The 57,671-nt window shown below is 71.0% G+C and carries 53 protein-coding genes (1 of these 53 running past the window's edge); 35 read left to right on the top strand and 18 right to left on the bottom strand.

Features of this window, described 5'->3' with window-relative positions:
- Positions 1-1,858, bottom strand: partial view of an isoleucine--tRNA ligase gene (gene ileS, locus FVS66_RS14515; protein ID WP_149181607.1) — the 5' portion only. Its footprint begins 1,313 nt before the window's first position; only the first 1,858 of its 3,171 coding nucleotides appear in the window; it begins with the start codon at positions 1,856-1,858; its stop codon lies off the left edge, out of view.
- Between the two features lie 568 nt (positions 1,859-2,426).
- On the opposite strand from ileS, the gene FVS66_RS14510 reads away from it, so the two are divergent.
- From FVS66_RS14510 to FVS66_RS14495, 4 genes are all read left to right on the top strand, one after another.
- Complete coding sequence (locus FVS66_RS14510; RefSeq protein WP_149181606.1) at positions 2,427-3,827, top strand: histone H1-like repetitive region-containing protein; 1,401 nt, start codon at positions 2,427-2,429, stop codon at positions 3,825-3,827.
- Between the two features lie 57 nt (positions 3,828-3,884).
- On the top strand, positions 3,885-4,445 hold the full coding sequence (gene lspA / locus FVS66_RS14505) for a signal peptidase II (protein ID WP_149181605.1): 561 nt from the start codon (positions 3,885-3,887) through the stop codon (positions 4,443-4,445).
- A gap of 64 nt (positions 4,446-4,509) precedes the next feature.
- Positions 4,510-5,451 (top strand): RluA family pseudouridine synthase, encoded by a 942-nt coding sequence (locus FVS66_RS14500; RefSeq protein WP_149181604.1) that lies wholly within the window; start codon positions 4,510-4,512, stop codon positions 5,449-5,451.
- Positions 5,448-5,915 carry a GNAT family N-acetyltransferase gene (locus FVS66_RS14495; RefSeq protein WP_149181603.1) on the top strand — a complete coding sequence of 156 codons (468 nt, stop codon included), beginning with the start codon at positions 5,448-5,450 and terminating at the stop codon, positions 5,913-5,915. Before FVS66_RS14500 ends, FVS66_RS14495 begins: the two co-directional genes overlap by 4 nt.
- Positions 5,916-5,981: 66 nt before the next feature.
- Here the strand turns inward: FVS66_RS14495 and FVS66_RS14490 are convergent, their stop codons facing one another.
- Positions 5,982-7,091 carry a mechanosensitive ion channel family protein gene (locus tag FVS66_RS14490; protein WP_149181602.1) on the bottom strand — a complete coding sequence of 370 codons (1,110 nt, stop codon included), beginning with the start codon at positions 7,089-7,091 and terminating at the stop codon, positions 5,982-5,984.
- 38 nt (positions 7,092-7,129) lie between these two features.
- On the opposite strand from FVS66_RS14490, the gene FVS66_RS14485 reads away from it, so the two are divergent.
- Positions 7,130-7,699, top strand: coding sequence for a dienelactone hydrolase family protein (locus tag FVS66_RS14485; protein ID WP_149181601.1), 570 nt, complete (start codon positions 7,130-7,132; stop codon positions 7,697-7,699).
- A gap of 112 nt (positions 7,700-7,811) precedes the next feature.
- Here the strand turns inward: FVS66_RS14485 and FVS66_RS14480 are convergent, their stop codons facing one another.
- From FVS66_RS14480 to FVS66_RS14460, 5 genes are all read right to left on the bottom strand, one after another.
- On the bottom strand, positions 7,812-8,759 hold the full coding sequence (locus FVS66_RS14480; protein ID WP_399225546.1) for a zinc metalloprotease: 948 nt from the start codon (positions 8,757-8,759) through the stop codon (positions 7,812-7,814).
- A 351-nt stretch (positions 8,760-9,110) separates the two neighbouring features.
- Positions 9,111-10,760, bottom strand: coding sequence for an alkaline phosphatase D family protein (locus tag FVS66_RS14475; protein WP_149181599.1), 1,650 nt, complete (start codon positions 10,758-10,760; stop codon positions 9,111-9,113).
- Positions 10,761-10,904: 144 nt separating this feature from the next.
- Positions 10,905-11,744 (bottom strand): DsbA family protein, encoded by an 840-nt coding sequence (locus tag FVS66_RS14470; RefSeq protein WP_149181598.1) that lies wholly within the window; start codon positions 11,742-11,744, stop codon positions 10,905-10,907.
- 91 nt (positions 11,745-11,835) lie between these two features.
- Entirely contained in the window at positions 11,836-12,507 is a 672-nt protein-coding gene (locus tag FVS66_RS14465) for a hypothetical protein (protein ID WP_262386998.1), read from the bottom strand.
- Positions 12,508-12,568: 61 nt separating this feature from the next.
- Positions 12,569-13,900, bottom strand: a complete 1,332-nt coding sequence (locus tag FVS66_RS14460) for a DUF2252 domain-containing protein (protein WP_149181596.1) — start codon at positions 13,898-13,900, stop codon at positions 12,569-12,571.
- A gap of 226 nt (positions 13,901-14,126) precedes the next feature.
- Between FVS66_RS14460 and dnaE the strand changes: the two genes are divergently transcribed.
- Positions 14,127-17,666 carry a DNA polymerase III subunit alpha gene (dnaE, locus tag FVS66_RS14455; protein ID WP_149181595.1) on the top strand — a complete coding sequence of 1,180 codons (3,540 nt, stop codon included), beginning with the start codon at positions 14,127-14,129 and terminating at the stop codon, positions 17,664-17,666.
- 112 nt (positions 17,667-17,778) lie between these two features.
- On the opposite strand, the gene FVS66_RS35000 is transcribed toward dnaE, so the two are convergent.
- Positions 17,779-17,949 carry a hypothetical protein gene (locus FVS66_RS35000; protein WP_187645523.1) on the bottom strand — a complete coding sequence of 57 codons (171 nt, stop codon included), beginning with the start codon at positions 17,947-17,949 and terminating at the stop codon, positions 17,779-17,781.
- Positions 17,950-18,205: 256 nt separating this feature from the next.
- Here FVS66_RS35000 and FVS66_RS14450 point away from each other — a divergent pair, with 256 nt between their 5' ends.
- From FVS66_RS14450 to FVS66_RS14435, 4 genes are all read left to right on the top strand, one after another.
- Complete coding sequence (locus tag FVS66_RS14450) at positions 18,206-19,495, top strand: NYN domain-containing protein (protein WP_149181594.1); 1,290 nt, start codon at positions 18,206-18,208, stop codon at positions 19,493-19,495.
- 89 nt (positions 19,496-19,584) lie between these two features.
- Positions 19,585-20,550: an ABC transporter ATP-binding protein gene (locus FVS66_RS14445; RefSeq protein WP_149181626.1), complete on the top strand. Its 966-nt coding sequence runs from the start codon at positions 19,585-19,587 to the stop codon at positions 20,548-20,550.
- Positions 20,551-20,725: 175 nt separating this feature from the next.
- Entirely contained in the window at positions 20,726-21,556 is an 831-nt protein-coding gene (locus FVS66_RS14440) for an ABC transporter permease (RefSeq protein WP_399225542.1), read from the top strand.
- 34 nt (positions 21,557-21,590) lie between these two features.
- Positions 21,591-22,319 carry a DUF2567 domain-containing protein gene (locus FVS66_RS14435; protein WP_262386994.1) on the top strand — a complete coding sequence of 243 codons (729 nt, stop codon included), beginning with the start codon at positions 21,591-21,593 and terminating at the stop codon, positions 22,317-22,319.
- Positions 22,320-22,485: 166 nt separating this feature from the next.
- Here the strand turns inward: FVS66_RS14435 and ybaK are convergent, their stop codons facing one another.
- The 4 genes from ybaK to FVS66_RS14415 all read right to left on the bottom strand — a co-directional run bounded on the left by ybaK (position 22,486) and on the right by FVS66_RS14415 (position 26,627).
- A complete protein-coding gene (gene ybaK / locus FVS66_RS14430) occupies positions 22,486-22,983 on the bottom strand; it encodes a Cys-tRNA(Pro) deacylase (protein ID WP_149181592.1) in 498 nt (165 codons plus the stop codon).
- Between the two features lie 18 nt (positions 22,984-23,001).
- On the bottom strand, positions 23,002-23,742 hold the full coding sequence (locus tag FVS66_RS14425) for an LON peptidase substrate-binding domain-containing protein (protein ID WP_149181591.1): 741 nt from the start codon (positions 23,740-23,742) through the stop codon (positions 23,002-23,004).
- 18 nt (positions 23,743-23,760) lie between these two features.
- Positions 23,761-24,795: a hypothetical protein gene (locus FVS66_RS14420; protein ID WP_149181590.1), complete on the bottom strand. Its 1,035-nt coding sequence runs from the start codon at positions 24,793-24,795 to the stop codon at positions 23,761-23,763.
- Positions 24,796-24,986: 191 nt separating this feature from the next.
- Entirely contained in the window at positions 24,987-26,627 is a 1,641-nt protein-coding gene (locus FVS66_RS14415; RefSeq protein WP_399225539.1) for an oxidoreductase, read from the bottom strand.
- A 158-nt stretch (positions 26,628-26,785) separates the two neighbouring features.
- On the opposite strand from FVS66_RS14415, the gene hisD reads away from it, so the two are divergent.
- From hisD to hisF, 8 genes are all read left to right on the top strand, one after another.
- The gene (gene hisD / locus FVS66_RS14410; protein ID WP_149181589.1) at positions 26,786-28,108 is read left to right on the top strand and encodes a histidinol dehydrogenase; all 1,323 of its coding nucleotides are present in this window, start codon (positions 26,786-26,788) and stop codon (positions 28,106-28,108) included.
- Positions 28,105-29,223, top strand: a complete 1,119-nt coding sequence (locus FVS66_RS14405) for a histidinol-phosphate transaminase (protein WP_149181588.1) — start codon at positions 28,105-28,107, stop codon at positions 29,221-29,223. The genes hisD and FVS66_RS14405 overlap by 4 nt, the downstream gene beginning before the upstream one ends.
- A complete protein-coding gene (gene hisB, locus FVS66_RS14400; protein WP_149181587.1) occupies positions 29,223-29,816 on the top strand; it encodes an imidazoleglycerol-phosphate dehydratase HisB in 594 nt (197 codons plus the stop codon). Before FVS66_RS14405 ends, hisB begins: the two co-directional genes overlap by 1 nt.
- A 118-nt stretch (positions 29,817-29,934) precedes the next feature.
- Positions 29,935-30,102, top strand: coding sequence for a hypothetical protein (locus FVS66_RS34995; RefSeq protein WP_187645522.1), 168 nt, complete (start codon positions 29,935-29,937; stop codon positions 30,100-30,102).
- Positions 30,099-30,743 (top strand): imidazole glycerol phosphate synthase subunit HisH, encoded by a 645-nt coding sequence (gene hisH / locus FVS66_RS14395; RefSeq protein ID WP_149181586.1) that lies wholly within the window; start codon positions 30,099-30,101, stop codon positions 30,741-30,743. The genes FVS66_RS34995 and hisH overlap by 4 nt, the downstream gene beginning before the upstream one ends.
- Before the next feature lie 43 nt (positions 30,744-30,786).
- A complete protein-coding gene (gene priA, locus FVS66_RS14390) occupies positions 30,787-31,512 on the top strand; it encodes a bifunctional 1-(5-phosphoribosyl)-5-((5-phosphoribosylamino)methylideneamino)imidazole-4-carboxamide isomerase/phosphoribosylanthranilate isomerase PriA (RefSeq protein WP_149181585.1) in 726 nt (241 codons plus the stop codon).
- A complete protein-coding gene (locus FVS66_RS14385; protein ID WP_149181584.1) occupies positions 31,509-31,916 on the top strand; it encodes a RidA family protein in 408 nt (135 codons plus the stop codon). The genes priA and FVS66_RS14385 overlap by 4 nt, the downstream gene beginning before the upstream one ends.
- Entirely contained in the window at positions 31,913-32,683 is a 771-nt protein-coding gene (hisF, locus tag FVS66_RS14380; protein WP_149181583.1) for an imidazole glycerol phosphate synthase subunit HisF, read from the top strand. The genes FVS66_RS14385 and hisF overlap by 4 nt, the downstream gene beginning before the upstream one ends.
- Positions 32,684-32,688: 5 nt before the next feature.
- Here hisF and FVS66_RS14375 read toward each other — a convergent pair whose 3' ends face one another.
- The gene (locus tag FVS66_RS14375) at positions 32,689-33,093 is read right to left on the bottom strand and encodes a VOC family protein (protein WP_149181582.1); all 405 of its coding nucleotides are present in this window, start codon (positions 33,091-33,093) and stop codon (positions 32,689-32,691) included.
- Between the two features lie 66 nt (positions 33,094-33,159).
- Positions 33,160-33,792 carry a TIGR03085 family metal-binding protein gene (locus tag FVS66_RS14370; RefSeq protein ID WP_149181581.1) on the bottom strand — a complete coding sequence of 211 codons (633 nt, stop codon included), beginning with the start codon at positions 33,790-33,792 and terminating at the stop codon, positions 33,160-33,162.
- 83 nt (positions 33,793-33,875) lie between these two features.
- On the opposite strand from FVS66_RS14370, the gene hisI reads away from it, so the two are divergent.
- The 11 genes from hisI to lgt all read left to right on the top strand — a co-directional run bounded on the left by hisI (position 33,876) and on the right by lgt (position 42,976).
- Positions 33,876-34,226, top strand: coding sequence for a phosphoribosyl-AMP cyclohydrolase (hisI, locus tag FVS66_RS14365; protein ID WP_149181580.1), 351 nt, complete (start codon positions 33,876-33,878; stop codon positions 34,224-34,226).
- Between the two features lie 11 nt (positions 34,227-34,237).
- The gene (locus tag FVS66_RS14360) at positions 34,238-35,728 is read left to right on the top strand and encodes an anthranilate synthase component I (RefSeq protein ID WP_149181579.1); all 1,491 of its coding nucleotides are present in this window, start codon (positions 34,238-34,240) and stop codon (positions 35,726-35,728) included.
- Positions 35,729-35,742: 14 nt separating this feature from the next.
- A complete protein-coding gene (locus FVS66_RS14355; protein WP_149181578.1) occupies positions 35,743-36,402 on the top strand; it encodes a TIGR02234 family membrane protein in 660 nt (219 codons plus the stop codon).
- A gap of 129 nt (positions 36,403-36,531) precedes the next feature.
- Positions 36,532-36,783 (top strand): HGxxPAAW family protein, encoded by a 252-nt coding sequence (locus FVS66_RS14345; RefSeq protein WP_149181577.1) that lies wholly within the window; start codon positions 36,532-36,534, stop codon positions 36,781-36,783.
- A gap of 75 nt (positions 36,784-36,858) precedes the next feature.
- Positions 36,859-37,386 carry a DUF2752 domain-containing protein gene (locus tag FVS66_RS14340; RefSeq protein ID WP_399225533.1) on the top strand — a complete coding sequence of 176 codons (528 nt, stop codon included), beginning with the start codon at positions 36,859-36,861 and terminating at the stop codon, positions 37,384-37,386.
- A gap of 116 nt (positions 37,387-37,502) precedes the next feature.
- Positions 37,503-38,312, top strand: coding sequence for an indole-3-glycerol phosphate synthase TrpC (trpC, locus tag FVS66_RS14335; protein WP_149181575.1), 810 nt, complete (start codon positions 37,503-37,505; stop codon positions 38,310-38,312).
- Positions 38,313-38,379: 67 nt separating this feature from the next.
- Entirely contained in the window at positions 38,380-38,634 is a 255-nt protein-coding gene (gene trpM, locus FVS66_RS36570; RefSeq protein WP_316248184.1) for a tryptophan biosynthesis modulator TrpM, read from the top strand.
- A gap of 112 nt (positions 38,635-38,746) precedes the next feature.
- Positions 38,747-39,988, top strand: a complete 1,242-nt coding sequence (trpB, locus tag FVS66_RS14325; RefSeq protein WP_149181574.1) for a tryptophan synthase subunit beta — start codon at positions 38,747-38,749, stop codon at positions 39,986-39,988.
- Positions 39,989-40,002: 14 nt separating this feature from the next.
- A complete protein-coding gene (trpA, locus tag FVS66_RS14320) occupies positions 40,003-40,827 on the top strand; it encodes a tryptophan synthase subunit alpha (protein ID WP_149181622.1) in 825 nt (274 codons plus the stop codon).
- 63 nt (positions 40,828-40,890) lie between these two features.
- The gene (locus FVS66_RS14315) at positions 40,891-41,862 is read left to right on the top strand and encodes a thioredoxin domain-containing protein (protein WP_149181573.1); all 972 of its coding nucleotides are present in this window, start codon (positions 40,891-40,893) and stop codon (positions 41,860-41,862) included.
- Between the two features lie 88 nt (positions 41,863-41,950).
- Positions 41,951-42,976, top strand: coding sequence for a prolipoprotein diacylglyceryl transferase (gene lgt, locus FVS66_RS14310; protein ID WP_149181572.1), 1,026 nt, complete (start codon positions 41,951-41,953; stop codon positions 42,974-42,976).
- A gap of 75 nt (positions 42,977-43,051) precedes the next feature.
- Here the strand turns inward: lgt and rbsK are convergent, their stop codons facing one another.
- Entirely contained in the window at positions 43,052-43,936 is an 885-nt protein-coding gene (rbsK, locus tag FVS66_RS14305) for a ribokinase (RefSeq protein WP_149181621.1), read from the bottom strand.
- Positions 43,937-44,128: 192 nt separating this feature from the next.
- Between rbsK and FVS66_RS14300 the strand changes: the two genes are divergently transcribed.
- The 4 genes from FVS66_RS14300 (at position 44,129) to FVS66_RS14285 (ending at position 52,195) form a co-directional block, all read left to right on the top strand.
- The gene (locus FVS66_RS14300) at positions 44,129-44,857 is read left to right on the top strand and encodes a VIT1/CCC1 transporter family protein (RefSeq protein WP_149181571.1); all 729 of its coding nucleotides are present in this window, start codon (positions 44,129-44,131) and stop codon (positions 44,855-44,857) included.
- A 429-nt stretch (positions 44,858-45,286) separates the two neighbouring features.
- Complete coding sequence (gene gltB / locus FVS66_RS14295) at positions 45,287-49,846, top strand: glutamate synthase large subunit (protein ID WP_149181570.1); 4,560 nt, start codon at positions 45,287-45,289, stop codon at positions 49,844-49,846.
- Positions 49,839-51,299, top strand: coding sequence for a glutamate synthase subunit beta (locus FVS66_RS14290; protein WP_149181569.1), 1,461 nt, complete (start codon positions 49,839-49,841; stop codon positions 51,297-51,299). Before gltB ends, FVS66_RS14290 begins: the two co-directional genes overlap by 8 nt.
- Before the next feature lie 143 nt (positions 51,300-51,442).
- Positions 51,443-52,195 carry a VWA domain-containing protein gene (locus FVS66_RS14285; RefSeq protein ID WP_149181568.1) on the top strand — a complete coding sequence of 251 codons (753 nt, stop codon included), beginning with the start codon at positions 51,443-51,445 and terminating at the stop codon, positions 52,193-52,195.
- A gap of 425 nt (positions 52,196-52,620) precedes the next feature.
- Here FVS66_RS14285 and FVS66_RS14275 read toward each other — a convergent pair whose 3' ends face one another.
- The 3 genes from FVS66_RS14275 to FVS66_RS14265 form a co-directional block, all read right to left on the bottom strand.
- A complete protein-coding gene (locus FVS66_RS14275; RefSeq protein WP_149181567.1) occupies positions 52,621-53,163 on the bottom strand; it encodes an NUDIX hydrolase in 543 nt (180 codons plus the stop codon).
- A gap of 4 nt (positions 53,164-53,167) precedes the next feature.
- Positions 53,168-54,289, bottom strand: coding sequence for an adenosylhomocysteinase (locus FVS66_RS14270; protein ID WP_149181566.1), 1,122 nt, complete (start codon positions 54,287-54,289; stop codon positions 53,168-53,170).
- A gap of 250 nt (positions 54,290-54,539) precedes the next feature.
- On the bottom strand, positions 54,540-54,785 hold the full coding sequence (locus tag FVS66_RS14265) for a hypothetical protein (protein ID WP_149181565.1): 246 nt from the start codon (positions 54,783-54,785) through the stop codon (positions 54,540-54,542).
- A 345-nt stretch (positions 54,786-55,130) separates the two neighbouring features.
- On the opposite strand from FVS66_RS14265, the gene FVS66_RS14260 reads away from it, so the two are divergent.
- Together FVS66_RS14260 and FVS66_RS14255 are read left to right on the top strand one after the other, a co-directional pair.
- A complete protein-coding gene (locus FVS66_RS14260; protein WP_149181564.1) occupies positions 55,131-56,240 on the top strand; it encodes a helix-turn-helix transcriptional regulator in 1,110 nt (369 codons plus the stop codon).
- Between the two features lie 80 nt (positions 56,241-56,320).
- Positions 56,321-57,661, top strand: a complete 1,341-nt coding sequence (locus FVS66_RS14255; protein ID WP_187645521.1) for an IS630 family transposase — start codon at positions 56,321-56,323, stop codon at positions 57,659-57,661.
- The last annotated feature ends 10 nt before the right edge of the window (positions 57,662-57,671 follow it).

The raw sequence follows: 57,671 nt of genomic DNA, 5'->3' as shown, positions 1-57,671 counted from the left end.
GCTGGAGGATGTTGCCCAGGTGCTTGGACATCTTCCGGCCGTCCTCGGCCAGGATGTGGCCCAGGCACACCACGTTCTCGTACGACGACTTGTCGAAGACGAGCGTGCCCACCGCCATCAGCGTGTAGAACCAGCCGCGCGTCTGGTCGATGGCCTCCGAGATGAACTGCGCCGGGTAGCGCTTCTCGAACAGTTCCTTGTTCTTGTACGGGTAGCCCCACTGCGCGAACGGCATCGAACCCGAGTCGTACCAGGCGTCGATGACCTCCGGCACGCGGGTCGCGGTCAGCGCGCAGCCCTCGTGCGTGCAGGGGAACGTGACGTCGTCGATGTACGGGCGGTGCGGGTCCAGGCCCGACTGGTCCGTGCCGGTCAGCTCGGTCAGCTCGGTGAGCGAGCCGACGCACGTGAGGTGGTTCTCCTCGCAGCGCCAGACCGGCAGCGGCGTGCCCCAGTAGCGGTTGCGGGACAGCGCCCAGTCGATGTTGTTGTTCAGCCAGTCGCCGAACCGGCCGTGCTTGACGGAGTCCGGGAACCAGTTGGTCGCCTCGTTCTCCTCCAGGAGCCGGTCCTTGACCGCGGTCGTGCGGATGTACCAGGACGGCTGCGCGTAGTACAGCAGCGCCGTGTGGCAGCGCCAGCAGTGCGGGTAGCTGTGCTCGTACGCGATGTGCTTGAACAGCAGGCCGCGCGCGTCCAGGTCGGCGGTGAGCGCCTCGTCGGCCTTCTTGAAGAACACGCCGCCGACCAGGTCCAGGGACTCGTCGAACGTGCCGTCCGGGCGGACCGGGTTCACCACGGGCATGCCGTACTCGCGGCACACCTTGAGGTCGTCCTCACCGAAGGCGGGGGCCTGGTGGACCAGACCCGTACCGTCCTCGGTGGTCACGTAGTCGGCGTTGACCACGAAGTGCGCGGCCTGGGGGCTGGGCCGATCCGTTCCCTCGCTCGTGCTCGGGAACTCCACGAGCTCGAAGGGGCGCCGGTACGTCCAGCGCTCCATCTCCGCGCCCGTGAACCTCTGCCCCGTGGCCTCCCAGCCCTCGCCGAGGGCCTTCTCCAGCAGCGGCTCGGCGACGACCAGCTTCTCCCGGCCGTCCGTCGCGACGACGTACGTCACCTCGGGGTGCGCGGCGACGGCGGTGTTGGAGACCAGCGTCCACGGGGTCGTCGTCCACACGACCAGCGACGCCTCGCCCGCGAGCGGGCCGGACGTCAGCGGGAAGCGCACGTACACGGACGGGTCGACGACCGTCTCGTAGCCCTGCGCCAGCTCGTGGTCGGACAGGCCCGTGCCGCAGCGGGGGCACCAGGGCGCGACGCGGTGGTCCTGGACGAGCAGGCCCTTGTCGAAGATCTCCTTCAGGGACCACCACACCGACTCGACGTACTCGGGGTCCATCGTGCGGTACGCGTCGTCCAGGTCGACCCAGTAGCCCATGCGGGTCGTCAGCTCGGCGAACGCGTCGGTGTGCCGGGTCACGGACTCGCGGCACTTCGCGTTGAACTCCGCGATGCCGTACGCCTCGATGTCCTTCTTGCCGGAGAAGCCCAGCTCCTTCTCGACGGCGAGCTCCACCGGCAGGCCGTGGCAGTCCCAGCCGGCCTTGCGGGCCACGTGATAGCCGCGCATCGTGCGGAAGCGCGGGAAGACGTCCTTGAAGACGCGGGCCTCGATGTGGTGGGCGCCCGGCATGCCGTTGGCCGTGGGCGGGCCCTCGTAGAACACCCACTCCGGGCGTCCCTCGGACTGCTCGAGGCTCTTGGCGAAGACCTTGCTCTCGCGCCAGAAATCGAGCACGGCGTGCTCGAGCGCGGGCAGGTCGACCTGGGCGGGTACCTGGCGGTACTGCGACATCGAATCCTCCGGCGGACAGGTTCGTCGTTCCGTCGGAGGGACGAGAGCATCTGCTCCCGCGGTACCACCCTCCTTGGCCCCGGGCACATACGCCCGAAGCCCCCTCATTGGGGTCGCGAAGCCGGTTCTACTGACCTTGCGCCCGTGGGCGGAGCCCACTGTTCAAGGCGTTCTTCCGGCGGCTCCGGGGTGATGCTTCACATCGGGCTGGCCCCCGGGCTCTCACCGTCCCCGGGTCGCTCATGGCTGCGTGCGACGCTACTGGTCCCCATCCACGCCTTTCGCTGCGCCCCAGTGTACGGGCCTGCACGGACACCGGCCGACAGGTTTCCCCGGGCGCGGCCGACGACTGGACTGACCCGAATGGGGATACGAGTCCCGATCTGCCCCTAATGGGGGCATTTCGGTGGTTACTGGCCCTGGGGCTGGGCACAAGCCATGCAGGCTCGCCTGGTCGGGTACCGGCTGGCCGGGACCGGCGGCGTGCCCCGTTGCCGCGGGGCTGGAGTCGATTTATCGTCCCAGCACGATTCGCGAGCGAGATCACAATATGTGAAGGGGCCGCGGCATGGTGGCGAAGAAGACCGCCGTCAAGAAGACGGCGTCCACACGTTCCGCCGCGGCGGGGTCGGCGTCGGCCAAGAACACGGGCGCCAGGAAGAGCACCACGTCGCGGTCCACCTCCAAGGAGCCTGCCCCGAAGAAGACGGCCCCCGTCGGGAGAGCGGCCGCGCGGAAGGCGGCCGCGGAGGAGACGGTGGCCGAGAAGGCTCCCGCGAGAAAGGCGACCGCGAAAAGGGCGGCCGAAAAAAAGGCGGCCGGGAGCGCATCCGCGAAGTCACGTGCGGGGAAAGCATCCGCCAAGGACACGCCCACGAAGAAGGCGGCGGCCAAGAAGGTGCCCGCGAAGAAGCAGGTGCCCACCAAGGAGCCGGCCACGAAGGAAGTACCCGACAAGAGAGCATCGACCAAGAAGGCGGCCGCCGGCAAAGCGGCCGCCAAGAAGGCACCCGCCAAGAAGGCACCCGCCAAGAAGGCGGCCGCCGGCAAAGCGGCCGCGAAGAAGGCACCGGCCAAGAAGGCACCGGCCAAGAAGGCAGCCGCTGAGGAGGCGCCCGTGATGAAGGCACCGGCAAAGAAGGGGCCTGCGAAGAGGGCACCCGCCCGGAAGGCGGCAGCCGAGGAAGCGCCTGCCGGTAAGGCGCCGTCCCGGAAGGCGGCCACGACGAAGGCGGCGAGCAGGAAGACCGCCACCACGAAGGCCGCCACGAAGGCCGCCACCACTGGGGCGGCCGCCGCGGAGACGTCCGCCGAGGCAGCGCGGGCCACCGGGGTCACGGCTGTCGAGGCCCCCGCGGTGGAGGCGACGCCGACGACCGCGCCGCCCGCCGCCGGAGCGCACGCGAAGAAGGCGTCTGCCAAGAAGGCGCCGGGCAGGAGAGCGGCCGCCAAGGAGGCGGCCGCCGCGGAGGAGACAGGAGCCAGGACCGTGGCAGCGAAGAAGACGGCGGACGTGACCACGGCGGCCGGCGCGCCTGTGCCTCCGGCCCGCGGGCTCGCCGAGGCGGCGCCCGAGGAACTCGCCGTACGGCCGGGCGAGGAGCCGTGGACGCCCGGGGAGGTCGCGGAGGCCCGGGCCGGCCTGGAGAGCGAGGCGCACCGCCTCCAGGAGGAGATCGCCGCCTCCGAGGCGGCGCTGACCGGCCTGATGCGGGACTCCGGGGAAGGCGCCGGTCACGACGAGGCCGACACCGGCACCAAGAACATCACGCGCGAGCACGAGATGGCCCTGGCCGCGAACGCCCGCGCGACGCTGGAGCAGACCGAGCACGCACTGCAGCGGATCGACGCGGGTACGTACGGACTCTGCGAGATCTGCGGCAAGCCCATCGGCAAGGCCCGCATGCAGGCGTTCCCGCGCGCGACCCTCTGCGTCGAGGACAAGCAGAAACAGGAGCGGCGGGGCTGATCCGCAGGCGTGTGCCGTACCCTCGTCACAGTCAGGAACCTAGGTTGAGGGACTCACGTGGCAGAGGCGGAGCACGTCATCGGTACGCCGGATGTTGACGACGAGGCCGGGGCTCCCGCCGAGCGGCCCAAGGGCCGGCGCAGGGTCGTGGCGCTCTTCGCCGTGGCCCTCGTCGCCTACCTGCTGGACCTCGGCAGCAAGATACTCGTCGTGGCCCGGCTGGAGCACCACGACCCGATCGTGGTCATCGACGGTCTGCTCAAGTTCGAGGCCGTACGGAACCCGGGCGCGGCGTTCGGTATCGGCGAGGCGTTCACGGTGCTCTTCACCGTCATCGCGGCCGCCGTCATCGTCGTGATCGTGCGGCTGGCGCGGAAGCTGTACAGCCTGCCCTGGGCGATCGCCCTCGGTCTGCTGCTGGGCGGGGCGCTCGGCAACCTCACCGACCGGATCTTCCGGGCGCCGGGCGTCTTCGAGGGCGCGGTCGTGGACTTCATCGCGCCCGCGCACTTCGCCGTCTTCAACCTCGCGGACTCGGCGATCGTCTGCGGCGGCTTCCTCATCGTGATCCTTTCGTTCAAGGGCCTGGATCCCGACGGGACCGTCCACAAGGACTGACCGGCTGTCCGCGGTTGTCCACAGGGCTGACCGGGCGACCCCGCCGACAAGGCATACTCGACGGGTGAGCACGATTCCCGAGATCCGTACGCTGCCCGTTCCCGATGGCCTCGAAGGCGAGCGCGTCGACGCCGCCATCGCCCGCATGTTCGGATTCTCCCGCACGAAGGCGGCCGAGCTGGCCGCCTCCGGGAAGGTCCTGGTCGACGGCTCCGTCGTCGGCAAGTCCGAGCGGGTCAGCGGCGGTGCCTGGCTCGAGGTCGAGATGCCCGGCGCACCCGCGCCCGTGCAGATCGTCGCCGAGCCGGTCGAGGGCATGGAGATCGTCCATGACGACGACGACATCGTCGTGATCGTGAAGCCGGTCGGCGTCGCCGCGCACCCGAGCCCCGGCTGGACCGGCACGACCGTGATCGGCGGTCTCGCCGCCGCCGGGTACCGGATCTCCACCTCCGGCGCCGCCGAGCGCCAGGGCATCGTGCACCGCCTCGACGTCGGCACGTCGGGTCTGATGGTCGTCGCCAAGTCCGAGCGCGCCTACACGCTGCTGAAGGCCCAGTTCCGCGAGCGGGTCGTCGACAAGCGGTACCACGCGCTGGTGCAGGGCCACCCGGACCCGCTGAGCGGCACCATCGACGCGCCGATCGGCCGCCACCCGAATCACGACTACAAGTGGGCGGTCACCGCCGACGGCAAGCCGTCCGTCACGCACTACGACCTGATCGAGGCGTACCGCGCCGCGTCCCTGCTCGACATCAAGCTGGAGACGGGCCGTACACACCAGATCCGCGTCCACATGTCCGCGCATCGCCATCCCTGCGTCGGCGACCTGACGTACGGCGCGGACCCGACCCTCGCCAAGCGGCTCGGCCTCACCCGCCAGTGGCTGCACGCCGTGCGGCTGGGCTTCGAGCACCCCTCGGACGGCCAGTGGGTCGAGTTCGCGAGCGACTACCCGGCCGACCTCCAGCACGCGCTGGACACCATCGCCGCGGAGAGCGCATGAGCCCCTACGAGGTGCGCGAGGTGCTCACGGAGTCGGACCGGGAGTCGGCCTTCGCCGTCCGCCGCGAGGTCTTCGTCGTCGAGCAGGGCGTGCCCGAGGAGATCGAGTACGACGCGTACGACGCGACGGCCGTGCATGTCCTCGCCGTCCGCACCGCCGACGCCGTCGCGCTCGGCACCGGCCGGCTCCTGTACGGCCCGGACGCGGCCGGCCGGACCGGTGGCGCCGAGGGCGTGGGCGCGCTCGGCCGGCTCGCCGTCAGTAAGGCCGCCCGTGGCCTCGGCATCGGCGTCGCGCTCGTGCGGGCCATCGAGGACGCGGCGCGGGCGCGCGGCCTGACCGCGGTGGACCTGCACGCGCAGACCCAGGCGCTGGGCTTCTACGAGCGGCTCGGATACGAGGCGTACGGTGCGGAGTTCCCCGACGCGGGCATACCGCACCTCGCCATGCGCCGAACGCTCTGAGGCGCGCCCTCGCATGGCGGCGTGAGCCCTGACCGGCCCGCCGCCGGGCCCGGCAGCCCGTCCGTGCTATCCGCGGGGCGAAGCCCCCCGGTCGTGGCCCGGCTCCACGGCTGAGCCGTCACCGTCGGGTCCCGGGTACCGGGCGGGTGCCATGGTCGTGGCCACGCGGGGCAGCGCGTACGGATGGTGCTCGTACAGCCAGGCGATCAACTGCTCACGTACGGCGCACCGCAGCGTCCACACGTCGTCGGCGTTCTTTGCGGTCACCACCGCCCGCACCACCATGGTGCTGGGTGTGGTGTCCGTCACCACCAACGACCAGCCCCTGCCGTCCCACGCGGGGGACTCGCCCAGGAACTCCCGCAGCCGCTCCCGCATCAGCAGGACGGGCGCCGCGTGGTCGAGGTGGAAGTAGACCGTGCCGGTGATCTCTGCCCCGCCGCGCGACCAGTTCTCGAAGGGCTTGCTGGTGAAGTACGAGACGGGCATGGTGATCCGGCGCTCGTCCCAGGTCCGTACGGTGAGGAACGTCAGCGTGACCTCCTCGACCACGCCCCACTCGCCCTCCACCACCACCGTGTCGCCGATCCGCACCATGTCGCCGAACGCGATCTGGAACCCGGCGAAGACATTGCTGAGCGTGGACTGGGCGGCCACACCCGCGACGATGCCGATGATGCCGGCGGACGCCAGCACCGACGTACCGATCGCCCGGAAGTCGGGGAAGGTCAGCAGCATCGCCGCCAGCGCCACGACCGCGACCACCGCCGTGAGGATCTGCATGATGAGGCTGACCTGCGTACGCACTCGGCGCAGCCGGTCCGCGTCCTGGGTCGTCGCCGCGTAGCGGGCGTACGTCGCCTCGACGGCCGCAGATGCGATTCGCATCACCAGCCAGGCGCTCGCACCGATCAGTACGACGGTCAGACCGCGTCCTATCCCCACCTCGTTGTCCTGGATGAGCCGCCAGTCCGTCTCCCGGTACGAGGCGCGCAGCAGCGCGGTCAGCAGGACGAGTTGGAGGGGCGGCGCGCAGCGGCGCAGCAGCCCCCACAGCGGGGTCTCCGGGTGGCGGCTGTCGGCTCGCCGCAGCAACAGGTCGGCGAGCCAGCCGACGAGCACGGTGAATACCACCGAGCCACCGAGGACGATCAACGGACGCAGCACGTTCTCCATGACACCGAACGCTAGACGGAAAGTGGCAGGATGACCGAATGGAGATCATTCTGTTCCACTCGGTCTACGGTCCACGCCCGGCCGTCCACGCGGCCGCCGACCGGCTGCGCGCCGCCGGGCACCAGGTGCACGTGCCCGACCTCTACGACGGCCAAACCGCCGGAACCGCGGAGGAGGGCACGGCGATCAAGGACCGCATCGGCTGGGACGAGCTGGTGAAGCGCGCCGTCTCGGCCGCGGCCCCGCACTCCGACGGCGGGCTCGTGTACGCGGGGTTCTCGCTGGGCGCCGCGTTCGCCCAGATGCTGGCCATGGCCGACGAGAAGACGCGCGGGCTGCTGCTTCTGCACGGCACGTACGACGTGCCCGAGGACGCCTCGGTGGGCGGCCTGCCGGTCCAACTGCATGTCGCCGACCCGGACCCGTTCGAGCCGGACGACTGGCTGAACACCTGGTACCTCCAGATGGGCAGGGCCGGGGCGGACGTCGAGGTCCACCGCTACCGGGGTGCGGGGCATCTGTACACCGACCCGGACCTGGCCGACCACGAGGCGGAAGCGGCCGAGCGGACGTGGGCGACGGCGCTGGCGTTTCTGGACTCCCTCTGACCCGGGGGCGGCACGCGCCGCCGGGCGCGCGCCGGGCACGGTGTCGCGTCGCCGCCACACCGTGCCCGGGCTTGCGCCGCCGAGCCGTCAAGCGGCTCGGGCCGTCAGTGGATCAGGAGGTGCGGTACGCCGTCCAGTGGTCCTGCATGCGCTGCACCTGACCGGCCGTGAACTGGTACATGCACGAGTCGTACGTGTAGTCCATGAAGTTGTGGACCGGGTCCACGCCCGCCTTGCGGGTGCAGGAGTCACGGCCCTCCGGGCACTGGTACGCCGGGCTCTTCTCGGCCGCGGTGTCCTCGACGTAGTCGCCCTTGCCGTTGCAGCCGCCCTGGAAGGTGTGGTAGAGGCCCATCCAGTGGCCGACCTCGTGGGTGGCGGTGTCACCCTCGTTGTAGTTGGCGGCCGTTCCGCCGGGCAGCGAGGAGTCGAGGACGACGACACCGTCCATGGACGGGTTGGACCTGTAGGAGGACGGGAAGGTCGCCCAGCCGAGCAGACCGTCGCTGAGGTTGGCGGTGTAGAAGTTGAGCGCGTCCGCGCCGCCCTGGCGGAGGGTGGACTTCATGGCCTTCTCCTCGGTGGAGCCGGAGGAGAGGTTGTACCAGGCGGCGTTGTCCGTGTAGGTGGTGCCGGCCAGGGTGAACTGGAAGCCGGAGTCGGCGTTGCCGTCACCCTGGCCGCCGAAGGCGGAGTTGAGGACGGACATCTGGTTGTCGATGTCCGTGGCGCTCAGCTTGCCCTTGGTGCCGTCGTGGACGACGTGGAAGTACACCGGGATGGTGGTGGCGACGGAGGCCGTGTCGAACCGGCTGCTGTCGAGGCCCTTCGACTTGGCGGCCTTCAGCTTCTTCTGGAGGTCGGCCTCCATGGTCTCGGCCTTGGCCGCGGTGACCTCGTTCGGCTCGTGCTTGTGGATGTCACCGGAGGGGCGGGACTCACGGGCGTGGGCGCTCGTGCCCGTCTCCTCGGCGCACTCCTCGCCGGCGGCGAGCGGGGCGGTCGCCGCGGCGCCCGTCGGGGCGGAGAACGGGAACAGCGCCAGGGTTCCGGCCAGCATGGCCGTACCGAGGGCACGGCGGTGCGAACGCGGAGATATTCGGGCAAGAGCACGCATAGGTGACTCCTCGCGGGGGGTTTGGGGAGGGCCTTCCTCACCACCGCCGGAGATTACGTGCCCATGTCAGATGTGGAGGAGAAGCGTTCCGGCCCAATCAATCGTTGAGGAAATGGCGACATCCGGGGGAAATCCTTCGGTGCGTCCCGGCAGTTGAGACGCGGATGTAACGAATTCGCCACCGTGAGCGGGTGGTGTGTCCGGATTCGATCTCTGGAACACGCCACCCGCCATGGGTCTGTGATCTTCAGTTAACCTGCCGTTGGATGGCTGAAAATCGCTCCTGCAGTCATCTCATCGCACCGGGCTGTACACCCGCTCGACCTTCTGCGTTCCGCTGAGTGTCCGGTAGGAGCGGGTCCACTTCGCTGAAGCGTCCGGATCCTTGCGGTCGGACAGTGCGAAGTAGTCCATCTGCGACCGCTCGGAGGTCACGTCCAGGACTCCGTAGCCGTGGTGGTCCATGTCCAGCCAGCGCACATGCCTGTTTGCCGCCTTGATGGCGGCGGAGGCCACCAGGGACGCGGTGTTCGCGGGGACGTGGAGGATGTCGTCGAGGTTGTCCGACGTCACGGACGTGACCACGAACTCCGTCGCGGCGGAGGGTGATTTCGGGTACGTGGCCGCCGTCGCCGGCACGTCGTTCGCCCATGCCATGTGGATGTCGCCGGTGAGGAAGACCGTGTTGCGGACCGCCCGCTCCTGGAGGTGGGCGAGGAGCTCGCGGCGGTCGTCCGTGTACCCGTCCCACTGGTCCACATTGACCGCGATCCCGCCCGTCGGCAGCCCGATCAACTCGGCGACGGGCTTCAGCAGATATGCCGGCAGGGACCCGAAGGCCACCGGCGAGATCATCACCGAGGTGCCCACCAGCCGCCAGGTGGCGTCCGACGAGGCCAGTCCCGCCTTCAGCCAGTCCAGCTGGGCGCGGCCGGTGATCGTACGCTCCGGGTCGTCCACCTCGCCGCTGCCGGTGGACGCCTGCTGGGAGCGGAAGGACCTCAGGTCCAGGAGGTGCAGGTCGGCGAGCTTGCCGTAGCGGACACGGCGGTAGACGGTGCCTTCGGCGGAGGTGCGTACGGGCATCCACTCGAAGTACGCCCGCTTGGCCGCGGTCATGCGCGCGGCCCAGTCGCCCTCGGAGTCGGGCGTGTGGTTGTCGGCCCCGCCCGACCATGTGTCGTCGGCGAACTCGTGGTCGTCCCATATGGCGATCACCGGGTGAGCGGCGTGCAGGGCCTGGAGGTCGGGGTCCGTCTTGTACGTGGCGTGCCGGAGCCGGTAGTCGGCCAGGCTGACGATCTCGTTGCGCGGCTCGTGGGCGCGGAGCACCCGGCCGGTCTTCGGGTAGGTCCCCGAGCCGTACTCGTATATGTAGTCCCCGAGATGCAGAACCGCGTCCAGGTCGGCGCGGGCCGCGAGATGACGGTACGCGGCGAAGTAGCCCGCCTCCCAGTTGGCGCACGACACCACCCCGAACCGGATCCCGGGCGCGGCGTCGTCGTACGCCGGTGTGGTCCGTGTCCGTCCGACCGGCGAGGAGACGCCGTCGGCACCGGCCATGAACCGGAACCAGTACGTGGTCGACGGCCGCAGCCCGCGTACGTCCACCTTGACGGTGTGGTCGGTGCCGGCGCTCGCGACGACGGCCCCCCGCGCGACGACCCGCGCGAAGCCTCTGTCCTCGGCGACCTCCCATCTGATGTCGGTGTCGGCACCCTTTCCGGATGCGGGCGTGGCGTCGGGGGATGGCGTCACACGGGTCCAGAGCAGGACCCCGTCGGGCAGCGGATCACCGGAGGCGACACCGTGCAGGAAGGCGGGGGAGTGGGTACTCGCGACGGCGTACGAGGCGGAGGCGAGCACCGACCCGGCGACGGCGGAGGCGGCGGCTGCCTTGACGACCGTGCGACGGGTGGGAGTTGTGGTGTTTCGACTGGTCACGGCCGGTCAGATTACCCGTCATATTACCGACGGGTAAGTCCTAACGGCCACTTTTGGCCGGGAAGTTGGCATCCTCTCGCCCCCCGTACCCGAACGGGCCCGCTCCGAGGGGGAGCGGGCCCGTCGACCGGGATCTGTGTCGGCTCAGCCCTTCAGGGCCGCTTCGATCGCCGTGGTGTACTCCGTGGCCGTCATCGGGGCGGTCTTGCCGTTCGGGCCCGTGACGGCCTTGCCGTCCATCCTCAGGGTGGGGGTGGCCGTGACGCCGCTCTTGTCGAAGGTCTCGGACATCTTCAGGGCCCAGGTGTCGAAGGTGCCCTCCTCGACGTTCTTCTTGAACTGCTCGTTGTTCTTCAGGGCGGGGACCGAGTCCGCGATCTCCAGGAGGTAGGAGTCCTCGGCGAGCTTGTCCTCCGACTCCTGGGGGTGGAACTTCGCGGAGTACATGGCCGACTTGAACTTCAGGAACGCGTCCGGGCTCACGTCCAGCGCGGCGCCCAGGGCGGAGAGGGCGTTCTTGGAGCCCTCGCCGTTGGAGCCTATGCGGCCCTTGTCCAGGGAGTCGCCGTCCAGGAAGGTCGCGCCCACGTACTGGATCTTGTACTTGCCGGCCTCGACGTCCTTCTCGATCGCCGGGCCGACCTGCTGCTCGAAGACGGCGCAGACGGGGCAGCGCGAGTCCTCGTACACCTCGAGTGTCTTCTTCGCCGTCGACTTGCCGATGACGACGGTGGTGCCGTTCTCGCCCGTCGTGTTCTTCGGCGCCGTGACGCTCGCCGTGTTCTTCGCCGCCTCCCAGTGGGACGGCTTGTTGCCCTGCACGACGGCGTAGCCGATGCCGCCGGCCACGGCGAGCACGCCCACGATCGAGGCGGCGACGGTGATCTGCCGCCGCATCCTGTCGCGCTTGGCCTGGCGCTCCCGCTCCTGCCGCAGGCGCTCCCGGGCCGCCGCCTTGTTGGCCTTGCTGTTGCGTGCACTCATGGGGGGTTTTCTCCGTTTTGTCGTGGATCCGCGGACCCGTTGGTCCCCGGGTCCGGGTATCAGTGGTCGAAAGGGCTGCTCGTCCAGGGCTTCACGCCCTGCACGGCGGTCCCCTCCGGCCGACGGAGTGCACCAGGAGCCGGGCGCCGGCGGCTCCGCGCGGGCGGGTGTACGCGCGGACCCGGCGGTGGGCGGAATCCTCCCGCGCCGCCGCCACCACCGCCCACGCCACGAGCAGCGGGCGGAACGTGAACGACGCCACCGCCCGCAGCACCCGGGCAAGCGCCGCCTCGCCGCGGCGCAGCCACCCCGCGGTGACCAGGCCCACCGTGATATGCGCGGCGAGCAGCAGCCACGGCACCGACGGGTCGCCCGAGTGGAGAAGCGCCGCCGCCGCGGTGTCCGCCGCGGCCACGCCGGGCAGGGGCGTGCCCACCGCGTCGCCGCACAGGACGTCGACGCCGACCGCGCGCAGCGAGCCGGCGACCGGGCCGCCCGACGGGCCGTAACAGGCGTGCTGGCCCGCGGTGAAGACCGTGTCCGCGGCCAGCTCCAGCGGGACGAGGAGCCCCGCGATGGGCCAGAAACCGCGCTCCCGGCCGGCCAGCGCGTACGCGAGGGCGAAGACCGCGCCCGCGACCAGCAGTACGGCGGTCAGCGGCAACGGCACCCGGGACAGCAGCACATGGGAGGCGACGGACAGCGTCACGACCAGTGCCGTGAAGATCGCTGCCCGTACGCCCCTGAGCCGGGTCCCGGTCATGTCGTCCATCGTCCGAGAGTGTGCCATGGGTGTCTGTAAGGGGCCCCTAAAATCCGGTCCCTCAACGCAGTCCCGGAATGCGACCGTTACGGAAGAGGTCCACGAATATCTGGTGGTCGGCGCGCGCCCGCGCCCCGTACCCGTGCGCGAAGTCCACCAGCATCGCGGCGAACCCGTCCTCGTCCGCCGCGATCGCCGCGTCGATGGCCCGCTCCGTGGAGAACGGCACCAGCGAGTGGCCGCTCTCGTCGTCCGCCGCGGCGTGCATGGTGGCGGTCGCCCGCCCCAGGTCCGCGACCGTCGCGGCCATCTCGTCCGGGTCGTCGATGTCCGACCAGTCCAGGTCCACCGCGTACGGTGAGACCTCCGCCACCAGCTGGCCCGCTCCGTCCAGCTCGGTCCAGCCCAGCCATGGGTCGGCGTGCGCCTGGAGGGCCCGCTGCGATATGACCGTGCGGTGGCCCTCGTGCCGGAAGTACTCCCGCACCGCCGGGTCCGCGACATGGCGGGAGACCGCCGGGACCTGTCCCTGCTTCATGTAGATCACGACGTCGTTCTCGAGGGCGTCGCTGTTGCCCTCCAGCAGGATGTTGTACGACGGCAGCCCGGCCGAGCCTATGCCGACGCCGCGCCGCCCGACCACGTCCTTCACCCGGTACGAGTCCGGGCGGCCCAGGCTCGACTGCGGCAGCGTCTCCAGGTAGCCGTCGAAGGCGGCGAGGACCTTGTAGCGGGTCGCCGCGTCCAGGTCGACCGCCCCGCCCCCGGGCGAGAACCGGCGTTCGAAGTCCCGGATCTCGGTCATCGTCGCCAGCAGTCCGAAGCGGGTCAGCGAGCGCGCCGAGTGCAGGGCGGTCAGCAGCCGGCCCTCGGCCGTGTCCAGCGTGAAGGGCGGCAGCTCGTCGTTCTTGGCGCCGGTCGCCAGGGCGTGGATCCGCTCCCGGTACGCGGCCGCGCAGATCCGCACCAGCGCCGTGATCTGCTCGTCGCTGAGCGCCTTCGCGTAGCCGAGTAGGGCGAGGGACGCGACCAGGCGCTTCAGGTCCCAGGTGAACGGGCCGACGTACGCCTCGTCGAAGTCGTTCACGTTGAACACCAGCCTGCCGTTGGCGTCCATGTACGTGCCGAAGTTCTCGGCGTGCAGGTCGCCGTGGATCCACACCCGCGCGGTCCGCTCGTCCAGGTACGGTCCGCCCTCCCGCTTCTCGCCGTCGAGGTCCGCGTAGAAGAGGCAGGCGGCGCCCCGGTAGAACGCGAACGCGGAGTGTGCCATCTTCCGGAACTTGACGCGGAAGGCGGCCGGGTCGGCGGCCAGCAGCTCTCCGAACGCGGTGTCGAACACGGAGAGGATCTGCTCGCCGCGCTCCTGGGCGGTGGGCTGCGGGACCGGCATCGAGGGGTGCCTCCTGACGCGGGCACGCCGGTGTAGTGGCGTGCATGACAAGGCGAACGGGTGTTCCGATCGCTCCAACGCGCGGGCCCGCCCCCGAGTGCCCGCACACCACCCCGGGGAGGCCCCCGGCACTCCCGCGCCGCGCCCCCGCTGTCACTCCGGAGTCGTAGACTTCCGAGCTGTCCCCTCTCTCTCCCGACTCTCCCGACCCCCGGAGGCCGCAACCGTGTCGAAGCCGCCGTTCACGCACCTTCACGTGCACACCCAGTACTCGCTGCTGGACGGTGCCGCGCGGCTCAAGGACATGTTCAACGCCTGCAACGAGATGGGCATGACCCACATCGCCATGAGCGACCATGGCAACCTCCACGGGGCGTACGACTTCTTCCACTCCGCGAAGAAGGCCGGAGTCACGCCGATCATCGGTATCGAGGCGTATGTCGCCCCCGAGTCCCGGCGGAACAAGCGCAAGATCACCTGGGGCCAGCCGCACCAGAAGCGGGACGACGTCTCCGGCTCCGGTGGCTACACGCACAAGACGATCTGGGCCGCCGACGCCACCGGGCTGCACAATCTCTTCCGCCTCTCCTCCGACGCGTACGCCGAGGGCTGGCTCCAGAAGTGGCCGCGTATGGACAAGGAGACCATCTCCCAGTGGTCCGAGGGGCTCATCGCCTCCACCGGCTGCCCCTCCGGCGAGCTCCAGACCCGGCTGCGCCTCGGCCAGTTCGACGAGGCCCTGAAGGCCGCCTCCGACTACCGGGACATCTTCGGCAGGGACCGCTACTTCCTGGAGCTGATGGACCACGGCATCGAGATCGAGCGCCGGGTCCGCGACGGCCTGCTGGAGATCGGCAAGAAGCTCGGCATCCCGCCGCTGGTCACCAACGACTCGCACTACACGTACGCGCACGAGGCGACCGCACACGACGCGCTTCTGTGCATCCAGACCGGCAAGAACCTCTCCGACCCGGACCGCTTCAAGTTCGACGGCACCGGCTACTACCTGAAGTCCACCGACGAGATGTACGCCATCGACTCGTCGGACGCCTGGCAGGAGGGCTGCCGCAACACGCTCCTGGTCGCCGAGCAGATCGACACCACGGGGATGTTCGAGAAGCGCGACCTGATGCCGAGGTTCGACATCCCCGAGGGCCACACCGAGGTCACCTGGTTCAAGGAGGAGGTGCGCCGCGGCATGGAGCGCCGCTTCCCCGGCGGTATCCCCGAGGACCGGCAGAAGCAGGCCGAGTACGAGATGGACGTCATCATCCAGATGGGGTTCCCCGGCTACTTCCTCGTGGTCGCCGACTTCATCATGTGGGCCAAGAACAACGGCATCGCCGTCGGCCCCGGCCGAGGCTCCGCGGCCGGCTCGATCGTGGCGTACGCGATGGGCATCACCGACCTCGACCCCATTCCGCACGGCCTGATCTTCGAGCGGTTCCTCAACCCCGAGCGCGTCTCCATGCCCGACGTCGACATCGACTTCGACGAGCGCAGGCGCGTCGAGGTGATCAGGTATGTGACGGAGAAGTACGGCGCCGACAAGGTCGCCATGATCGGCACCTACGGCACGATCAAGGCGAAGAACGCGATCAAGGACTCCGCGCGTGTGCTCGGCTACCCGTACGCCATGGGTGACCGCCTCACCAAGGCCATGCCCGCCGACGTCCTCGGCAAGGGCATCCCGCTCTCCGGCATCACGGACCCCTCCCACCCCCGCTACAGCGAGGCGGGCGAGATCCGGGGGATGTACGAGAACGAGCCGGACGTGAAGAAGGTCATCGACACCGCGCGGGGTGTGGAGGGCCTGGTCCGGCAGATGGGTGTGCACGCCGCCGGCGTGATCATGTCCAGTGAGACCATCACGGACCACGTCCCCGTCTGGGTGAGGCACACCGACGGCGTGACCATCACTCAGTGGGACTACCCGAGCTGTGAGTCGCTCGGCCTGCTGAAGATGGACTTCCTGGGCCTGCGCAACCTCACGATCATGGACGACGCCGTCAAGATGGTGAAGGCCAACAAGGGGATCGACATCGATCTCCTCGGTCTCCCGCTCGACGACCCCACGACCTTCGAACTGCTCCAGCGCGGCGACACGCTCGGCGTCTTCCAGTTCGACGGCGGCCCCATGCGGTCCCTGCTGCGGCTGATGAAGCCCGACAACTTCGAGGACATCTCCGCCGTCTCGGCCCTCTACCGGCCGGGACCGATGGGCATGAACTCGCACACGAACTACGCCCTCCGCAAGAACGGCCAGCAGGAGATCACCCCGATCCACCCCGAGCTGGAGGAGCCGCTCAGGGAGGTCCTGGACGTCACCCACGGCCTGATCGTCTACCAGGAGCAGGTGCAGAAGGCCGCCCAGATCATCGCCGGCTACTCACTCGGCGAGGCCGACATCCTCCGCCGCGTCATGGGCAAGAAGAAGCCCGAGGAGCTGGCGAAGAACTTCGTCCTCTTCCAGGAGGGAGCCCGGAAGAAGGGCTTCAGCGACGAGGCCATCCAAGCCCTCTGGGACGTGCTGGTCCCCTTCGCCGGCTACGCCTTCAACAAGGCCCACTCCGCCGCGTACGGACTCGTGTCGTACTGGACGGCGTACCTCAAGGCCAACCACCCCGCCGAGTACATGGCGGCGCTGCTGACCTCGGTCAAGGACGACAAGGACAAGTCGGCGGTCTATCTCAACGAGTGCCGCCGCATGGGCATCAAGGTCCTCCCGCCCAACGTCAACGAGTCGGAGTCGAACTTCGCGGCCCAGGGCGACGACGTGATCCTCTTCGGCCTCTCGGCCGTGCGGAACGTCGGTACGAACGTCGTCGAGTCGATCATCAAGTGCCGTAAGTCGAAGGGGAAGTACTCCTCCTTCCCGGACTTCCTCGACAAGGTCGATGTCGTCGTCTGCAACAAGCGCACCGTCGAGTCGCTGATCAAGGCGGGCGCCTTCGACGAGATGGGCCACACCCGCAAGAGCCTGGTCGCCCACCACGAACCGATGATCGACAACGTGGTCGCGGTCAAGCGCAAGGAGGCCGAGGGGCAGTTCGACCTGTTCGGCGGCATGGGCGACGAGGGCAGCGACGAGCCGGGCTTCGGCCTCGATGTCGAGTTCTCCGACATCGAGTGGGAGAAGTCCTACCTGCTCGCCCAGGAGCGCGAGATGCTCGGGCTGTACGTCTCCGACCACCCGCTCTTCGGTATCGAGCACGTCCTGTCCGACAAGTCCGACGCCGCGATCGCCCAGCTCACCGGCGGTGAGCACGCCGACGGCGCGGTCGTCACCATCGGCGGCATCATCTCCGGCCTCCAGCGCAAGATGACCAAGCAGGGCAACGCCTGGGCCATCGCCACGGTCGAGGACCTGGCCGGTTCCATCGAGTGCATGTTCTTCCCGGCCACCTACCAGCTGGTCTCCACCCAGCTCGTCGAGGACACGGTCGTCTTCGTCAAGGGCCGCCTCGACAAGCGCGAGGACGTGCCCCGGCTCGTCGCGATGGAGCTGATGGTCCCCGACCTGTCGTCGGCCGGCACCAACGCGCCGGTCGTCCTCACCATCCCGACCGTCAAGGTCACCCCGCCCATGATCAGCCGCCTCGGCGAGATCCTCAGCCACCACAAGGGCAACACCGAGGTGCGGATCAAGCTCCAGGGCCCGCGCAAGACCACCGTCCTCCGGCTCGACCGGCACCGCGTCCAGCCCGACCCCGCCCTGTACGGCGACCTGAAGGTCCTCCTCGGCCCCTCCTGCCTGGCCGGCTGAGCCGGGGCAGCCGCCCGATCGCATACGGAAGGGGCGCGCCCGTCGTCACGGGCGCGCCCCTTCCGCATGACCGCGTCGGTCACACAGGCGACCGCTGCAGCGGTGGCCGGGCTCAGTTGTGGCCGAACCTCTTCTGCCGGCCCTTCTGTGCGACATCGGCCGGGGTCACCTGCGTCGCCCGCTGCTCGGCCTGCTGCTCCATCGACCTGTCACGGGACTGCTGGGCGCCGCGCTCGGCCTGCTGCTGTTGCTGCTGGCGGTCGCTCTTCTTGTTCTTGGCCATGATGGTGCCTCCTGTGGGGTAGGGGCCAGGACGCGACCAGATTCACATACCGGTATACACTCCGCATTTTGGATCATTACTGACCGTAGTCGTCGGAGCGCTCCCAGCGGCCGTAGTCAGGCCACGCCGGAAGGCGTACGGTGAGGCGCCACGCCGATGATCGTGCTCCGGCCGTTAAGACTCCGGCAGTCGGGCAGACTCGAAGGAAACCCGAAGCAACTTCCGATCCCGAGGTTCCCGAAAGAGGGTGGAACACGTGGACCGCTGCGTCGTGCTCGTGGACGCCGGCTATCTGCTCGGCGCCGCCGCCAGCCTTCTCGCCGGAGAACCGGCTCGCTCACGGATCACCGTCGACCACTCCGCTCTCATCCAGGGACTGCGCGAACGCGCCGAGGCCGACACCGAGCAGTCGCTGCTCCGTATCTACTGGTTCGACGGCGCCCCCGACCGCGTCCCCCAGCCGGAACACCGCAGGCTCCGCGTCATGCCCCGGGTGACCGTCCGGCTCGGTGCCCTGACCCGCAGCGACGGACGCTGGGCCCAGAAGGGCGTCGACGCCGCCATGCACGCCGAGCTGACCGAACTGGCCCGCAACCGCGCCTGCTCCGACGTCGTCCTCGTCACCGGCGACGGCGACCTGCTGCCCGGCCTCATGTCCGCCAAGGAGCACGGCGTCGCCGTCCACCTCTGGGCCGTCCAGGCCGCCGACGGCGACTACAACCAGTCCGAGGACCTCGTCGCCGAGGCGGACGAACGCCGTGTCCTCGACCGTGCCTGGATCACCCGCGCCGTACGGGCGAAGGACCTCACCGGACCGTGCGCCCCGCCCCCCGCCCCGCGCCCCGAGATCGCCGCCATCCTCGCCGCGCCCCTGCCCGAGGCGGCCCTCGCGGCAGCCGCCGAACGCGCGTCCGACAGCACGTCCAGCGCCCTCGCCGACGGCACGCACCCGTCCCCCGCCCCGGCCGCCGCCTCCTCGGCGCCCACCGACCCCACCAACGGCACGGCCCCCTCGTCCGCGGTCACCACCGGTGCCACCAAGGGCGTCCCCACCCCCAAGGACCTCGCCGGACTGCGCGCCCCCGGCCACCAGACCGCCCAGCCCCCCGGCGGCCCCGCCAACGCCACCCTCCGCTGGTCGTCCGACCGCGGCTGGATCGACCGCCCCGGCGGCTCCCTAGGTGAACCCCCCGAAACGGCCTCCCTGCCCACCCTCGCCCAGCTCACCAGCGCCGAACAGCGCTGGGCGGACCGCGAGGAGGACATCACCACCGTCGGCGGCGACCCGTTCGAGGTCGGCCAGGTCTTCGCCCGCCGCTGGATCGAACGGCTCCCGGAGCAGAGCCACGTCCAGAAGCTCTCCACCATGTACCCGCGCATCCCGCACCGCATCGACGGCGAACTCCTCAGGTACGCGGCCCGCTTCGGGCTCCTCGCCCACAAGGACGACCAGATCGACGAGCACGACCGATACGCGATCCGGGCGGGGTTCTGGCGCGAGATCGACGTACGCGCGGCGGCCGGGAGCCCGGCGGCGGGGGAGTAGCCGCGGGCGTCACGAGCCGCGCAGCGCCGCCCCGGGCGTGATCCGGGGTGCCCGACCCCTTAGGCTCATCCCTCGTGAGTACGGTGTGCGTGGTGCGGGATCTGGTGAAGACGTACCCCGCCGCGCGCGGCAGACGCGGAACACCCGCGACACCCGAGGTACGGGCCACCGACGGGGTCAGCCTGGACGTGCGGGGCGGCGAGATCTTCGGGCTGCTCGGCCCCAACGGCGCCGGCAAGTCCACCCTCGTACGGCAGCTCACCGGGCTGATGCGCCCCGACTCCGGCAGCGTCGACGTGCTCGGCCACGACCTCGTACGCCACCCGGAGCGCGCCGCCCGCCTCATCGGCTACCTGGGCCAGGAGTCCACCGCGCTCGACGAGCTGACCGTCTCGCTCGCCGCCGAGACCACCGGACGGCTGCGCGGCCTCACCGCGCGTGACGCCCGCGCCGCGCGCGACGCCGTCCTCGACGAACTGGGGCTCGGCGACCTCGCTCCCCGCCCCCTCAAGAAGCTCTCCGGCGGACAGCGCAGGCTCGCCTGCTTCGCCGCCGCCCTGGTGGGGGAGCGGCCCCTGCTCGTCCTCGACGAGCCGACCACCGGCATGGACCCGGTCGCCCGCCGCGCCGTCTGGGCGGCCGTCGACCGGCGCCGCGCCGAACACGGCAGCACCGTGCTGCTGGTCACCCACAACGTCATCGAGGCGGAGACGGTCCTGGACCGCGTCGCCGTCCTGGAGCGCGGCCGGGTCATCGCCTGCGACACCCCGACCGGGCTCAAGGAGCGGGTGGCCGGTGAGGTCCGCGTCGACCTGGTGTGGCGCGAGCGGGCCCCGCTGGACGTGCCCGAGGTGGCCGCGCTGCGCGCCTCCGCCCGCGAGTCGGGGCGCCGCTGGGTGCTGCGCCTGGCGCCGGACGAGGCCCGCGCGGCGGTGGCCGCCGTGACGGGCGGCGCGGCGTTCGCCGCCCTCGACGACTTCACCCTGGCGACGCCGAGCCTGGAGGACGTCTACCTGGCACTCGGCGGCGAGGCGAAGGGGCTGGTCAAGGCATGAGGCAGGGGCACAAGGACGTTGCCGCGGGCCGCTGCGCCGACATCGGCGGGCGCCTCCGGAGACGGCCTTCCGCCGGTGCCCTGCGGGCAGGCGTTCCGCACGGCGGCGGGGGCGGGCACAGCGCACCGGTACGGTGCCTGGTCCAGGGAGCCGACAAGGACAGGAGCGCGGAACGGTGAGCACTCTCCCCGCCGAGGCGCTCTCGACGGGCGCCGTCCGGTCGAGCACCGTCGGGACGGCCGCCCGCACCGCCGCGCCCCTCGCCCCCCGCGCCCGCCTGCTGCCCGCGCTCGCCGCGGTGTACCGGGCCCAGCTGTCCCGGGCCCGCGTGGCCCGGATCCCGCTGCTCTTCGTCGCGACCTTCCAGTCCATCGGGATCATGGTCCTGATGCGCGGCGTCGTCGACGGCGGCGCCGAGGCCCGGGCGGTCGTCGCGGGGTCGTCCGTACTCGTGGTGGCGTTCGTCGCGCTGAACCTGCTCGCCCAGTACTTCGGGCAGCTCCGGGCCAGCGGCGGCCTCGATCACTACGCCACGCTGCCCGTGCCGCCCGCCGCCGTGGTCCTGGGTGCGGCCGGGGCGTACGCCTCCTTCACGGCGCCCGGCACGGTCGTCACGGCCGTCGCCGGTTCGCTGCTCTTCCAGCTGCCGCTGACACACCTGTGGATCCTGGCCGCGGTGGTGCCGCTCGCGGGTGCGGCCCTGGCCGGGCTCGGTGCCGCCCTGGGGCTGCTCGCGCCGCGCCAGGAGCTCGCCACCCTGCTCGGCCAGCTCGGCATGTCGGCGGCGCTGCTGCTCGGCGTCCTCCCGGCGGACCGGCTGCCGGGGCCGGTGGGCTGGGCGCGGGACCTGCTGCCGTCGACGTACGGCGTGGAGGCCCTGGCCCGTACCTTCGGCCCCCACCCGGACTGGACGGCCGTCGCCCTGGACCTCTCCGTCTGCGCGGGCGTCGGCGTCGTCTCGCTGGCCGTCGCCACCTGGGCGTATCGTCGGGCAGCGGTCCGATGAGGCGGTGCCCGGCGACGCCTGGCACGATGACAGAGTGACCGCACCCCTTCCGCCGCCCCACCAGCCATCGAGTGACGACGTGTCCGACGACGTACCCCCCAGCACACCGCCGAACGGCAGGACGCCGTCCGACGGCCAGGCCGCCTGGCCGCCGCCGCACGGCGTGCCCGCTTACCCCCGTCCGCACGCGAAGGACGAGGCGCCCGCCCCGGACACGGCGACGGAGGTGCGGCAGGGCGCCGTGGTGCTGCTCGCGGTCGGGGTCACCGGGTTCGTGCTGGGCCTGCTGTGGCTGTGGCTCGCCCCCCGCATCCCGCTGATCTCGGACGGCACATCCGTCCTGCTCGCGGACTCGGAGGGCGAGGGCGCGGTCGGCTCGGACGGTGTGTTCATCCTGTTGGGCCTGGCGTTCGGCGCGCTCAGCGCGATCGCCGTGTTCCTGTTCCACCGGCACGGCGGCATCGCGGTGGTCGTCGGTCTGGCGCTGGGCGGCCTGATCGGGTCCGTACTCGGTTGGGGCACGGGCACCCTGCTCGGCCCCACGCACGATGTGGTCGCGCACGCGCGGGCGGTCGGCGAGGGGGTCACCTTCGACGCGCCGCTCGAACTCGACGCGTACGGCGCGCTGCTGGCCTGGCCGGTCGCCGCGATGATCGTCCACCTGGCGCTCACGGCGCTGTTCGGCCCCCGCGACCCGGAGCCGGAGTGGGACCTCACCCCGTACGGCCCGCCGCCTCCGCCGCCGGCCGACCCCCGCGCCTGATCGACCGCCGCCCGGTCAGGCCGGGCGGCGGCCGTGGTTGGCGCGCTTCTTGCGGATGCGCCAGGTGCGCTTGCGGGTCCTCTTCGACATGCGGTCCCCTTCCCCGAGGTGTACGAGACATGCCGTCCCTACGGTCGTAGCCGAGGAGGCGGGGGACGTCGAGGGGTTACGCGCGGCCGATCGGAGCGAGCACGGCGCCGGTCAGCTCCGCCAGGTGCGCCGGAGCCAACTCGACCTCCAGGCCCCGCCTGCCCGCCGACACACAGATCGTTTCGTGCCGCGACGCCGACTCGTCCAGCACCGTCGGCAGCTTCTTGCGCTGGCCCAGCGGTGAGATTCCGCCCCGCACATAGCCCGTCGTACGCTCGGCGGCCGCCGGGTCGGCCATGGTCGCCCGCTTGCCGCCCACCGCCGAGGCCAGCGCCTTGAGGTCCAGCTGGCCCGCCACCGGCACCACCGCGACCGTCAGGGCGCCGTCGACGTCCGCGACCAGCGTCTTGAACACCCGCTCCGCCGACACCCCGAGCGCCTCCGCGGCCTCCTCGCCGTACGACGGCGACGCCGGGTCGTGCGCGTACTCGTGCACCGTGAAGGGCGTCCCCGCTGCGGTCAGGGCCACCGTCGCGGGGGTGCCCCCCGTCTGCTTCTTCGCCTTCTTCGCCATCGCCTGTCCCTCTGTACGTCAGTTGGGGCTCGTCGGAGCCCGCGTCAGCTCGGTGGCCGGCAGCGACGGCAGATGCCGCAGCACCGCCGTCTCGGAGCGCAGCAGGCGAAGCTCCTCGCGCAGCCGCGTGGCCGTGTCGGGCGCCTGGAGCAGCCGCTGCTTCGCCGGTGTGTCCAGTACCGCGGCGGCGGCCACCAGGTACGACACCACCGACGGCTCGTCGGGCAGCTCCGTGCCGGTCGCCAGCGATCGCTCGCGCGCCCCCGCCAGCCGCTTCTGATACGCCCGGAACGCCCGGAGTACACCCTCGGCCAGCGCGCCCGCGCCCTCGCCCCGCACCTCCTCCAGCTCCTCCACCTCCGCCGTGAGGAACGGGCCGCTCGCGTCGACGGACAGCAGCTTCACTCGGGTCGTACCGGTCGCGAGGACCTCGAAGCTGCCGTCGGCCCGCTCCCGGATGGTGGCCGCGTCCGCGACGCAGCCGACGCGGTGGAACGCCTGGATCGGGTCGGGTCCGAAGCCGGCGGCGGGACCTTTCTCCGGCAGCGCCGTCTGGTCGGGCAGCCCCGGCGCGGTCGGCGCGATCTCGCGGCCGTCGCGGATCGCGACGACGGCGAAGCGGCGCGGCTCCGCCTCGTCGGTCTTGAGCAGCTCGCGCATCATGGCGCGATATCGCTCCTCGAAGACGTTCAACGGCAGCACGAGGCCGGGGAACAGCACCGCGTTCAGCGGGAAGAGTGGCAGGCGAGCGGTGGTCACAGCGGTCAAGCGTAATGGTCACGCTCCCGGACGCGTCCGCCCGTCCGCGCAGCGGGACCCCGGCGGCCTTGTCGCCGCGCGCCGCGCGCGCTCCCGGGCGTCCAGGAACCGGGCCAGCGGGTCGCCCCCGTCACCGGCGCCGCCGCCCGCCGCCCACGGGAACGAGGTCGCGCGCGCACCGATCAGCCGGAACTGTTCCAGTGCCGCCGACCACCGTCCCCGGGCCGCCAGTACGTACGCGAGGAGGTTGCGCGCCTCGGCCGGCCACGGGTCGCCCGCCGCGTACCGCGCGGACAGCTCGATCGCCAGGTCGGCCGCCGCGTCGACCCGGGCGGCCGGGACTCCGCCCGGGTCCCGGCAGGCCAGCTGGGCGAACGCGGCGCGCACGGGGAGCGTCCGGATCAGCGAGCCCGGCAGGGAGTCCAGCGCCGCGGCCTCAGCGAAGTCGAAGCACGCGCGGTGCGAGCCGTACCAGCGGGCCGACAGGTACTCCAGCGCGGACACATGGCAGCCGTGGTGGTGCGAGGCCCGGCGCACGGCCTGTTCCCACAGCGCCTCGAACAGCGCGTCCGGGGCGTGCGTACCGCGCGCGTGGTCCAGCGCGATCCGCCACGGCACCGGGTCGCGCGGGGCCGCCTCGGCCGCCGCGTGGACCATCGCCTCGACCTCACCGAGCCGCTCGGCCCGTGCGGGCGACGCCCACGCCCGGTCGACCGCCAGCTGGGCGGTGACGAGCAGCGCGTCCGGGTCACGGGGGGCGTCGGACCGCCACGCCGTCAGCCAGTCCTCCCGGCTGTGGGCGAACGCGGCCAGCCGTACGGCGTACCGGTCCCGGCCCTCCCAGTCGGCGCCCATCCGGGTCGCCGCCAGCAGCCGGGCCGCCGGAATGTGATCCCCGAGGGCCGCGGCCACCAGCGCCTGACCCAGCCGGTCGTCCGGCGCGTCCAGGAGCACCGCGCCGTCCGGCGGCAGCCCGTCGCGGGGCGGCGGGGAGGGCCGGACCGTGCGCGCGTTGCCCATCAGGGCGCGGAGCAGAGACATCGTGCCGACCATTGAAAACCGCAGGTGGGAGCCGCGCCAGTGGTCGGCTGTGAAGCTTTGGTAGGGGCGGGAAGGTTGTCCTGCCGAACGTCAAGACACCGTAAAGAAAGCGACCGGACGAGGTGTCAGCACGGCGTGCCCGGCCGGAGGTTGAGGACGAGGTTGGAGGACTGGTTTCGAGGACGGGATTCGAGGACGCGGTGTCAGCCCCTCCGCAGCAGCCGCGAGGCCCCTGCCGCCACCGCCGTGGCCAGAATCCAGCCGACCAGTATCAGCACCGTCGACAGCCACTGCCACGGCGCCGACAGCCGCCAGTACCCCTCCTGCCCGAGGTTGATCACCGGCAGCAGCAGATCCAGCGCGTACAGCACGGCGTTCCACCGCGGGAACTCGTCCTGCTTGATCGGCGCCGGGTCGTACCGCGAGAAGGCCAGCGCCCCCGCCGCCCACAGCACCGCCATCCACACCGCGGCCCGGCCCGGCCGGTAGCCGTACGCCACCGTCCAGTCCTGGAGGTAGCCCCACAGCTTCGCGGCGAGCGGCAGGGTCTCGCGGCGCCGCCGCTGCTTGGCGAGCAGTACCTCCCGGGCGTCGGCGTCCTCGCCGCTGTTGCGCAGGACCGCCGCCAGCCGCTCGTACGGCTCCGGCCCGTACTCCGGGGTCGCCGCCGCGACCCACTCCAGGCGCCGGGAGAGCGGGAAGTGCCCGTACGGTACGAGGTTCTCGTACACGAACCCGCTGATCGCGAGGCCGCCGGGGCCCGGCCAGCTGGCCGCCTGGTCGACGAGCGTGACGACCTTCGCGCCGTTCAGCACCACCCGCCCCTCCTCCGGCCGCTCGCAGATGAAGCGCAGCTCCGGGGTGACGATCCGGCGCAGCGACACCTCCTCCTTGCGGGCCGACGCCAGCACGAACCGCGCCTGGTGCAGATCGACCGCGTCCCCGAACCGCCCGTCGTCCAGCCGCACCCCGCCCCGGCACTCGACGGGCCGCATCCGCGTGCCCCGCATCGGTGTGCTGACGTCGCCCAGCCCGTACGGCGGCGTCCCGCCGAGGTGGTCGCCCGAACCGCCCACCGACTCGCTGACCCACGCTCCCGTCATGTACAGCGTCCGCTCCACGCTCAGCTGCGGCGCGTTCAGCGCCCGCCGCCCCTCGGCCCCGCGCAGCCGGCTGCCGCGCAGGCTCATCGAGACCCCGACCGTGGCGCCGCGCAGGCTGAACTCGCCGTATGTCTCGATCAGCTCCGCCTGGAGGTCCTGCGCCACCGATATGCCGTCCGCGACGATCGCCCGGCCGCGCCGGTCCGGTTGGACGTGGATCTGGCTGATCAGCAGGTCGGTGCCTATCTGCGCGTCCGTGAGCCGCACACCGCGGTCCACGCGGCAGCGCGGCAGGTGCAGATCCCCCTCGGTGTGCAGCCGGGCCGCCTCGATGCGGGGGATCGCGCACCCGACCATGCGGAGCGTGGTGAACCGGGTCTCCGGCAGCACCACCTCGTTGTCGAAACGGCACCCCCGCAGTTCCACATACGGCGCGACCGTGCCGCCCGCCAGATCCAGGGTCCCGGTGATCCGCGCCCCGTGCAGCTTCAGCGCCGACACGCGCCCCGCCAGCGCCGGCGGCCCCGAAAGCAGCAGCAGGGCCACCACCCGCGCCCGTACGCACCGCTCGTCCGGCCACGACCGTGGCGAGAACGGGTCGTCCAGCACGGGGTGGCCCGCGCGCAGGTCGTACCACGCGCCGATCCGGAACGCCTGCCACATCCCCAGCTCGGCGGGGCTCAGATCGCCGGGAACATCGTCGTCGCGACGCTGGTCGCGGTCGTCGTGCGGCTCGGTCAATGCCGCCCCCTCGCTTCCCCTGTTCGTACAACTGTTCTTCCCGCTGAGTAATGGACTGAACGCTAACGGTCAGGTGTGACATCCAAGGGGTGGTGTGGCGTGTATCAGCCAGTGATACGGAGAAACGGGGGCGTGAAGCCGTCTGCGAGAATTGACCTGTGATCTCACGAATCGATCTGCGCGGCGACGCCCTGCCGAAGGGTGGCGCCCTGCGCGACCTGCTGCCCCGTGCCGAGTTCGACGTGGAGGCCGCCCTGGAGAAGGTGCGGCCCATCTGCGAGGCCGTACACCATCGGGGCGACGCGGCGCTGATCGACTACGCCGAGCGGTTCGACGGCGTCACCCTCGACCAGGTGCGGGTTCCGGCCGCCGCGCTGACCCGCGCCCTGGACGAGCTCGACCCGGCCGTACGCGCGGGCCTGGAGGAGTCCATCCGGCGCGCCCGGATCGTCCACCGCGAGCAGCGCCGCTCCTCGCACACCACGCAGGTCGTGCCGGGCGGCACGGTCACCGAGAAGTGGGTGCCGGTCGAGCGCGTCGGCCTGTACGCCCCGGGCGGCCGCTCCGTCTACCCCTCGTCGGTGATCATGAACGCCGTGCCGGCGCAGGAGGCGGGCGTCGAGTCCATCGCCCTCGCGTCCCCGCCGCAGCGGGAGCACGGCGGCCTGCCGCACCCCACGATCCTCGCCGCGTGCGCGCTCCTCGGCGTCGACGAGGTGTACGCCGCGGGCGGCGCCCAGGCCGTCGCCATGTTCGCGTACGGCACCGAGAGCTGCGCCCCCGCCAACATGGTCACCGGGCCCGGCAACATCTGGGTCGCCGCGGCCAAGCGGTACTTCACCGGCCGCATCGGCATCGACACCGAGGCCGGCCCGACCGAGATCGCGGTCCTCGCGGACGCCACGGCCGACCCGGTCCACGTCGCCGCCGACCTGATCAGCCAGGCCGAGCACGACCCGCTCGCCGCCGCCGTCCTGGTCACCGACTCCCCCGAACTGGCCGACGCCGTCGAGAAGGAGCTGGAGCCGCAGATCGCGGCCACCAAGCACGTCGAGGACCGCATCGTGCCCGCGCTGCGCGGCCGGCAGTCCGCCGTCGTCCTCGTCGACGGCATGGAGGAGGGCCTGCGCGTGGTCGACGCCTACGGCGCCGAGCACCTGGAGATCCAGACCGCCGACGCCGCCGCCCTCGCCCAGCGGGTCCGCAACGCGGGCGCGATCTTCGTCGGCCCCTGGTCTCCGGTCTCCCTCGGCGACTACTGCGCCGGGTCCAACCACGTCCTGCCGACCGGCGGCTGCGCCTGCCACTCGTCCGGCCTGTCCGTCCAGTCCTTCCTGCGCGGCATCCACATCGTGGACTACACGCGCGACGCCCTCGCCGAGGTCGCCCACCACGTGGTCACCCTCGCCGAGGCCGAGGACCTGCCGGCGCACGGGGCGGCCATGAAGGCGCGGTTCGACTGGAAGGTGCCGCAGCAGTGACCGACGTGCGCATCGACGACCTGCCCATCCGCGACGAACTGCGCGGCAAGTCGCCCTACGGCGCGCCGCAGCTCGACGTACCCGTACGCCTCAACACCAACGAGAACCCGTACCCGCTGCCCGAGCCGCTCGTCGAGCGGATCGCCGAGCGCGTCCGCGAGGCCGCGCGCGAGCTCAACCGCTACCCCGACCGCGACGCAGTCGAACTCCGCACCGAGCTCGCCCGCTACCTCACCCGCACCACCGGCCACGAGGTCGGTATGAGCCAGGTATGGGCGGCCAACGGCTCCAACGAGGTGCTCCAGCAGCTGCTCCAGACCTTCGGCGGGCCCGGCCGTATCGCGATGGGCTTCGAGCCCTCGTACTCGATGCACGGCCTGATCTCGCGCGGAACCGGCACCGGCTGGATCTCCGGCCCCCGCCGCGACGACTTCGGCCTCGACGTGGCCGCCGCCGCGGACGCCATCGCCCGGCACCGCCCGGACGTGCTGTTCATCACCTCCCCCAACAACCCCACCGGCACCGCGGTCGACGCCGACACCGTCCTCGCCCTGTACGAGGCGGCCCAGGCCGCCAAGCCCTCCCTGGTGGTGGTCGACGAGGCGTATGTGGAATTCAGCCACCGCCCGTCGCTGCTGCCGCTCATCGAGGGCCGCCCGCACCTGGTGATCTCCCGCACCATGTCCAAGGCGTTCGGCGCCGCCGGACTGCGCCTCGGCTACCTCGCCGCCCACCCCGCCGTCGTCGACGCCGTACAGCTGGTCCGCCTGCCGTACCACCTCTCCGCCGTCACGCAGGCCACCGCGCTCGCCGCACTCGAACACACCGATACGCTTCTGGGGTACGTCGAACACCTCAAGTCCGAGCGGGACCGCCTCGTCGCCGAGCTGCGCGCCATCGGCTACGAGGTCACCGAGTCGGACGCCAACTTCGTCCAGTTCGGACGGTTCGACGGCGAGGGCGGCGCTCACGCCGTATGGCGGAAGATCCTCGACCACGGCGTCCTGGTCCGCGACAACGGCGTACCCGGCCGGCTGCGGGTCACCGCCGGCACGCCCGAAGAGAACGACGCGTTCCTGGATGCGGTTCGCGCACTGAAGAAGGAGCACAGCTGATGAGCCGCGTAGGACGGGTCGAGCGCACCACGAAGGAGACGTCCGTAGTCGTCGAGATCGACCTCGACGGCACCGGCAAGGTCGACGTCTCCACCGGCGTCGGCTTCTACGACCACATGCTCGACCAGCTCGGCCGCCACGGGCTGTTCGACCTCACGGTCAAGACGGACGGCGACCTCCACATCGACTCGCACCACACCATCGAGGACACCGCGCTCGCGCTGGGCGCCGCCTTCAGGCAGGCCCTCGGCGACAAGGTGGGCATCTACCGCTTCGGCAACTGCACGGTCCCGCTGGACGAGTCCCTCGCCCAGGTCACCGTCGACCTCTCCGGCCGCCCGTACCTGGTGCACACCGAGCCCGAGAACATGGCGCCGATGATCGGCTCTTACGATACGACGATGACCCGGCACATCCTGGAGTCGTTCGTCGCCCAGGCCCAGATCGCGCTGCACGTCCACGTGCCCTACGGGCGCAACGCCCACCACATCGTGGAGTGCCAGTTCAAGGCCCTCGCCCGCGCTTTGCGGTACGCCTCCGAGCGCGACCCGCGGGCGGTCGGCATCCTGCCGTCGACGAAGGGCGCGCTGTGAGCGGCGCGCGCACGGCCGCCGGGCCGCGGACGACGGTGATGCCCGCACCTCCGCGCCGCACGGGCGGAGACGGGCGCACCCCCGGGCCGAAGGCCTCGGGGGAGAACGAGGGGATGCTGTGACCGGGCTGTCCACCGTCCTCATCGTCGTGGGCCTCTTCCTGGCCGGCGGCGTGTACTCCTTCACCAAGCAGCAGCTGCCCAAGGGCGTCGTCGTCCTGCTCGCCGTCGCCTCCGGGATGTGCCTGCTCGCCGGCGTCCTGCGTATTCAGGGGATCTGGGAATGACCGCCAACGCCAGGAAAGTCGTCGTCTTCGACTACGGATTCGGCAACATCCGCTCCGCCGAGCGCGCCCTCGCGCGCGTAGGGGCCGATGTCGAGATCACCCGCGACTACGACAAGGCCATGAACGCCGACGGGCTGCTCGTCCCCGGCGTCGGCGCCTTCTCCGCGTGCATGGCCGGGCTCAAGGAGGCCCGCGGCGACTGGATCGTCGAACGCAGGCTCTCCGGCGGCCGGCCCGTCATGGGCATCTGCGTCGGCATGCAGATCCTTTTCGCGCGCGGCATCGAGCACGGCGTCGAGACAGAGGGCCTCGACGAGTGGCCCGGCACGGTCGGCCCGCTCAAGGCCCCGGTCATCCCGCACATGGGCTGGAACACCGTCGAGACCCCCGAGGACAGCGAGCTGTTCGCCGGGGTGGACGCCGACGCCCGGTTCTACTTCGTGCACTCCTACGCCGTGACCGGCTGGAGCATGGAGACCGCCAACCCCCTGATGCGCGCCCCCAAGGTCACCTGGGCGACGCACGGCGAGCGGTTCGTCGCCGCCGTGGAGAACGGGGCCCTGTGGGCGACCCAGTTCCACCCGGAGAAGTCCGGTGACGCCGGGGCCCAGCTGCTCACCAACTGGCTCCACACCTTCTGACCCTCCGACCCACCGAACGCTGCGAGAGACCAGGACCGCTGAGATGACCAAGCTCGAACTCCTCCCCGCCGTCGACGTCCGGAACGGCCAGGCCGTACGGCTCGTCCATGGCGAGTCCGGCACGGAGACGTCCTACGGCTCCCCCCTGGAGGCGGCCCTGGCCTGGCAGCGCGCGGGCGCCGAGTGGCTCCACCTGGTCGACCTCGACGCCGCGTTCGGCACCGGCGACAACCGCGAGCTGATCGCCGAAGTGGCCCGGGCCATGGACATCAAGGTCGAGCTCTCCGGCGGCATCCGCGACGACGCCTCCCTGGCGGCCGCGCTCGCCACCGGCTGCACCCGTGTCAACCTCGGCACCGCCGCCCTGGAGACCCCCGAGTGGGTCGCCAAGGTCATCGCCGAGCACGGCGACAAGATCGCCGTCGGCCTCGACGTGCGCGGCACCACCCTGCGCGGCCGCGGCTGGACCCGCGACGGCGGCGACCTGTACGAGACGCTGGAGCGCCTCAACTCCGAGGGCTGCGCGCGGTACGTCGTCACCGACATCGCCAAGGACGGCACCCTCCAGGGCCCCAACCTCGACCTCCTGCGCAACGTCTGCGCCGCCACCGACCGGCCCGTCGTCGCCTCCGGCGGTGTCTCCTCGCTCGCAGACCTGCGCGCCATCGCCGAGCTCGTCCCGCTGGGCGTCGAGGGCGCCATCGTCGGCAAGGCCCTGTACGCCAAGGCGTTCACCCTCGAGGAAGCCCTCGCGGCGGTGTCCGCATGACCGACGCCGTACGCAAGGTCGTCACCGGCGCTCCCTGGGAGGAGCAGTTCGGCTACTCCCGCGCGGTGCGACTGCCGAACGGCCTCGTCCTGGTATCCGGCTGCACCTCCGTCGAGGACGGCGCGATCGTCGACGGCGGCCCGTACGAGCAGACGGTCAATTCCTTCAACGTGGCCTTCGAGGCGCTGAAGCAGCTCGGCCTCGGCCCGGCGGACGTGGTCCGCACCCGTATGTACATCACCCACGCGCGGGACGTGGAGGAGGTCGGCCGCGCTCACAAGGAGCTGTTCGACTCCGTCCGCCCCGCCGCCTCGATGCTCATCGTCTCCGGCTTCGTCGACCCCCGGCTGGTCGTCGAGGTCGAGGTCGAGGCGTACCGGACGAACGGAGGTGCCGCGGCATGAGCCTCGCGGTCCGAGTCATCCCCTGCCTGGACGTGGACAACGGCCGCGTCGTCAAGGGCGTCAACTTCCAGAACCTGCGCGACGCCGGCGACCCCGTCGAGATGGCCAAGCTGTACGACGCCGAGGGCGCCGACGAGCTGACGTTTCTCGACATCACCGCGTCGTCGGGCAACCGCGAGACCACCTACGACGTGGTGCGCCGCACCGCCGAGCAGGTGTTCATCCCGCTCACCGTCGGCGGCGGGGTGCGCAGCGCCGAGGACGTCGACAAGCTGCTCCGCGCCGGGGCGGACAAGGTCGGCGTCAACACGGCGGCGATCGCCCGGCCCGAGCTGATCCGGGAGATCGCCGAGCGGTTCGGCAGCCAGGTGCTCGTGCTGTCCGTGGACGCCCGGCGGTGCCCCGAGGGCACCGGCACGCCGTCCGGCTTCGAGGTCACCACGCACGGTGGGCGCCGCGGGACCGGCATCGACGCCGTCGAGTGGGCGCACCGGGCCGCAGAGCTGGGGGCGGGGGAGATCCTGCTGAACTCCATGGACGCGGACGGGACGAAGGACGGCTACGACACCGAGATGATCACGGCGGTGCGGCGGCTCGTCACCGTGCCGGTGATCGCCTCCGGCGGGGCCGGGCGGCTCGCCGACTTTCCGCCCGCCATCGAGGCGGGGGCGGATGCCGTGCTGGCCGCCTCGGTCTTCCACTTCGGGGATCTGCGCATCCCGCAGGTGAAGTCCGCGCTCCGCGAGGCGGGGCACCCCGTCCGGTAGAGCCCCTACGAGCCGTTCGGGACCGTCCCCAAGGGCTCGGCCAGCTGGATCAGGTTGCCGACGGTGTCGTCCAGGACGGCGGTCAGGACCGGGCCCTGTTCGGCCGGCTCCTGGGTGAACGTGACACCCAGGCCCTTCAGGCGCTCGTACTCCGCCCACAGGTCGTCGACGGCGAAGACGATGCAGGGCAGACCGGCGTCCCGGAGGCCCTTCGTGTACTGGCGGGCCACCGGGCTGTCGCCGGGCTCCAGCAGGAGCTCCACGTCCTGGCCCGGGGCGCCGACCGTGATGAAGAGGGCACCGCCCAGATCGATGTGGGTGCGGGTCTCGAAGCCGAGCACGTCGGTGTAGAACGCGTGGGCCTTCTGCTCGTCGTCCACGTACACACTGGTCATCGCGATTCTGAGCATCGGACCGTCCTCTCCGCGATGGGCTGCGTACGTCCGATCATGCCCGCCCCCACCGACAACGGCCCCTCAGATGCCGAGCTTGGCCTCCAGGAGACGGGCGACCGGTTCCTTGTCGCCGTCGATCTCCACGCGGGCGGACCCCTGGCGGCCGTAGAGGAACAGGGCCAGCTCGCCCGGCTCGCCGGTGACCGTGACGACCGGGGTGCCGCGGTGGGCGACGGCCGTCTGCCCGTTCGGGCGGCGGACGACGAGGCCCACCGGGGAGCGGCGCCCCGCCAGCCGGGCCAGCTTCTCCAGGCGGGACCACAGGGCGTCCGCGAACACCGGGTCGATCTCCCGCGGCGTCCAGTCGGACTGGGCCCGCCGTACGTCCTCGGTGTGGATGTAGAACTCGACGGTGTTCGCCCCCTCGTCGACCTGCTTGATCGAGAAGGGGGACATCTTCGGCGGCCCCGTGCGGATCAGCTGGATCAGCTCCTCGTACGGCTTCGCGGCGAACTCCGCCTGAACCCGTTCCAGGCGTTCCCGCAGCGGGGCGAGCAGCACACCGGCCGCCGCGTCGGGGCGGCGCTCACGGACCACCATGTGGGCCGCCAGCTCCCGGGTCGTCCAGCTGTCGCACAAGGTCGGGGCGTCCGGGCCCGCCGCCTCCAACAGATCGGCCAGCAGCAGGCGTTCACGCTTCGCATGGGTCGACATGTCCGCCAGCGTACGGGGGCCCACCCCGGTCCGCCCAGTGGACACGGCCGGGAGGACCCCGTACGGCGCGGCACAATGGCGGCATGACCAGCAATCTCGACCCGGCCATCGCCGCCCGTCTCAAGCGCAGCCCCGACGGGCTGGTTCCGGCCATCGCCCAGCAGTACGACACCGGCGAGGTGCTCATGCTCGGCTGGATGGACGACGAGGCCCTGCACCGCACCCTCACCACCGGCCGCTGCACCTACTGGTCGCGCAGCCGCCGGGAGTACTGGGTCAAGGGCGACACCTCCGGCCACTTCCAGCACGTCAAGTCCGTCGCCCTCGACTGCGACGCCGACACCGTCCTGGTCAAGGTCGACCAGGTCGGAGCCGCCTGCCACACCGGCGCCCGGACCTGCTTCGACGCTGACGTGCTCCCCCTGGGCAAGTAAGGTCGGGCGCCATGGATCTCGAGACCTTCCGCAAGCTGGCGGCCGACCGCCGAGTGATCCCCGTCAGCCGCCGTCTGCTCGCGGACGGCGACACCCCGGTCGGCCTCTACCGCAAGCTCGCCGCCGAACGCCCCGGGACGTTCCTCCTGGAGTCCGCCGAGAACGGCCTCGGCTCCTGGTCCCGGTACTCCTTCGTCGGCGTCCGCAGCGCGGCCACCTTGACGGTGCGGGACGGCCAGGCCCACTGGCTCGGCACCCCGCCCGTCGGCGTCCCGGTCGACGGAGACCCGCTGCGTGCCCTGCGCGCCACCGTGGAGGCCCTGCACACCCCCCGCGACCTGGCCTCCGGGATGCCGCCCTTCACCGGCGGAATGGTCGGCTACCTCGGCTACGACGTCGTGCGCCGCCTGGAGCGCATCGGCGACCACGGCACCGACGACCTGCGGCTGCCCGAGCTGACCATGCTGCTGACCTCGGACCTCGCGGTCCTCGACCACTGGGACGGCACGGTCCTGCTGATCGCCAACGCGATCAACCACAACGACCTCGACACCGGCGTCGACGAGGCGTACGCGGACGCCGTCGCCCGCCTCGACGCCATGCAGGCCGACCTCACCAAGCCCGCCGAGTCGGCCTCCGCAGTCCTGCCGCCCTCCGAACTGCCCGACTCCACGGCCCTGTGGGGCGGCGAGGCGTACCAGGGCGCCGTCGAGGACATCAAGGAGCGCATCCGGGCCGGCGAGGCATTCCAGGTCGTCCCGTCGCAGCGCTTCGAGACCCCCTGCACGGCGAGCGCGCTGGACGTCTACCGGGTCCTGCGGGCCACCAACCCGTCCCCGTACATGTACCTGTTCCGCTTCGACGGGTTCGACGTCGTCGGCTCCAGCCCGGAAGCACTGGTCAAGGTCGAGGACGGGCGCGCGATGGTGCACCCGATCGCCGGTACGCGCCCGCGCGGGGCCACCCCGCAGGAGGACCAGGCCCTCGCCGACGAGCTGATCGCCGACCCCAAGGAGCGCGCCGAGCACCTCATGCTCGTCGACCTCGGCCGCAACGACCTGGGCCGGGTCTGCCGACCGGGCTCCGTCGAGGTCGTCGACTTCATGTCGATCGAGCGGTACTCGCACGTCATGCACATCGTCTCGACCGTCACCGGCCAGGTCGCCGAGGGCCGCACCGCCTTCGACGTACTGACCGCCTGCTTCCCCGCCGGCACCCTGTCCGGTGCCCCCAAGCCGCGCGCCATGCAGATCATCGAGGAACTGGAGCCCACCAGGCGCGGCCTGTACGGCGGCGCCGTCGGCTACCTGGACTTCGCGGGCGACTCCGACACGGCGATCGCCATCCGCACCGCGCTGCTCCGCGACGGCACCGCCTACGTCCAGGCGGGCGCCGGGGTCGTCGCGGACTCCGACCCGGTCGCCGAGGACACCGAGTGCCGCAACAAGGCGGCGGCGGTGCTCCGCGCCGTACACACCGCCAACCGGATGAACCGAGTCTGAGGGCATAAGGGATAGTGGCGTACGTGAGTGCTGCATCCGTACCCCAGCCCCGTGCCACCGGCCAGGGCGAGGCGGCGACCGCCACCGGCGGCCGCCGCAGCCTCGCCGTCGCCCTGCTGCTCGGCGGAGTGGGAGCCGCCGTCGTGCTCCTCGCCTCGGGCCGGACCTGGACCGAGGGCCGGGTCACGGGCGCCGGGGGCAGTGTCTCCCTGGACGCCGCCGGAGGCGATGTCACCGGAGCGCCCACCGCGCTCGCGATCGTCGGGCTCGCCGCCCTCGTCGCCGTCCTCGCCGCGCGCGGCGTCGGCCGGCACGTCGTCGCGCTGCTGCTCACCCTGAGCGGCGCGGGCGCGGCCACCGCCGCGTTCCTCGGCGCTTCCGACCGGGCGGCCCTCGACGAGGCGGCCGCCCGCACCACCGGCGACACGGCGGCACGCGCCGAGGCGCTCACCCAGACGGCCTGGCCCTATGTGACCGCCGCGGCGGCCCTGCTGATCCTGGTCGCCGGGCTGCTGGCCCTGCGGTACGGCCGCGCCTGGCCCGCGATGTCCGGCCGGTACGAGCGCGACGGCGGCGCCCGCGCGCGAGGCGCCCGGCGCGTCGCCGACCCCGACCGGCCCGAAGACCTCTGGAAGGCCCTGGACCGCGGCGAGGACCCCACGGACGGTGCCTGACCCGGCCTTACCGACCCGCGCGGCACACCCCCCGGATCACTTCGCACGCGCGCGTGCGGAACAATGGCGACGAGCGTCCGCACTCGGCGGGGCCTCACCACAGAGCAACATTTCAACGAGGAGCAACTCATGGCGGGCAGCGCCCACGGACACACCCCGGCCGCCTGGACCGGTGTCACCATCTCCTTCATCGGCTTCTGCGTCGCCGGTGTCTTCATGGTGGCGGCCAACCCGCTCGGCTTCTGGGCGGGCATCGGCGTCGTCCTGCTCGGCGGTGTCGTCGGTGTCGCGATGAAGTCCGCCGGCCTCGGCCAGCCGAAGGCGTCGCAGGAGCAGCTCGAGGCGCGCACGGAGGCCGGCAGGGCCCAGGCCGTCTCCTGACGCCCGGTCACCTCACAAGGCGCGGTCCGGCACAGCCGGGCTGCGCCTTCCCGTATGAGCGGAGACAATCACCGCGTGGACGCCGACACGACCCATCCCGCCCTGCCCGAGCCCCCGCCGCACGCGGCGCCCGAGCCCCCGCCCCACACCGTGCCCGAGCCCCCGCCGCACGCCGTGTACGGCCCGTACCGGCCACCACCTCCGCCGCCCCTGTTCCGGCGGCTCCTGCCGCCCCTGGGCGCGCTCGCCGGGGTCGCCGCGGCGTTCGCCTACGTCGGGACCGTCGACCCCAACGAGCCCGGCCACTACCCGGTCTGCCCCCTCCTGCAGTACACGGGCCTGTACTGCCCCGGCTGCGGCGGTCTGCGCAGTGCCCACGCCTTCATCCACGGGGACTTCGCCACCGCCCTCGGCGCCAACGCCATGGCGGTCGCCGGATATGCCGTATTCGCGGTGCTGATCGTGGTCTGGCTGGTCAAGGCCGTACGCGGGGTGCCCCTGCGGATCACGCTCACACCGCTCCAGCTATGGCTGGCCGGCGGCGTGTGGGCGGTCTTCTCGGTGGTGCGCAACCTGCCGTTCGGCTCCGCTCTCGCCCCATGAATCCGCAGGTCGGGGGCTGTGGCGTCGACCGGATGCGGACTCTGGCCCCACCTCCGGATACCATCGAGGTGTCCGGCTTGATCAAAACATCACCCTCCCGGAAGGGGGCCTCTCGCGTGAGTGTGCTCGACGAGATCATCGAAGGCGTCCGCGCCGACCTCGCAGAGCGACAGGCGCGGGTCTCCCTCGACGAGCTCAAGGAGCGGGCCGCCAAGGCACCGCAGGCGCGGGACGGCGCCGCCGCCCTGCGTGGCGAGGGCGTCCAGGTCATCTGCGAGGTCAAGCGCTCCAGCCCGTCCAAGGGCGCGCTGGCCGCGATCGCCGACCCCGCCGGGCTCGCCGCGGACTACGCGGCGGGTGGCGCCGCCGTCATCTCCGTCCTCACCGAGCAGCGGCGCTTCGGCGGCTCCCTGGCCGACCTGGAGGCCGTCCGCGCCCGGGTGGACATCCCGGTCCTGCGCAAGGACTTCATCGTCACCGCGTACCAGCTGTGGGAGGCCCGCGCGTACGGCGCCGACCTCGCGCTGCTGATCGTCGCCGCCCTCGACCAGCCCGCGCTGGTCTCGCTGATCGAGCGTGCCGAGTCCATCGGGCTCACGCCGCTCGTCGAGGTCCACGACGAGGACGAGGTCGCGCGCGCGGTCGACGCCGGCGCCCGGGTGATCGGTGTCAACGCCCGCGACCTGAAGACCCTCAAGGTGGACCGCTCCACGTTCGAGCGCGTCGCCCCCGAGGTGCCCGCCGGCATCGTCAAGATCGCCGAGTCCGGCATCCGCGGTCCGCACGACCTGATCGCGTACGCCAACGCGGGCGCCGACGCGGTGCTCGTCGGCGAGTCCCTGGTCACCGGCCGTGACCCGAAGGCCGCCGTCGCGGACCTCGTCGCGGCGGGCGCGCACCCCGCGCTGCGGCACGGGCGGAGCTGACCCCGTGTCCGCCGCCGTCACCCGCCATGTGGCCAGGCCCTGCCAGGGCCTGGCCACGCGCGCGTACATGACGGCCGCGGCCGCCCCCCTGGCGTACGCCCGCCTCGCCCGGGGCTGCCGTCCCCGCGGGTGCCGGGCGCCGGCTCGGCGGGTGCACGGGCGGCGCGTGCGGTATGTCATCGGCGACGAGCCGGGTCAGGTCAACGGGATGCGATGGCGTCGCGGGGTTTCTCTCCCCCACCCCGCCCCTTCCCGCACCGGGGCTGGGCCCCGGACCCCGTCGCGCCCGGCGGCGTCTGTCCTCAGGCGCCGGACAGGCTGATCCTCAGCCCCTCCGGCGGTTGAGGAGCGGGGGCGGGGTGGGGGAGGGGACGCACGCAGGCCACCCCGAGACCCGACCGCCAGGGCGAGCCCTGGCAGAGGAGCATGTACCTATGCCCAGCGAGTTCTTCATCCCCGACCCCGAGGGGCAAGTCCCCACGGCCGCAGGCTACTTCGGTGCCTACGGCGGCAAGTTCATCCCCGAGGCCCTCGTCGCCGCCGTCGACGAGGTCGCCGTCGAGTACGACAAGGCCAAGGCCGACCCGGCGTTCGCCGCCGAGCTCGACGACCTCCTCGTCAACTACACCGGACGGCCCAGCGCCCTGACCGAGGTGCCCCGGTTCGCCGAGCACGCCGGGGGCGCGCGGGTCTTCCTCAAGCGCGAGGACCTGAACCACACCGGATCCCACAAGATCAACAACGTGCTGGGCCAGGCCCTGCTCACCAGGCGCATGGGCAAGACCCGCGTCATCGCCGAGACCGGAGCGGGCCAGCACGGTGTCGCCACGGCCACCGCGTGCGCGTTGTTCGGGCTCGACTGCACCATCTACATGGGTGAGATCGACACCCGGCGGCAGGCCCTCAACGTCGCCCGGATGCGGATGCTCGGCGCCGAGGTCATCGCCGTGAAGTCCGGCAGCCGCACCCTCAAGGACGCCATCAACGAGGCGTTCCGCGACTGGGTCGCCAATGTCGACAGCACGCACTACCTCTTCGGGACCGTCGCGGGGCCCCACCCCTTCCCCGCCATGGTGCGCGACTTCCACCGCGTCATCGGCGTCGAGGCCCGCCGGCAGATCCTGGAGCGCGCCGGGCGGCTGCCCGACGCGGCCGTCGCCTGCGTCGGCGGCGGCTCCAACGCCATCGGACTGTTCCACGCGTTCCTGTCCGACGCCTCCGTACGGCTCGTCGGCTGCGAGCCCGCCGGGCACGGTGTGGAGACCGGTGAGCACGCGGCGACCCTGACGGCCGGCGAGCCGGGCATCCTGCACGGGTCGCGGTCGTACGTCCTCCAGGACGAGGAAGGCCAGATCACCGAGCCGTACTCGATCTCGGCCGGCCTCGACTACCCGGGCATCGGCCCCGAGCACGCCTACCTCAAGGACAGCGGCCGCGGCGAGTACCGCGCCGTCACCGACGACGCGGCCATGCAGGCCCTGCGCCTGCTGTCCCGCACGGAGGGCATCATCCCGGCCATCGAGTCCGCGCACGCCCTCGCCGGCGCCCTGGAGGTCGGCCGCGAGCTCGGCGGGGACGGGCTGATCGTGGTCAACCTGTCCGGCCGCGGCGACAAGGACATGGACACCGCCGCCCGCTACTTCGGGCTGTACGACAACGGGGAGGGCTCCAAGTGAGCGGCGCTGCATCCATGGGTGGAACGAGCCGGCTGCTGGGCGACACCCTGGCCAAGGCCAAGGCCGAGAACCGCGCGGCGCTCATCGCCTACCTGCCGGCCGGCTTCCCGACCGTCGACGGCGGCATCGAGGCCGTCAAGGCGGCCCTCGACGGCGGCGCCGACGTCGTCGAGGTCGGACTGCCGCACAGCGACCCGGTCCTGGACGGCCCGGTCATCCAGACCGCCGACGACATCGCACTGCGCGGCGGCGTGAAGATCGCCGACGTGATGCGCACCGTCCGCGAGGCGTTCGAGGCCACCGGCAAGCCGGTCCTCGTCATGACGTACTGGAACCCCATCGACCGGTACGGCGTCGAACGCTTCACCGCAGAGCTGGCCGAGGCGGGCGGCGCCGGGTGCATCCTGCCCGACCTGCCCGTACAGGAGTCCGCGCTGTGGCGGGAGCACGCCGACAAGCACGGTCTGGCCACCGTGTTCGTCGTCGCGCCCAGCAGCAGGGACGAGCGGCTCGCCACCATCACCTCCGCCGGTTCCGGGTTCGTGTACGCGGCGTCCCTGATGGGCGTCACCGGCACCCGCGCGTCCGTGGGCGAGCAGGCGTCCGACCTCGTACGGCGCACCCGCGCCACCACGGACCTGCCGGTCTGTGTCGGACTCGGAGTGTCCAACGCCGAGCAGGCCGCCGAGGTCGCCTCCTTCGCCGACGGCGTCATCGTCGGCTCGGCCTTCGTGAAGCGGCTCCTCGACGCCGACGACCAGGCGGCCGGAGTGGCGGCCGTACGGGAACTGGCGGGCGAACTCGCCCGGGGTGTGCAGCGCGCACATCGGGGTTCGTAGCTCGTACGAGTGGTTGTGGAACCGGGGAGGCGCGGACGTGCCTCCCCGGTTCGTTGCTTGGGCGTGAACGAGAAGAACAGCGCAGGGAAGCGGAGCGCGCGCGAGCGGCTCCAGATGGAACGCGAGCGGGAGCGGGCCCGGGAGAAGCGACGCCGCCTGCTGATCGTGTCGGCGGCCGTCGTCGGTGTGCTCGGCCTCGCCGCCGTCGTCGGCGTCATCGCCGCGAACACCGGCGGCAACAGCGACACATCAGGGAAGGGCCCGGTCACGGTGCCGTCCGGCGCCGTCGGTGAGGACGGGCTGATCATCCAGACCGGCGCCTCCGACGCGCCCTCCACACTCACCGTGTGGGAGGACTTCCGCTGCCCGGCCTGCGCCATGTTCGAGAACAGCTTCCGGGACACCATCCACGAGCTGGAGGCCGCCGGGCAGATCCGCACCCACTACCGGCTCGCCACGATCATCGACGGCAACATGGGCGGCAGCGGCTCCCTCAACGCCGCGAACGCCTCCGCGTGCGCCCAGGACGCGGGGAGGTTCACGGCGTACCACGACGTGCTGTACCAGAACCAGCCGCAGGAGGCCGACGACGCCTTCGCCAAGGACGAGAACCTCTTCGAGCTGGCGGCGAAGGTGCCGGGCCTCGACACCCCCTCGTTCCGAGGCTGCGTCAGCAACGGCACCCACGACAGCTGGGTGCAGGCGTCCAACGAAGTCTTCCGCGACGGCGACTTCCGGGGCACGCCGAGCGTCCTGCTCAACGGCGAGTCGATCTTCCCGACGAAGGGGAACGAGCAGATCTCCCCGGCGAACCTGAAGAAGTGGGTCACGGAGGCGAACGAGGGCAAGGAGCCCGGCACGCCCACCGCGCCCACCACCCCCGCACCGTCCACCCCGGCCACCGCCTCCCCGACCGGCGCCGGCGGCGGAGATCCCGAGGGCGACGCAGGGGACCAGGGCAGTCAGGGCGGTCAGGGCGGCCAGGACTCCGGCGCGGGATTCGGGCCCGGGTCCGGGACGGAATCCGTGCACTGACGCCGACGCCCGACCGACCGGGCGTTATGCAGTCTTTGCCGGGCGGGTGGCCCGGTTGTCCGTCCGGCAAGGTAGCGTCGGTGATGCCATGGACCTTGCCTATATTCCCAGCCCGTCGACCGGCGTGATCAACCTCGGACCGATCCCGCTGCGCGGCTATGCCTTCTGCATCATCATCGGTGTCTTCGTCGCCGTCTGGTACGGCAACAGGCGCTGGATCGCCCGGGGCGGCACCGCCGGCACCGTCGCCGACATCGCCGTGTGGGCGGTCCCCTTCGGACTGCTCGGCGGCCGGCTCTACCACGTCGTCACCGACTACCAGCTCTACTTCAGCGAGGGCCGCAACTGGGTCGACGCCTTCAAGATCTGGGAAGGCGGCCTCGGCATCTGGGGCGCGGTCGCGCTCGGCGCCGTGGGCGCCTGGATCGGCTGCCGCCGCCGGGGCATCCCCCTACCCGCGTACGCCGACGCCATCGCGCCCGGCATCGCCTTCGCCCAGGCGATCGGCCGCTGGGGCAACTGGTTCAACCAGGAGCTGTACGGCAGGCCGACCGACCTGCCGTGGGCGCTGGAGATCAGCGAGGGCGTGAACCGCGAGGCCGGGCTCTACCACCCGACCTTCCTGTACGAGTCGCTGTGGTGCGTCGGTGTGGCGTTCCTGGTGATCTGGGCGGACCGCCGGTTCACACTGGGCCACGGCCGGGCCTTCGCCCTGTACGTCGCCGCGTACTGCGCGGGCCGCGGCTGGATCGAGTACATGCGCGTCGACGACGCCCACCACATCCTCGGTCTGCGCCTGAACGTCTGGACCGCGATGGCGGTCTTCCTGCTGGCCGTCACATACATCGTGCTGTCGGCCAGGATGCGGCCGGGCCGCGAGGAGATCGTGGAGCGGGCCGCGGCCACGGCGGACGCCGAGAAGGACGAAGCCGGGAAGACCGACGTCGACGACGAGGGCACCGGGCAGGCCGACTCCGAGAGCGCGGGTTCCCAGAGCGCGGACGCCGAGGACGGCGCCTCCGGGAAGGCCGACCTGGAGAAGTCGAGCGTCGGGAAGGCCGATGCCGAGAGCGAGCCCTCCGACGTGGGGGCGAAGGCGCCTCGGCAGCCGTAGGCGCACCCACACGGGCCGGAGCGGCCGCCGGGACCAGAGGGTCCGGGCGGCCGCTCCGCCGCTTCGTGCCTCGGTTCAGAGGGCGTCGATCTCCGCGCGGTACGGCATCGAGGACGACGCGCCCGCCCGTCGCACCGACAGGGACGCCGCCGCCGACGCCCAGGTCAGGGCGTCCGGCACCGGCCTGCCCTCGCCGAGGGCGACCGCCAGCGCGCCCACGAACGTATCGCCGGCCGCGGTGGTGTCGACGGCCCGCGCCCGACGGGCCGGCACGGTCACCGGGCGGGCGCCCCGGGCCGCGTACAGGGCGCCGGCCGCGCCGAGCGTGACGACCACCTCCGGGACGTCCCGGAGCAGCTCCTCGGCCGCCGTACGCGGATCGGCGACCCCGGTCAGCTCGGCGGCCTCGTGCTCGTTGGGCACCAGCAGGTCCGTCAGGGCGAGCAGCTCGTGCGGCAGCGGCTGGGCGGGCGCGGGCGTCAGGACCGTACGGACACCGTGGCGGCGGGCGGCCTCCGCCCCGGCGATGACGGCGGCCAGCGGCAGCTCCAGCTGGAGCAGCAGAGCATCGGACGCGGCGATTCGGGCCTCGTCGTCGGGTGAGAGGGCGGTGACGGTGGCGTTGGCGCCGGGGACGACCACGATCGCGTTGCCGCCGTCGTCGTCGACCACGATGTGGGCGGTGCCGGACGGGCAGTCCACGGTACGCAGGAGGCCGGTGTCGACCCCGGCGTCCGCGAGTCCGGCCCGCAGCCGGGCGCCGAAGTCGTCCGAGCCCACGGCGCCGATCATCGACACCTCGGCGCCCGCGCGGGCCGCGGCGACGGCCTGGTTGGCGCCCTTGCCGCCGGGGACCGTCCGGAACTCCCGTCCCGTGACGGTCTCCCCGAGCCGGGGCGCCCGGCGCACAAAGGCGACGAGGTCCATGTTGGTGCTGCCGAGCACCGCGATGCGGGTCAGGGGCGGAGTGCGCGTCATGCCCGGAATTCTCCACCCGGGAAGGGCCCGGCCTACGGATACGCGCGCCGTTCGGCGGTGTGGTGGCCCTTACTTAGTAAAGCCTGCCTTGCTGGCGCGCCCCTTACGTCGAGCGTAATTTCGAGCATGACGAGGGGATGCGCGGGCCGCCCCGCGGAGAGCAAGGGGAGATTTGTGTCCATCATCGAGACAGAGGCGACGCTGCATGTCGCACACCGCGACAACCACACGCACCGCGATGTGAACGGCGGCTGGCTGCGCCCGGCGGTGTTCGGCGCCATGGACGGGCTCGTCTCCAACCTGGCTCTGATGACCGGTGTGGCGGGTGGCGCCGTCTCGCAGCAGACCATCGTCATCACGGGGCTGGCGGGTCTGGCGGCCGGCGCGTTCTCGATGGCGGCCGGTGAGTACACGTCCGTGGCCTCGCAGCGCGAGCTGGTCCAGGCCGAGCTGGACGTCGAGCGCCGTGAGCTGCGCAAGCACCCGGTGGACGAGATGGAGGAGCTGGCGGCGCTGTACGTGGCGCGCGGCGTCGAGCCCGCGCTCGCCCGCGAGGTGGCCATGCAACTGTCCCGGGACCCGGAGCAGGCGCTGGAGATCCACGCCCGCGAGGAGCTCGGTATCGACCCGGACGACCTGCCGTCGCCGCTGGTCGCCGCCGCGTCGTCGTTCGGGTCGTTCGCGCTCGGCGCGCTCCTGCCCGTGCTGCCGTATCTGCTGGGGGCGACGACGCTGTGGCCGGCGGTGCTCGTGGCGCTGCTGGGCCTGTTCGCCTGCGGGGCGCTGGTGGCCAGGGTGACCGCGCGCAGCTGGTGGTACAGCGGCCTGCGCCAGTTCGCTCTCGGCGGCGCCGCGGCCGCTGTCACCTACGCCCTCGGCGCGGCGCTCGGCGCGGCGCTCTGACCCGGAGGGCACCTCGGCCGCGTGGGTACGGGCGGCCGGGGTGCCCGCTGTTTCGCGGGGGTTGCCGGAACGTTGTGACGAACGTCCAGTAGCCGGATCGCCCCATCGGGTGGGACACTGTGCAGGGCTCCGCATACGCAGCCATTACCCGGCGGTTTCGACTCCCTCATCCCAGGGCATGAGGTCGTGAGCGCCGCGGGCAACGAAGCCCGCTTCCCCCGACAGACCCACGGACACCATCCGGGTCCGGTGTGCTGTCTGTCCACCTGACGTAGAACCGCATGGACACCACTCTGCGGTGTCCGCATGTTGGAATGGACTATCCGCTTCCCGAGAACCACTCCATCATGTAACCTGCACGAAATTTCGCGGAGGGCCAACGTCGTCCCTTCGGCACTTGCACATGCCACGACGACGACGGGAGAGCCGATGCGTTCCGACGCCTGGTCGCCCATGGACGGTCGCCCCGCTCCGCAGGGGATGTACGACCCCCGCAACGAACACGACGCCTGTGGCGTCGGGCTGGTGGCTACCCTCACCGGTGTTCCTACCCATGAGCTGGTCGAACAGGCGCTGACCGTACTGCGCAACCTGGAGCACCGCGGCGCGACGGGCTCGGAGCCCGACTCCGGCGACGGCGCCGGCATCCTGCTCCAGGTCCCGGACGCGTTCCTCCGCGAGGTCACCGGCTTCACACTGCCGGAGGCCGGTGCGTACGCCGTCGGAACCGCCTTCCTCCCCGAGGACACCGCCGACGAGGCCGTCTCACGTATCGAGACGATCGCCGTCGAGGAGGGCCTCACCGTCCTCGGCTGGCGCGAGGTCCCCGTCACCCCGGACCTGCTCGGCGCCACCGCCCGCTCCACCATGCCGGCCTTCCGCCAGCTGTTCGTCACGGACGGTGTCAGCGCCGGCATCGCCCTGGACCGCAAGGCGTTCGTGCTGCGCAAGCGCGCCGAGCTCGAACTGGGCGTCTACTTCCCGTCGCTGTCCTCGCGCACCCTGGTCTACAAGGGCATGCTCACCACCGGGCAGCTGGAGCCGTTCTTCCCGGACCTGTCCGACCGCCGCATCGCCAGCGCCGTCGCCCTGGTCCACTCGCGGTTCTCCACCAACACCTTCCCGAGCTGGCCGCTCGCCCACCCGTACCGCTTCGTCGCCCACAACGGCGAGATCAACACGGTCAAGGGCAACCGCAACTGGATGCGCGCCCGCGAGTCGCAGCTCGTCTCCGACCTGTTCGGTGAGAAGGAGCTGGAGCGGATCTTCCCGGTCTGCACCCCGGACGCCTCCGACTCCGCCTCCTTCGACGAGGTGCTGGAGCTGCTGCACCTGGGCGGCCGCTCGCTGCCGCACGCGGTGCTGATGATGGTCCCCGAGGCGTGGGAGAACCACGACTCCATGGACCCGGCCCGGCGCGCCTTCTACCAGTACCACGCCACGATGATGGAGCCCTGGGACGGCCCGGCCTGCGTCACCTTCACCGACGGCACCCAGATCGGTGCCGTCCTCGACCGCAACGGCCTGCGCCCCGGCCGCTACTGGGTCACCGACGACGGCCTCGTCGTACTCTCCTCCGAGGTCGGTGTCCTCGACATCGACCCCGGCAAGGTCGTCCGCAAGGGCCGCCTCCAGCCCGGCAAGATGTTCCTCGTCGACACCGCCGAGCACCGCATCATCGAGGACGACGAGATCAAGTCGAAGCTCGCCGCCGAGGAGCCTTACCAGGAGTGGCTGGAGGCCGGCGAGATCGAGCTCTCCGACCTCCCCGAGCGTGAGCACATCGTCCACACCCACGCCTCGGTCACCCGCCGTCAGCAGACCTTCGGCTACACCGAGGAGGAGCTGCGCGTCCTCGTGGCGCCGATGGCCCGCACCGGCATGGAGCCGATCGGCTCCATGGGCACGGACTCGCCGATCGCCGCGCTCTCCGAGCGCCCGCGTCTCCTCTTCGACTACTTCACCCAGCTGTTCGCGCAGGTCACCAACCCGCCGCTGGACGCCATCCGCGAGGAGCTCGTCACCTCGCTGCGCTCCTCGCTCGGACCCCAGGGCAACATCCTGGAGCCGACCGCCGCGACCTGCCGCAATGTCGCTCTGCCCTTCCCGGTGATCGACAACGACGAGCTGGCCAAGCTCATCCACATCAACGCCGACGGCGACATGCCCGGCCTGACCGCCGCGACGCTGTCCGGTCTCTACCGGGTCTCCGGCGGCGGCGACGCCCTCGCCGCCCGGATCGAGGAGATCTGCGCCGAGGCCGACGCCGCCATCGAGGGCGGCGCCCGGCTCATCGTGCTCTCCGACCGGCACTCCGACGCCGAGCACGCGCCGATCCCGTCGCTGCTGCTCACCGCCGCCGTTCACCACCACCTCATCCGCACCAAGCAGCGCACCCAGGTGGGTCTGCTGGTCGAGGCCGGCGACGTCCGCGAGGTCCATCACGTCGCGCTGCTCATCGGCTACGGCGCCGCCGCCGTCAACCCGTACCTCGCCATGGAGTCCGTCGAGGACCTCGTCCGCGCCGGCACGTTCATCGAGGGCATCGAGCCCGAGAAGGCCATCCGCAACCTGATCTACGCCCTCGGCAAGGGCGTCCTGAAGGTCATGTCGAAGATGGGCATCTCGACCGTCGCCTCCTACCGCGGCGCCCAGGTCTTCGAGGCCGTCGGCCTCGACGACGCCTTCGTAGAGAAGTACTTCAACGGCACCGCCAGCAAGATCGGCGGCGCGGACCTCGACGTCATCGCCAAGGAGGTGGCCGCCCGCCACGCCAAGGGCTACCCGGCCAGCGGCATCGCGCCCGCCCACCGGGCCCTGGAGATCGGCGGCGAGTACCAGTGGCGCCGCGAGGGCGAGCCGCACCTGTTCGACCCCGAGACGGTCTTCCGCCTCCAGCACGCCACCCGCTCCAAGCGGTACGACATCTTCAAGAAGTACACGGAGCGTGTGAACGAGCAGTCCGAGCGGCTGATGACGCTGCGCGGCCTGTTCGGCTTCAGGTCCGACCGCCCGTCGATCCCGATCGAGGAGGTCGAGCCGGCCGGCGAGATCGTCAAGCGCTTCTCCACCGGCGCCATGTCGTACGGCTCCATCTCCAAGGAGGCGCACGAGACCCTCGCCATCGCCATGAACCAGCTGGGCGGCAAGTCCAACACCGGTGAGGGCGGCGAGGACCCCGAGCGCCTGTACGACCCGGAGCGCCGTTCGTCGATCAAGCAGGTCGCCTCCGGCCGCTTCGGCGTCACGTCCGAGTACCTGGTCAATGCCGACGACATCCAGATCAAGATGGCCCAGGGCGCCAAGCCCGGCGAGGGCGGCCAGCTGCCCGGCCACAAGGTCTACCCGTGGGTCGCCAAGACCCGGCACTCCACGCCGGGCGTCGGCCTGATCTCGCCGCCGCCGCACCACGACATCTACTCCATCGAGGACCTGGCTCAGCTGATCCACGACCTCAAGAACGCCAACCCGGCCGCCCGCATCCATGTGAAGCTGGTGTCCGAGGTCGGCGTCGGTACGGTCGCGGCCGGCGTGTCCAAGGCCCACGCGGACGTCGTGCTCATCTCCGGCCACGACGGCGGTACGGGCGCGTCCCCGCTCACCTCGCTGAAGCACGCGGGCGGCCCCTGGGAGCTCGGCCTCGCCGAGACCCAGCAGACCCTGCTGCTCAACGGGCTGCGCGACCGGATCGTCGTCCAGACCGACGGCCAGCTGAAGACGGGCCGCGACGTCGTCATCGCCGCGCTGCTCGGCGCCGAGGAGTTCGGCTTCGCGACCGCGCCGCTCGTGGTCTCCGGCTGCGTCATGATGCGCGTCTGCCACCTGGACACCTGCCCGGTCGGCATCGCCACGCAGAACCCGGTCCTGCGGGAGCGGTTCTCCGGCAAGGCCGAGTTCGTCGTCAACTTCTTCCAGTTCATCGCCGAAGAGGTCCGCGAGCTCCTCGCCGAGCTGGGCTTCCGCACCCTCGACGAGGCCGTCGGCCACGCCGAACTCCTCGACACCGAGCGTGCCGTCGACCACTGGAAGGCCCAGGGCCTCGACCTGGCCCCGCTCTTCCACGTCCCGGAGCTGCCCGAGGGTGCCGTCCGGCACCAGCTGATCGAGCAGGACCACGGCCTGGAGAAGGCCCTGGACAACCAGCTCATCGAGCTCGCCGCCGACGCGCTCGGCGCCGCGTCCCCCGACGACGCCGGGCCGGTCCGCGCCCAGCTGACGATCCGCAACATCAACCGGACCGTCGGCACGATGCTCGGCCACGCGGTGACGAAGAAGTTCGGTGGCGCGGGCCTGCCCGACGACACCATCGACGTCACCTTCACGGGCTCCGCCGGCCAGTCCTTCGGCGCGTTCGTCCCGCGCGGCGTGACCCTCCGCCTGGAGGGCGACGCCAACGACTACGTCGGCAAGGGCCTCTCCGGCGGCCGGATCGTCGTCCGCCCGGACCGCGGCGCCGACCACCTGGCCGAGTACTCGACCATCGCCGGCAACACCATCGGATACGGCGCGACCGGCGGCGAGATGTTCCTCCGCGGCCGCACCGGCGAGCGCTTCTGCGTCCGCAACTCCGGCGCGCTGGTGGTGTCCGAGGGTGTCGGCGACCACGGCTGCGAGTACATGACGGGCGGCCACGCCGTCGTACTCGGCGAGACCGGGCGGAACTTCGCGGCCGGTATGTCCGGCGGCATCGCGTATGTCATCGACCTCGACCGGGACAACGTCAACGCCGGCAACGTGGGGGCGATCGAAACCCTCGACGACACCGACAAGGCATGGCTGCACGACGTGGTGCGCCGCCACCAGGAGGAGACCGGCTCCACCGTCGCCGAGAAGCTCCTCGCCGAGTGGTCCGTCGCCGTGGACCGCTTCAGCAAGATCATCCCGACCACGTACAAGGCAGTGCTCGCCGCCAAGGACGCCGCCGAGCGGGCCGGCCTCTCCGAGGCCGAGACCACCGAGAAGATGATGGAGGCGGCGACCAATGGCTGACCCCAAGGGCTTCCTGACCACCGGCCGTGAGGTCGCCGAGACCCGCCCGGTCGGCGAGCGCGTCAAGGACTGGAACGAGGTCTACGTCCCCGGCTCCCTGCTGCCGATCATCAGCAAGCAGGCGTCCCGGTGCATGGACTGCGGCATCCCGTTCTGCCACAACGGCTGCCCCCTCGGAAACCTCATCCCCGAGTGGAACGACTTCGCCTACCGCGAGGACTGGGGCGCCGCGTACGAGCGGCTGCACGCCACGAACAACTTCCCGGAGTTCACCGGGCGGCTCTGTCCCGCGCCCTGCGAGGCGGCGTGCGTGCTCGGCATCAACCAGCCGGCCGTCACCATCAAGAACGTCGAAGTCTCGATCATCGACAAGGCCTGGGACTCGGGCAATGTGACGCCCCAGCCTCCGGAGCGGCTCTCCGGCAAGACCGTCGCCGTCATCGGCTCCGGTCCGGCGGGTCTCGCCGCCGCGCAGCAGCTGACCCGGGCCGGCCACACGGTCGCCGTGTACGAGCGCGCCGACCGCATCGGTGGCCTGCTCCGCTACGGCATCCCCGAGTTCAAGATGGAGAAGCGGCACATCAACCGGCGCATCGAGCAGATGCGCGCGGAGGGCACCCGCTTCCGTACGGGCATCGAGATCGGTCGCGACCTGAAGGCCACGGACCTGCGCAAGCGGTACGACGCGGTCGTCATCGCGGCCGGTGCGACCACCGCGCGCGACCTGCCCGTGCCCGGCCGTGAGCTCAAGGGCGTCCACCAGGCGATGGAGTACCTGCCGCTCGCGAACAAGGTGCAGGAGGGCGACTTCGTCACCCCGCCGATCACCGCCGAGGGCAAGCACGTCGTGGTCATCGGCGGCGGCGACACCGGCGCGGACTGCGTGGGCACCGCCCACCGCCAGGGCGCGGCCTCCGTCACCCAGCTGGAGATCATGCCCAAGCCGGGCGAGGACCGGGCGCCGCACCAGCCGTGGCCGACCTTCCCCATGCTGTACAAGGTCACCTCGGCCCACGAGGAGGGCGGCGAGCGGGTCTACTCCGTCTCCACCACCCACTTCGAGGGCGACGAGGAGGGCAACGTCCAGTTCCTCCACCTCGTCGAGGTCGAGTTCGTCGACGGCAAGCTCACGCAGAAGCCCGGCACCGAGCGGAAGATCCCCGCCCAGCTGGTCACCCTCGCGATGGGCTTCACCGGTACGGACGTCGAGAACGGCCTGGTCGAGCAGTTCGGCCTGGAGCTCGACGAGCGCGGCAACGTCGCCCGCGACGGCGACTTCGCGACCAACGTCGACGGCGTCTTCGTCGCCGGTGACGCCGGCCGCGGCCAGTCCCTCATCGTGTGGGCCATCGCCGAGGGCCGCTCAGCCGCCCGTGGCGTGGACCGCTATCTGACCGGTGCGAGCGAGCTGCCCGCGCCGGTCCGCCCGACGGACCGTGCTCTGACGGTGTAACGCACCGTCGTAGTCGTCCCGTACAACGGCGTACGGAACACAGCAGCGCCTGCCATGTCCCCGACCGGACCCATGGCAGGCGCTGCGCCTTGCGGTGGCGTAACTTCGGTGCGTACGAAGCGAGTCACGCAGGGGGAGTGCAAATGGCCGTCGACCTCCGGAAGATCGAGCAGACCGCACCCGCGCTGGTCGACCTCTACAAGCGCGCGGGTGTCTCGCTCCGCAAGCACGGGCTCGGCGGGGAGAGAGCCGCGGTCTACCTGGTGGTGGACCACTCCGGTTCGATGCGCCGCTACTACCGGGACGGCAGCGTCCAGGCCCTCGCCGACCGGGTGCTCGGTCTCTCCGCGAACCTGGACGACGACGGGCGCGTACCGGTCGTGTTCTTCTCCACCGACGTGGACGCCCTGACCGACATCGATCTCGGCGGCCACCAGGGGAGCATCGACCGGATCGTCTCCGGGCTCGGCCACATGGGCCTGACCAACTACCACCTGGCCATGGACGCCGTCATCGACCACTACCTCGACAGCGGCGCCACCGCCCCGGCGTTCGTCGTCTTCCAGACGGACGGCGGGCCCAGCAGCAGGCTCGCCGCCCGGCGGTATCTGTGCAAGGCGGCCGCGCTGCCGATGTTCTGGCAGTTCGTCGGCTTCGGCGACCCGCGCGGCGACCAGTTCGACTTCCTCCGCAGGCTCGACCAGCTGCCTGTGCCGAGGACGCGGCCCGTCGACAACGCGGGCTTCTTCCCGGCGGGCCGCGACCCCCGCCGGGTCTCCGACGACATGCTGTACGACCGGCTTCTGGGTGAGTTCCCCTCCTGGCTGGCCGCCGCCCGGGCCCAGGGCATAATCCGCTCGGCCGGACCGGGCCCGTCCGGCAGTCCGACTCCATGACTTCACTCGTGAGACATGCGACCGTCGACTGCTCCGACGCCTACCGGCCGGCCGGCTTCCGGTCCGCCGTCCTCGACGCGCCCCTCGCCGACGACGACCACCCCGGCGACCCGGAGGCGCACGTCCTGGCCTCCGGCGTGGGGATCAGCAGATCGCGGGGGAGATCATCCGGGACATCGAGTCAGGCACTCTCGCCGTCGACCGTCCGATTCCCTCGTAGTCCTCATTGATCCAGCGATGGGGCGTCGCGCGGGACACCGCCCGTCGTGCGGTCCGGCACCTGCGGGAACCCGGGTACGTCTACACCGTGCCGCAGCGAGGCACCTACGTGTGCGACCGCAGCGAGGGCGAGGCTAGAGACAGTACCCGGCCCCGCACGTCCGCGACGGGGAGGCACGGACAGGGCGGGGCCGACTGCGAACTGTCTAGCGGAGCGCGGCAGCGACTCGCGAACGCAGAGCCTCGTCAGAGATCGTGTCCGCGCTGCGCCACGCGTACCCGCTCACTTCCTCTTCTTGCAGTTTCACGGCCTGGTCGCCGCCCGCACGGAAGAGGTAACGGAAGTCCGCGTGCCAGTGGGCGCCCTCACCCTTGCTCTCGTTGGCGGGGATGGGGTGCACGTCGATGTGCACGGGGGTTGCCTGCACGGGGGAGACGCCGAGCGTGATTCCCGTTTCCTCGATCAGCTCGCGCAGCGCCGCGCCCATCAGGTTCACGTCCTCGGGTTCCAGGTGCCCGCCGGGGGTCAGCCACTTGTCGAGTGCCATGTGACGGATGAACAGCGCTTCGCCCTGGTTGTTGACGAGCACCGCCCCGGCGGTCACGTGCCCACGGAACTCCTTCCGGCTCGTCACGTCGGCGCCCTGGTCCAGCAGCTCACCGAGCGGGGCAAGCGCGTGCTTGTCCTCGGGGTGCGCGTCGGTGTACTCGGCGACGGTCGTACGGATGTGGTCTGCCGTGATGGGCATTCGATCACCTGTTGTAGTAGTGGATCCAGGAAGCCGCGATGGCTTCCCGGTCGGCGGTGGGCACCTCATGCATAGCGCTGTCCAGGTCCCCACGGGCGAGTTTGGCGGCGCCCGCCAAGAGTTCGCCCTGAACGAGCGCGATGAACGGTCCAACGCTCGCACCGTGGATGAAGTTGACCGCCTCGCCCTCGTTCAGCAGATAGAAGTAGTGCCCCCGAGTGCTGTAGCAGGTCACGTGCTCGCCGCCGCTGTCACGGGTGTAGCCCGAGGGGAGCCCACTCAACTCCAGCTCGTCTTCCGAGCTGGTCACAGTGGCGACATAGGCCCCGTTCTTGAGCTGGGGGAAGTCCTCGCCACGCAGCGACAGTTGGCCCGTCGCGCACAGCACGAGCCCCGCCGTCGCTATGGCCTGGTCGCGATCTCGGGCCACCTCGAACCCCTGCGACATGGCCTGTGCCCGCCGCACGGGGTCCACGTCGTAGACGATGACGCGCACGCCCTTGACGTGCAGCAGGCGGGCAATCGAGCTGCCCAGCTTGCCGAAGCCGATTACCAGGGCGGGACGCCCGTGCAGGATGTCGTTCCGCTGCCGCAGCAGCGCTTCCGTGGAGAACACGACGGACTGTCCGACCAGGAAGTCTTCAGGTTCCTTGAGCGGCGAGCGAGCCACGCTGATCACGGGACACGGCAGCTTGTCCCGCTCGGCGTAACGGCGGTGACCGTTCTCGGTATCCTCGACCACGCCGAGGATGGTTCCCGAAAACCGCTCACAGATCGCGTCCAGCGAGGGGGCGAAGTAGCCGCCCACATCGAGTAAGACGAGCGGTTCACCGGCCGCTCTGTTCTCCAGGTAGCTCACGGCCGTGTCGGGGTCGCTGAACAGCTCCCGGGACAGCTCGTCGCACGGGTGCGCCTTTTCGATCTCGCGGCGGGCGCTCGCGTGGATGGACTTGGGCTTGGGCAGCACCGCGCGGAGCTGCGTCACCCTGCCCACGGCCTCGACGAACGAGGGACGCTCGGGCAAGAGATGGGTGATCAGCAGCGAGGACGGATGCTCGGTCGGGGCGAATGTCGCGGTGATCTTGCCGAAGAACGCGTCAAGTCTCGCGCGCTCGGTGGTTTCCATTGGCACTCCCTTTCTGTCTGTAGTAGTTGCAGGACTCGGTAGTAGAGGCTTCTCGCGGTGCGTTCTTCTGCTCTCGGCATCCGTGTTTGCACGATTCCCAGCGGCACGGAATGTGCTTGGAACCGGGAGGGAGGTAGACCACTCCGGACTTCACGTCCAGTGCTCCCCCGTACTCGGTCCACCACCCTTCGGGGCTGTTCTCGTATGGAGTTCCCGCGAATGGGCCGGCGGCCGTGCTCTCATCCGACACTCAGCAGCCCCAGCGCGTACGTGCGTTCACCTCAGCCACAGCGCCGCTCAGGGCGTCGGACTGCATTGCCGGACGCATGTCGTCGGGTTCGGCTTCCCACTCCTTGCCGCCGTTCAGCGGACGAAGCTGGTAGCGCGGGCCGACATGCCCCATCACGCGCCCCACCCGGCCCGTAGCGGAGTCCCGGGCGGTTTCTCCCGGCTCCCACACTCGCGGGTGCTCACGTGGGTTCTCATGCGTGTACATGGCGCCACCTGTGTTCCAGGCCGTCACGGACCCTGATGAGTACCGGGCGTGTGGGCGGCACGTAGCCGGTCCGCGGCACCCACTCGGGTGCAAGCCGCCAGAACCCGCCCGCCTGTATCAGGGCGGCCAACTTGTCCACCTCATCGGTCTCGTGGGCGGGCTTGTGATCCATGGTCCGGGTCCTTCGCTTTGGCGTCGTCCCTTGCGGTGATCCGTGGTGCGCGCGGCGCCCGCTGATCGTCCCGCCTGGCATGGACGCGGGCTAGGGGCACCGATAGGGGCAAGTCGCCGTCGAACGCGCGTACTTACCCAGCGCAGGGGCCGCCGTAGGGGCAAGATGGAGACATGACCATCGGGGTATTGATCAAGGACCTACGCGAAGCACGAGGATGGTCCCAAGGGCGACTGGCGGACGAGATCAACGAGGCTTTCGGGACGGGACTCAATCGGGAGTACGTCAGCCGCTGGGAGCGTTCCAAAGTGGTGCCGGGGTCCTTCTATCTCCGGTGCCTGTCGGCCGTCCTGGACGTGCCCCTAGCTGTTCTAGAGGGTGAAGTGAAGCGCCGTACGTTCCTGTCAGACGTTGCAGCCACCGCAATAGCGCCCGTTGTCGCATCAGACCTTCTCAGTGCCGGGTTCGCTGCCCGACTTCGCGGCGGCCCCTCGTTGGACGAATGGGAAGGGAAGCTAGCCGAATACGGCACGGAGTACATGAGTCTCGGCGCAGCCGATATTCAGCGGCGGGTATCCCGCGAACTCGTCGTAGTCCAGCAGCAGCTGGACACTCCACACCTGTGGTCCGTCGCGTCTCGGCTTATGACCCTCTATGCCAAGACGTTTCCGGGGTCGGATGGAACCAAGGCAGTCAGCTGGTATCGGCTTGCCGCCGAAGCCGCCGATCAATCCGGCGACGACGACGCGCGGGTCTGGGTTCGCGGACGGGCGGCAATCGCCCTGGGGTACGAGGGTGCAGCGCTCGGAGTTGCCGACATGCTTGCCGATCAGGCAATGGCCATCAGCGAGAAACCATCCCTTGGCCTACTGAATGCCGTCATGGGAAAGGCACACGCCGCAGCAATTCGGGGTGACGACAAAACGGCGCGAGCGCTTATGGACGACGGGCGTGGAATCTTCGACCGGGCAGGATCTTACGAGCAGACTTCTGACTATGCGGTGCCATGGTGGCGCATGAATGTCTTTGTCTCGCTTCTCGCCGCACGACTCGGAGACGAGACGACAGCAGTCGAGGCACAGGAAGCCGCACGCAGGGAAATCCCGGACTCCCTCCCCCGGTTCGCTACACATCTTGAAATGCACCGAGGGTTGATGCTCGCGCGATCCGGTGACAAGCACGGTGGCACGAAATATGCGCGCGCAGCGCTCGACTCGCTCCCTCCGGAAAAGCACTCCCTCACCCTTCGGTTGCTCATGGCTGAGGTGGAGCAGTCCTATTAATCAGAAACTCATGGAGTTCACTCGTCGATGACCTAGTGTCCTCGCCGGAAATGGCGAGACTAAGTCTGTAGGCTGTTTTCATGGCGTCTCGGGGTCCTCGTGCTGTCGAAGTCGTGTTGTCTGCTGAGGAGCGGGCGGAGTTGGCGCGTTGGGCGGTGGGTGGTGCGGTGTCGGCTCGTGTGGCGGAGCGGGCCCGGATCATCCTGGCCTGTGCCGAGGGTGGTTCCAACACCGCTGTGGCGGCGGACTTCGGGGTGTCCACGGAGACGGTGCGTAAGTGGCGCTCGCGGTTCGTGGTCCGGCGGGTGGCGGGCCTGGTGGACGAGCCTCGGCCGGGCCGGCGCAAGCCGGAGCTGGTGCTCAGCGAGGCCGAGCGTGCCGAGCTGACGCGCTGGGCGCGGCGGGCGAAGACCGCGCAGTTCCTGGCGCTGCGGGCGAGGATCGTGCTGCGATGTGCGGAGGGCGGGACCAACAAGGAGATCGCCGCTGAACTCGGCGTCGCACCGGGCACGGTGAACCGCTGGCGGTCAAGGTTCATCCGGTTGCGGCTGGACGGGCTGATTGACGAGGCCCGCCCCGGCAGGCCGCCCTCGATCCTGCTGAACCAGGTGGAGGACGTGCTCACGGCGACGTTGGAGTCCTCCCCGGGCAAGGACACCCACTGGTCGCGGGCCTCGATGGCGAAGCACTCCGGGCTGTCGAAGTCCACCATCGGGCGGATCTGGAAGAAGTTCGACCTCAAGCCCCATCTCCAGGACGCGTTCAAGCTCTCCACCGACCCGCAGTTCGTCGCGAAGGTCGTCGACGTCGTCGGCCTATACCACAACCCGCCCGAGAAAGCGGTGGTGCTGTGCGTGGACGAGAAGAGCCAGATCCAGGCGCTGGACCGGTCCCAGCCGGTTCTGCCGATGATGCCCGGCATGCCCGAGCGGCGCACCCATGACTACTACAGGCACGGCATCACCAGCCTGTTCGCCGCCTTCAACATCGCCGACGGCAGCGTCATATCAGCACTGCACCGCCGCCACCGGGCCATCGAGTTCAAGAAGTTCCTGATTCGGATCGACAAGGTCGTGCCCGCCGGCCTCGACGTCCACCTGGTCTGTGACAATTACGCCACCCACAACACCGCCGAGATCAAGACGTGGCTGGGGAAACACCCGCGTTTCCACATCCACTTCACCCCCACCGGCTCCTCCTGGATGAACCAGGTCGAGCGGTGGTTCGGCCTGTTGACGGACAAGCTCATCCGCCGCGGCGTGCACACCTCCGTGAAGGCCCTGGAGCAAGACATCACGGCCTGGATCGACGGATGGAACGAGAACCCCCGGCCCTTCACCTGGACCAAGACCGCCGACGAGATCCTGAACTCCCTCGCCGACTACCTCACGAAAATCAACCCGCCAACCACTGAAACCTGAAATAGACTTA

This window comes from Streptomyces sp. TRM49041 (assembly GCF_008271805.1).
Classification (GTDB): domain Bacteria; phylum Actinomycetota; class Actinomycetes; order Streptomycetales; family Streptomycetaceae; genus Streptomyces.
This window is presented reverse-complemented; position numbering and strand designations above follow the sequence as displayed.

Coding starts and splice junctions, on each gene's coding strand:
- FVS66_RS14510 (WP_149181606.1), top strand. CDS start 2,427: ATGGTGGCGAAGAAGACCGCCGTCAAGAAGACGGCGTCCACACGTTCC.
- FVS66_RS14495 (WP_149181603.1), top strand. CDS start 5,448: ATGAGCCCCTACGAGGTGCGCGAGGTGCTCACGGAGTCGGACCGGGAG.
- FVS66_RS14490 (WP_149181602.1), bottom strand. CDS start 7,091: ATGGAGAACGTGCTGCGTCCGTTGATCGTCCTCGGTGGCTCGGTGGTA.
- FVS66_RS14485 (WP_149181601.1), top strand. CDS start 7,130: ATGGAGATCATTCTGTTCCACTCGGTCTACGGTCCACGCCCGGCCGTC.
- FVS66_RS14480 (WP_399225546.1), bottom strand. CDS start 8,759: ATGCTGGCCGGAACCCTGGCGCTGTTCCCGTTCTCCGCCCCGACGGGC.
- FVS66_RS14470 (WP_149181598.1), bottom strand. CDS start 11,744: ATGAGTGCACGCAACAGCAAGGCCAACAAGGCGGCGGCCCGGGAGCGC.
- FVS66_RS14465 (WP_262386998.1), bottom strand. CDS start 12,507: ATGACCGGGACCCGGCTCAGGGGCGTACGGGCAGCGATCTTCACGGCA.
- FVS66_RS14460 (WP_149181596.1), bottom strand. CDS start 13,900: ATGCCGGTCCCGCAGCCCACCGCCCAGGAGCGCGGCGAGCAGATCCTC.
- FVS66_RS35000 (WP_187645523.1), bottom strand. CDS start 17,949: ATGGCCAAGAACAAGAAGAGCGACCGCCAGCAGCAACAGCAGCAGGCC.
- ybaK (WP_149181592.1), bottom strand. CDS start 22,983: ATGGCGAAGAAGGCGAAGAAGCAGACGGGGGGCACCCCCGCGACGGTG.
- FVS66_RS14420 (WP_149181590.1), bottom strand. CDS start 24,795: ATGGTCGGCACGATGTCTCTGCTCCGCGCCCTGATGGGCAACGCGCGC.
- hisB (WP_149181587.1), top strand. CDS start 29,223: ATGAGCCGCGTAGGACGGGTCGAGCGCACCACGAAGGAGACGTCCGTA.
- hisH (WP_149181586.1), top strand. CDS start 30,099: ATGACCGCCAACGCCAGGAAAGTCGTCGTCTTCGACTACGGATTCGGC.
- priA (WP_149181585.1), top strand. CDS start 30,787: ATGACCAAGCTCGAACTCCTCCCCGCCGTCGACGTCCGGAACGGCCAG.
- FVS66_RS14385 (WP_149181584.1), top strand. CDS start 31,509: ATGACCGACGCCGTACGCAAGGTCGTCACCGGCGCTCCCTGGGAGGAG.
- hisF (WP_149181583.1), top strand. CDS start 31,913: ATGAGCCTCGCGGTCCGAGTCATCCCCTGCCTGGACGTGGACAACGGC.
- FVS66_RS14375 (WP_149181582.1), bottom strand. CDS start 33,093: ATGCTCAGAATCGCGATGACCAGTGTGTACGTGGACGACGAGCAGAAG.
- FVS66_RS14370 (WP_149181581.1), bottom strand. CDS start 33,792: ATGTCGACCCATGCGAAGCGTGAACGCCTGCTGCTGGCCGATCTGTTG.
- hisI (WP_149181580.1), top strand. CDS start 33,876: ATGACCAGCAATCTCGACCCGGCCATCGCCGCCCGTCTCAAGCGCAGC.
- FVS66_RS14360 (WP_149181579.1), top strand. CDS start 34,238: ATGGATCTCGAGACCTTCCGCAAGCTGGCGGCCGACCGCCGAGTGATC.
- FVS66_RS14345 (WP_149181577.1), top strand. CDS start 36,532: ATGGCGGGCAGCGCCCACGGACACACCCCGGCCGCCTGGACCGGTGTC.
- trpM (WP_316248184.1), top strand. CDS start 38,380: ATGACGGCCGCGGCCGCCCCCCTGGCGTACGCCCGCCTCGCCCGGGGC.
- trpB (WP_149181574.1), top strand. CDS start 38,747: ATGCCCAGCGAGTTCTTCATCCCCGACCCCGAGGGGCAAGTCCCCACG.
- trpA (WP_149181622.1), top strand. CDS start 40,003: ATGGGTGGAACGAGCCGGCTGCTGGGCGACACCCTGGCCAAGGCCAAG.
- lgt (WP_149181572.1), top strand. CDS start 41,951: ATGGACCTTGCCTATATTCCCAGCCCGTCGACCGGCGTGATCAACCTC.
- gltB (WP_149181570.1), top strand. CDS start 45,287: ATGCGTTCCGACGCCTGGTCGCCCATGGACGGTCGCCCCGCTCCGCAG.
- FVS66_RS14290 (WP_149181569.1), top strand. CDS start 49,839: ATGGCTGACCCCAAGGGCTTCCTGACCACCGGCCGTGAGGTCGCCGAG.
- FVS66_RS14285 (WP_149181568.1), top strand. CDS start 51,443: ATGGCCGTCGACCTCCGGAAGATCGAGCAGACCGCACCCGCGCTGGTC.
- FVS66_RS14275 (WP_149181567.1), bottom strand. CDS start 53,163: ATGCCCATCACGGCAGACCACATCCGTACGACCGTCGCCGAGTACACC.
- FVS66_RS14270 (WP_149181566.1), bottom strand. CDS start 54,289: ATGGAAACCACCGAGCGCGCGAGACTTGACGCGTTCTTCGGCAAGATC.
- FVS66_RS14265 (WP_149181565.1), bottom strand. CDS start 54,785: ATGTACACGCATGAGAACCCACGTGAGCACCCGCGAGTGTGGGAGCCG.
- FVS66_RS14260 (WP_149181564.1), top strand. CDS start 55,131: ATGACCATCGGGGTATTGATCAAGGACCTACGCGAAGCACGAGGATGG.
- FVS66_RS14255 (WP_187645521.1), top strand. CDS start 56,321: ATGGCGTCTCGGGGTCCTCGTGCTGTCGAAGTCGTGTTGTCTGCTGAG.